Here is a 55,093-nt window from a genome sequence, read left to right on the forward strand (position 1 = left end):
AACGATGCGCTGCTGGCCGTGAGCATGCTGGCTGCCACACTGCTTTTCAGTGCGCTGGGGCCAAGGCGGCTGGCAGCCAGGTTCAATGGCATGACCGATGTACTGCGCACCATCGCCGAGGGCGAGGGCAACCTGCGCCAGCGCCTGGACACCACGACCATGGCCAACGATGAAAGTGGCGACATGGCGCGCTGGATCAACAGCTTCATCGACCGCCTGGACTCGGTGGTGGGCCAAGTGGTCAAGGCCAGCCGCACGGTGGGCGCCACCAATCAGATGATGCTCGGGCGCAGCCACGAAGCGAGCGTCACCTCCAGCGAAGTGGCCGAGGCGGTGCACCAGATGATGATCATCATGGAGGAGCAACTGGGCGAACTGCAGCAGGCTTCGGTCAGCGCAGAGCAGATGAAGCAGGCCATGGACGAGGTGGTCAGCCGTGCCCGCGAGCAGTACCTGGCGGTGCAGGCCGGCACCCAGTCGATTCGGGATGTGGTAGCGCGTTCTGCTTCCAGTGTGCAGTTGCTCGACAGCAGGATGGCGCAGATCGGCAACATCAGCGGGCTGATCAGCGACATCACCAACCAGACCAACCTGCTGGCCCTCAATGCCGCCATCGAGGCCGCCCGCGCGGGCGAGCATGGCCGAGGGTTTGCGGTGGTGGCCGACGAAGTGCGCAGCCTGGCTTCGCGCACGGCGCGCGCCGCCGACGATATCCGGCACATGGTCGAAGGCCTGCAGAATGAAACCCAGCAAGCCGTCAGCTTCATGGAGGAGGGGGTACATAATGTCGATGACAGTTTGCGCCTGGCCGAAGATGCCTCGTCGGAGAACGTACAGTTGCACCAGGCGGTAGAGAGCATGTTCCAGATCATTCAGCAGCTCAACCAGCGCAGCCTGGCTTATGGCAAGACCATTGAGCAGGTCAACCAGTCTTCCAGTGAAATGCGCCAGACGGCGGTGGTGCTGCAGAGCAGTGCCGAGACGGTGAAGGCCAATGCCAGCAAGCTGCAGAAGCTGGTCGGGCAGTTCGAGGTCAGCAGCGATACCGACAGGGCCGCAGCGGCTTGAGGTCCGGTTGTACGGCCCCGGTCGCAGGTGGGTGTGTGCCGCCCTGCGGCTTTGTGCCTGCACCGGATCAGGCCGCCTTGCGCTATCATTCGCGGCCATGACCGGAGCAGCCCATGGCCAAAGACATCGAAAACCCCTGCGTCTCGCTTTGCCAGCTCAACAGCGAGCTGTGCGTGAGCTGTGGCCGAACCCGTGAGGAAATCCGCAAGTGGCGCGGCATGAAACGCCCGGAGAAGATGGCCACCGTGCAGCGCGCTGCGACGCGGATGAAGGCCATCGTCAAGAAAAACGCCAAGCGCCAGGGCAACGAGTGATTCACCCGCGCCCCCAGGGCCTGGTTCCATCATTTATGATGTGTTCTACCTGATCAACCCCGTACCGAGTGGCACCATGAACCGTCGCAAGAAGATCAAGCAGTTGCTGCAAGCACACCAGAAAAAGGCCGCCGCCAAGCTGGCACCGCGAAACAAGCCTAAATACATCTGCAAGGCCGATCGGCTGAAGCTGGCGGCTGATGCCGGTACCGAATGCCTGCCAGTTCTTTGCCCGGAGCGCGATGCTGTATGTTGAAGTCGCTATTGGCTATCGGGATTGGTGCGATGGTCGGTGCCTGGCTCCGCTGGGGCCTGGGCATGAAGCTCAATGCACTTTTCCCCGCCGTGCCGCCAGGTACCCTGCTGGCCAACCTCCTTGGTGGCTACATCATTGGCTTGGCCATCGCATTCTTCTCCGCATCGCCGTCGCTCAGCCCCGAATGGCGCCTGCTGCTGATCACTGGTTTTTGCGGTGGATTGACCACGTTCTCCACTTTCTCCGCAGAGGTCGTCTCTCTCATCCAGGAGGGGCGTATTTCATGGGCTCTGGGCTCTATCGCTTTGCACGTCACAGGTTCCTTGCTGATGACCGGGGCAGGGTTGGCGACGTTCTACTTTATCAGCGGGCGCTAATAATCTGAGTAATGCCCCAGCGGTTACATTAGCATTGGGCGCTTATCTGCCGCCTGTCAGGCACGATAAGCCCACTCATGTCTTTTGAATCCGATGCTGCCCTCAATGACTGCCTTCTACCTCAAGTTCCTGATCACCCCGACCCTCATGCTGGCCATCTCGCTGGCAGCCAGGCGCTGGGGTACCCAGATCGGGGGGCTGCTCTCCGGGCTGCCGGTCACCTCGGCCCTGGTCATGTTGTTTCTCAGCCTCGAACAGGGGCCTGGTTTTGCGTTGCAGGCGGTGCCTGGCGCATTGGCGGGGTTGGCCGCCGTACAGGCAACCTACCTGTTCTACTACCTGGTGACCCGGCATGTGTCCGCTTTTATCGGCTGCATCACGGGCGTGGCGGTTTACGCGGTCACCGCCTTTGTGATGAGCCGCTTGGGCATGGTGGCGGTGTCAGTCGGCGTGACGTTGCTCCTGCTTACGCTGATCATCATCCTTACCTCGAACAATGCGCAGGCCGGTGCCGCGAAGGTTGTGCCGCTGCCTCGCTGGGTGATCCCCATGCGCATGCTCACGGCAACCCTGTTGTTGGTGGCGATCACTGCCAGTGCCCAATGGCTTGGGCCGGTGGCCAGCGGCCTGCTGGCACCCATCCCGGTGATTGCCTGGCCGCTGGCGGTGTTCGCCCATGTTCAGGGCGGTCACCAGGAGCTGGGTGCGATCGTGCGCGGCAATGCCATTGGCGCTGTGGGGGTGTTGGGCTTTTACCTGGCGGTGAAAAGCTCGATCGAGCCGCTGGGTACGGTACCGTCCATTACTGGCGCAGTGGTGCTGGCCGTGCTGGCAACGTTCGTGTTGGCGAGAATGCTAGGCAAAGGTTGAGGCTAGGGCAGGCGTATGGGGTCATAGTCCTGCCCGCGGCACCTTGCAGCATCTGCCAGTGGCATTTCATGCCTTTTGCTTGGCTGCTTTGAATTCAAGCGGCACGCTGCTCACCCTTGAGCATCTTTTTTTGCGCTTCCATGGCTTGGCCCATTTCTTCCAGCAGATCTTTGCTCAACAGCTTTTTCGCCGTGGGAAACAACTCGTCTTCCTCCTCTTCGATATGGTGTTCAAGCAACTCTTTCATCACTTTGACGCGGCCTGCAAATTCGAGCGTGCCGGTTTCGGTGTGCAGCAGGTCCGGCAACACCAGCGCATCGACCGTGCGGTGTTCCTCTTTTGCCTCGTAGTACATCTTCGCTTCTTCCTTGCCCCCGGCTTGTTTGATGGCCGGGTAAAGGATCTCTTCTTCAAGCGCGGTGTGGATCTGCAACTCCTGCTCGATCCGATGCAGGAGTTCGGCACGCTTCTTGACGGCGCGCTCGGTGGTTGAAGACAGTTCGTCCAGCAGCTTTTTAACCAGTTTGTGGTCTTGAATCAGCAGATCGATAGCGTTCATGGTGCACCTCATCGCGGTTGTGGAATCACGGCCTTGCAGGTCAAAGAATGGGTTTTCCGCCCGTAACGGCATAGCGTGAGCCAGAGATGTAGCTGGCCTCATCGGAGCCGAGCAAGACGTAGATCGGAGCTACCTCAACCGGTTGGCCCGGCCGGCCCATCGGATAGCTCGACCCGAAGTTTTTCACTGCCTCATCGGGCATGGTGGCAGGGATCAGTGGGGTCCAGATCGGGCCTGGTGCCACGCTGTTGACCCGAATCCCTTTGTCTCCCAGCAATTGGGCCAGCCCGGCGGTGAAGTTGGCGATGGCGCCTTTGGTGGTGGCATAGGCCAGCAGTTTGGGCGATGGGTCATCGGAATTGACCGAACTGGTGTTGATGATCGAACTGCCTTTGGGCATCGATGGCAGCGCCCGCTGGCAAATGCGGAATATGGCCGTGATGTTGACGTCGAATGTCATTACCCATTCGTCATCGTCGATTTCATCGAGGCTGTCGTGCGCCATCTGAAACGCGGCGTTATTGACCAGAATGTCGATACGACCAAACTGCTCCACGGTCTTGTCGACGATGTCGTAGCAGTGCTGTTTGCGCGCCAGATCCCCGGGCAGCAGCAGGCATTGCCGGCCCGCAGCCTGGACCCAACGGGCGGTTTCCTGCGCATCGTCGTGCTCATCAAGGTAGGCGAGGGCAATGTCTGCGCCTTCGCGGGCGTAGGCGATGGCGACTGCACGCCCGATCCCGCTGTCGGCGCCAGTGATCAGCGCTATCTTGCCGTTGAGTCGGCCGTTGCCGGTGTAGGTGTGCTCGCCACAGTCCGGGGAGGGTTCCATCTTGCGCTGCGAACCCGGGACGCTTTGCGGTTGTGAGGGAAACGGAGGGGTAGGGTAGTCACGCATGGTGCAAGCTCCTGCAGTTGGAAGGCTCATACCTGTTCGAAAGATGTGACAAGGGTTTGTTGGACGGGATCCGGTGTTTGAACGACGGACGGTTGGCCTGGGCATGGCGACTGAATTTTCGTTGTGCGCGCTGTTCTACCGCTCAAGCGCCTACCGCCACCCGGTATGGCTCAGCGAACACCAGGAGTCGCCACGTGCCTCGAATCATCACCCCTACCACCCCTGAACACGAGATCGATGAACACAATGCGAGGATGTTCGGTTCGCCTAAGGAGCGGCTGGACTTCTACCGCAGGGAAATTCAGTACGAGACCACCATCCTGGCCAACCGCACCGATGCCTACCTGGCCGCCCAGTCGTTTCTGGTCATCGCTTACGTGTCGTCCATGGGCAACCTGAACCAGAGCTGGGGTGAGATGTTCACATTGCTGGTGCCCGCCTTTCTCGCATTGCTGGGCGTGATGAGTACGCTCAATGCATGGCCTGGCATTCGCGCGGCCTATCGGATCATCGATCACTGGCAGCTCAAGCAAAGCCATCTTCTGCTCAGTGAACCCATGATGGGCCTGGCCTATGACGAATCTCCGCTGTTTTGCGAGGCGGAAACCTCCCGTGCAGGGCATCGCAAGTCCCTGCTTTTTTCGCTGCGTACGCCTTGGATCTTTCTTGGGTTCTGGCTGTTGCTGGGCAGTTATTCGGTTTATATCCAGCTTGCATGATCAAAGCGCAGGCAAGGGGCATGCATACATCAATGTTGGTGGTTGCACCGAAGCGATCAGCGGTGTTACACCAGATCTGATGTAGCCTACGGCCGTTTCTGCAAAGGCTAACCTTAGAACGGCATTTCTCAGCGCCCTGGAAGACTATTGATGCAGCAGCTGCCCCCTGACGAGACCATTCGTGCCGCACTCAGGAAATCCCAAGCCCGGCTGCACAGGCAGCACGAGCTGGTGGTCGAGTACGCGGTCATGTCGCTTAAATCCACCAACCTGGATGACGTGCTTGACCAGGCTTGCACACTGGTGGCCAAAGGCATGCACACCCGATTCGCCAAGGTCCTGATGCCGATTCCCGATAGCGACAGGTTTCTGCTGTCGCATGGGGTAGGGTGGGATGAGTCCGATATTGGCCACGCGACAGTGGGGGCCGACGAGGCCAGCCCTGCCGGGTTTGCCATTCAAACCTATCGGCCTGTGATTTCGAACCACCTGGGCCAGGAACAGCGCTTCAGAACGCCAGAGTTGCTGAAAAAGTATGGTATCGAGCGTGCCATCAACGTGCCTATCAGGGGCGCATTGATGCCGTTTGGGGTACTTGAGGCAGACAGTAGCGATGGTGAGGATTTCATCGAAAGCGATCTGGTGTTCCTGGAAGGGATCTCCAACGTTATCTCCATGGCGGTTGAGCGGCTGACCGCTGGGGATGATCCTCAACTGGCCGACCCCTATTCGGAAAGCATGCTCAACGCCAGCCCGGACTGTGTGAACGTGTTGTCCAGCAGCGGTCACATCGAGTTCATGAACGACGCCGGGTTGGCGTTGATGCATATCGCCGACCTGGCAGAGATCAAAGGGCAGCCATGGTTGCAGCTTTGGCCCGCCGAGTCGGGCCCGGTCGTCCGGGAGGCTTTGGAAAAAGTCGCCAGAGGCGAGTCGACCCGCTTCGAAGGGTTCTGCCCTACCGGTCAGCAGGCGCCTAAATGGTGGGATGTCTCCGTTGCCCCCGTGTTGAACGCCGATGGCCAGGTCGAAAAACTCATTGCGGTATCCAGAGACATCACCGAACGGCACCATTATGAGGCTCAGTTGCTGTCGTTGATCGATGCACAGAACTCCAGGCTCAACAAGAACGACCTGCACCTCGAAGAAATCCATCACCGCGTCAAGAACAGCCTGCATCTGGTCAATACCCTGTTGCTATTGCAGGCGAACCTGACGCCGGATGCCGCGGTCAAGCTGCAACTGGAAACGGCAGCGGGTCGGGTTGTGACCATTGCCAGCGTGCATGAACGGCTCTATCAGACGGCCGATCAAGAGGTGCTTGCCGGCGACTACCTCGGAGCCTTGCTCGGTGACCTGGGGAGGGCACTGGCCGACCGGAAGATCGTCCTTGACGCTGACGCATTCACCCTGCTGCCAGCAAGAATGGCGCCGTTGGGCCTGGTCATCTCCGAGCTGATCACCAATGCCTTGAAATACGGCAAAGGCACCATCGAGGTCAGCGTGCGGGATGCAGGTGACCACGCGTTGATCACCGTCACTGACGAGGGTGACGGTTTTCCCGAAAATTATCCCAAACCTAGCGGAACGGGCCTTGGCATGCGGCTTGTCAGAAGTTATTCAGGCTATGGCAGCTCGGCGATCTCGATTGATGGGGGCACAGATAAAAGCACCATTCACGTTCGCTTCAAACTCTGATGTTGAAGGCGGGGATGCAGGTATGCCTGGAATTCTCCAGTACCCTTGACTCGAGCGCCGCCTGCGCGGCGCCCGATCCCGCAAACCCCGCCCGCTGCTAGAGCACTTTGTCCAGCGTTATCGGAAACGCTCTCACGCGTTTGCCGGTAGCATGGTAAACGGCATTGGCAACCGCCGCCGCGACTCCAACGACGCCGATCTCGCCTACGCCCTTGGAACCCAGGTCATTGACGATGTCGTCGTGCTCTTCCACGAACATCACCTCGATGTCAGCGATATCGGCATGCACCGGGATGTGATACTCGGCCAGGTTGTGGTTGAGGATGCGACCAAGTTCATGATCGGTTTGCGTCTCTTCCTGCAACGCCATGCCCAACCCCCAGACCACGCCTCCGAGGATCTGGCTACGGGCGGTTTTCGGGTTGACCACACGCCCGGCGGCCACCGCGCTGACCACCCGCATGACCTTGATCGTACCCAGGTCTTCGTCAACGTGTACCTCTACGAAGACGGCCGAATGGGTAGCGGTGGAGAACGGCTGGCGTCCGGCACCGGGCTCGGCGTCGATCTGCACTTGCAGCTCGCCGTCCTTGGCCGTTGCGACGATGCTGGCGATGGCAATACGGTGTTTCCCCGCTTGCAGGTAGCCTTGCGCGAACGCCACATTCTCTGCCGGCGTCGCAGCTATTTCGGGGAAATTCTGGCGCGCGAGTTCCAGCACCTTGGTGCGCAGGATCTGGCAGGCCTGCTGCACTGCCGAACCCACCGAAGACACCGTGAACGAGCCGCCCTGCAACGGCGCTGTCGGCAGTGAGGAGTCGCCCAGCAGGAAGGTCACATCCTCGGGCAAGACCCCCGCAGCGTCCGCAGCAATCTGGGTCATCACCGTATAGGTACCGGTACCTATGTCAGTGGTGGCGCTACTGACGGTCAAATGCCCGCAGCTGTCGAAGCAGGCCTTGGCGCTGGCCTTCATCTGCAGCGCTTCCCAGACCCCGCCGGCCACGCCCCAGCCGATCAATTGGTTGCCTTCTCGCATGCTGCGAGGCTTTGGGGTGCGTTTGCCCCAGCCGAAGCGCGCGGCGCCCTGGTCATAACAGGCCAACAGCTCTTTGCTGGAATAGGGTTTGCCGTCGTTGCCATTGTGGCTGGCAAAATTGCGTCGACGCAATTGGAGCGGGTCGAGGTTCGCAGCGCATGCCAACTCATCCATCGCGCACTCCAGTGCGAGCACGCCGGACGCGGCACCCGGCGCACGCATGTCCAGCGGGGTATAGACGTCGAGCGGCGCAAGGCGATAATTGAGCGCAACGTTGTCGCAGTGATAGAGCATGCCGCTCCACTCCACCAGGTGTTCGGTGAAGTCTTCGAAGCGCGATGTCTGGCCGAGCGCGTCGTGGGCAATTGCCAGCAGCTTGCCATCCGCCGCCGCACCCAGGCGCAGCCGCTGCTGCGTACGGGGACGATAGCCGAAGGTGAACATCTGCTGGCGTGTGAGGGCAAGGCGCACCGAACGTTTCAGGTGCAGGGCTGCCATGACTGCCAACGGCAACTGGTATTGCGGCCGCAGCCCGGAGCCAAAGGCACCGCCGACAAAGGCGGCGAGCACCCTGATGTTCTGTTTGGGCAGGCCGAACACCTTGTGCAGGTAGTCCTGACAGTTCTGCGTACCCTGGGTCTTGTCATGAATTTCCAGGGAGTCTCCAGCTTTGTAGAAAACGGTCGACGCGTGGGGCTCCATCGGGTTGTGATGCTCGATGGGCGTGTCGTAGGTGGCATCGACACGTACTGCGGCTTGAGCGTAATGCCCTGCGAAATCACCGCGCGGCTCTGGCGTTTGAGCGGGTGCCGGGTGCGTGTGGTCGAGCACCGCGAACAGGTCGGTCTGGTGCGGCTCTTCGCTGTAGTCGATGCGCACCAGGGCGCCGGCATGGCGGGCCAGTTCAAGGCTCTCGGCGACCACCAGTGCCAACGGTTGCCCGCTATACAGCACACGGTCGTTGAATAGCGGCCGGAACGGGGAGCCTTCGGCTGAGTCGGCATCGCTGTAGTCGTCGTCATAGCTGGAAATGCGTGGGCGATTGGCGTGGTGCAGCACCGCGACCACGCCGGGTAACTGCAGTGCCTGGCTAGCGTCGATCGAGCGCACCCGGCCGCGGGCGATGGTGCTCGATACCACACTGGCGTGAAGCAGCCCGGCCTCGGGGTACTCACCGGCGTACCGCGCCTTGCCAGTCACCTTGGCAACGCCATCCACGCGGTCCAGGGGTTTGCCCACCACATTGGTCGTCTGGGTCATGGCGTCGTCCTCTGAATGCTGGCGTCGCCTGCGGCTTCACTGAGCGCACGGACGATCGCACGTTTGGCGAGTTCCACTTTGAAAGCGTTGTGGCTCAGCGGTTTTGCCATCTGCAGCCATGCTTGGGCCGCGCGCGCGAAGAGGGCGTGGGAAGCCCTTTGACCTTGCAAGGTCTTCTCCACAGCTGTGTCTCGCCAAGGCTTGTGCGCTACGCCTCCCAGAGCCACCCGGGCTTCCTGGATGACGTCGCCATCGAACTTCAACGCGGCAGCGACCGATACCAGTGCAAACGCGTACGAGGCACGGTCGCGAATCTTCAGGTAGTGAGAGTGCTGCGCAAACTCAGCAGGTGGCAGTTCTATCGCGGTAATCAGCTCATCGGCTGACAGCTGGTTGTCACGCTCCGGCGTGTTGCCTGGCAGGCTATGGAAGTCGGTAAAGGGGATCAGCCGTGAGCCGGCGCGGCCTTGCACGTGCACAACGGCATCGAGTGCTGCCAGCGCCACACACATGTCCGAGGGGTGCGTGGCAACGCAGGTATCGCTGGCGCCGAGAATGGCGTGGATGCGGTTGAGACCCGAGCGGGCAGGGCAACCGCTTCCTGGCTCACGTTTGTTGCAGGGGGTGCCGGTGTCATAGAAGTAATAGCAGCGCGTACGCTGCAACAGGTTGCCCCCGGTACTTGCCATGTTGCGCAACTGCGGTGATGCGCCTGCAAGGATGGCTTGTGACAGCAACGGGTAGTGCTGTTCGATCACCGCATTCCAGGCAAGGTCGGCGTTGCTGACCAATGCGCCAATCAAAACGCCGCCGTTGGCGGTGGGCTCGATGCCGTGCAGGTCCAGGGCGGTTATGTCGATCAAGCGCTGCGGGTTAACCACGTTCTCCTTCATCAGATCGACCAGGTTGGTGCCGCCGGCAATAAAGCGGGTGGATTCGTCCGCCATGTTTACCGCTTCACTGACCGATGCAGGCCTGTGGTAGCTGAAAGGGGTCATGGGTTCGGCCCTCCCTGAGGCCTGGCGGTCGCCTGCACCAGCGGCAATGCCTCTTCGACCGCAGCAAGGATATTGCTGTAGGCGCCGCAGCGGCACAGATTGCCGCTCATGTGTTCGCGAATGGCTTCACGGGTAACGGCGCGGCCTTCATGGGCCAGACCGACTGCCGAACAGATCTGGCCGGGCGTGCAATAGCCGCACTGAAAAGCATCATGGGCGATGAAGGCACGCTGCATGGGGTGTAGTTGCTCGCCTTGGGCCAGTCCCTCGACCGTGACCAGCTCGGCGCCGTCGCACATCACGGCAAGGGTCAGGCAGGCATTGATCCGCTTGCCGTCGCGCAGCACCGTGCAGGCGCCGCATTGGCCATGGTCACAACCTTTTTTGCTGCCGATCAGATCGAGTTGCTCACGCAGCAGATCGAGCAGGGTCGTCCAGGGCTGGACGTGTAGCGACGTGCGTTCGCCGTTGAGTGTCAGGCTGATGGGATGCCCATCGACACCCTGTTGGGGGTTGGTGTTCATGGGAAAACCTCACGGTCAGGAATGCATTCGCGCAATCAAGTGCGTCTATTTCCTGCGACTGGAGGCTTTCGGCAAACGTTCAGGTTTTATTCGGGGCTTGCGGCAGTGTGCAGTCTCGGCCACTGCTTGACCGCAGGCTGCGCCACCCATGGCAAACGGCGGGCTTAACGCGTGGCGGCTTGTTCTTCTACCGAGGTGCCGAAGGAGACGTAGTACGCCAACCCGACGAAGATCGCCCCACCCACGGCGTTGCCCAGGAAGACTGCTGCAAGGTTGTGCACCAGCTGGCCCCAGCTCAGGTAACCGGCGAAGATCGCAGCTGGGATCAGGAACATGTTGGCCACCACGTGCTGGAAGCCGATGGCGACGAAGGCCATGATCGGGAACCAGATGCCGAGAATCTTGCCGCTCATCTCACGGCTGGCATACGCCAGCCACACTGCCAGGCACACCAGCCAGTTGCAGCCGATGCCCGAAACGAAGGCGTGGAGGAAGTCGGCGCTGGTCTTGCTGGTTGCCGCTGCCAGCGTCTTGTTCAGGTAGGCACCTTCAGTGAGCCCCAGCAAGTGGCCAAAGCAGTACGCCACGAACAGCGCGCCCAGCAGGTTTGCCACGGTCACCAGCAGCCAGTTGCGCGCGACGTCCACCAGCCGGATGCGCCGGGCGAACATCGCCAGGGGCAGGCTCATCATGTTGCCGGTGAGCAATTCGCCGCCGGCCAGGATGACCAGGATCAGCCCGATCGGAAATACCGCGGCGCCCAGCAAGTTGCCCAACGAGGCCCAGGGGGCAGGAATCATGGTACTGACATGGATGTGCAGCAGAAACCCCATTGAAATGAATGCGCCCGCCAGAAAACCCAGGATGAGCGTGGCGCGGGCGGGCAGGTGGGCTTTGCGGGTGCCGGCTTCGATGACCAGCTCGGTGATGCGGGAGGGCGTATTGACGGACATTTCAGTAACTCGAACACAAGGACGACGGTCACGCCGTGAGGCATGCAGCGGGTCGGGATTAACAGAGAGCGCGCAGGGCAGTTAGCGAGGTATTCAGAAGAAGGGCAAAACAGACAAGCTCGATCGACTTCGTAGAGCGGCGCACGTTATCTGAGGCAATTTGACGCAGTCAAATCGATAGGCTGGATGGTTTGATAGAGGCACTCGATGATGGGTGTTGTGAGGCCTGACGCGGCCTGTCGGTTTCGCTTTGGCAGACACGCCTGTGTATCACTCTGTATCAAGGCGCTTTGCCAAGCCACTTGCTTACAAATGCCTCGTTCTGCCGATACGTCACGGATACATGCCTCAGGCCAAATGAGCCAACCCGAATGAACAGCCCGACGGCCTGTAGTTCTGGCGCAATCGCCCTTGAGGCATGACCGCGCGGCTTGGCCGCGCACCTATCCGGAGAAGCACCATGTCCCGTATCCAGTTCCCCAACAAGACCCGCCTTGGCCTGCTCAGCATCGCACTGGTGGGCGGCATCAACCTGACCGCATCGGCCTTTGCTGTCGAAGCACTGCCGCAGGGCTACCAGCTCGCTGCTGCCGAAAAGGCCGGGGAGGGCAAATGTGGCGAGGGCAAGTGCGGCGCCGACAGCGCCCATGCCAAGGCCACCCAGACCGAAGGTAAATGCGGCGAGGGCAAATGTGGCGCCAGCGATGCCAAGGCCAAGGCTACCCAGGCCGAAGGCAAGTGTGGTGAAGGCAAGTGTGGCGATGCCTCGCGCGCGCCATCTGTAGCTGACTGAGCCAGGCCAGGACTGACCACCAGCGCTATCCTCCCTGCGCTGATAGGCCCGGGAGGGTGGTCGCTTCAAGGAGCACGCCATGAGCACATCCCTTCCCTTGCAAGGCGCCGGCCTTGGTCTGCGCCGGGCGCTGCTGCCTGAGTTGCTGACCATGGCCCCCGGTGCCGTGGACTTTCTCGAATGCGCCCCTGACAACTGGATCGGTGTAGGCGGCAGTTATGGCAAAGGCCTGGAGCGCCTGGCTGAGCGTTTCCCGCTGGCTTGTCATGGTTTGTCCCTGTCGTTGGGCGGGCCTGAGCCTCTGGATCGCGCTTTTCTACGGCAGATCCGCGATTTTCTCGACCGTTATCGCGTGCCACTGTTCAGCGAGCACCTGAGCTACTGTAGCGATGACGGTCATCTCTACGACCTGATTCCCATGCCCTTCACCGACGAAGCCGTGCGCCATACCGCTGAGCGCATCCATCAGGTGCAGGACGCGCTCGGCCGGCGCATCGCGGTGGAAAACATCTCCTATTACGCTGCACCGTACCAGGCGATGAGCGAAATCGAGTTCCTGAGCGCCGTGCTCGAAGAAGCCGGCTGCGACCTGTTGCTTGACATCAACAACCTGATCGTCAATGCCTGCAACCACCGCTATGACGCTGCCGATTTCCTCGCCCGCGTGCCGGCCGAGCGGGTGGTGTGCCTGCACGTGGCCGGGCACTACGATGAAGCACCGGATCTGAAGATCGATACCCACGGTGCGAGCGTGAAGGAGGACGTGTGGCGCTTGCTGGCCCGTGCCTATGAGCATTTGGGTGCTGTGCCGACCCTGCTGGAGCGCGATTTCAACCTGCCGCCGCTGGCCGAACTGTTGCTTGAGGTGGATTACATTCGCGACCTGCAAACCGCTGCAAGCGCGCCGCAGGTGCGCCATGGCTGATACCTTGCGCGAGCAGCAGATGCGGATGGCCCGGTTCATCCGTGACCCGCAGTCCAACCCGCCGCCACCGGGCATCGAGGCGCGGCGCCTGGCGGTGTATCGGCGGCTGTTCTTCGGCAATGTGCAGTCGCTGCTGGCCGGCAGCTTTCCGGTGCTGCAGGCTAGCCTGGGACCTGAGCGGTGGCTGGCGCTGATTGAAAGCTTCTACGCCAACCATCGCTGCCAGACGCCGCTGTTCACCGAAGTGGCTGGCGAGCTGGTCGAATACCTGCAAAACCGTGCCGGCCAGCCGGGCTGGGTGGCCGAACTGGCCCATTATGAATGGATCGAGACGGTGCTGATGCTCAGTGATGGCACAGAGCTGGCGCATGACCCGAACGGTGACCTGCTTCAGGGCGTACCGTTATTGTCCTGCCTTGCTGCACCACTTGCCTACGCGTGGCCGGTCAGCCATATCGGCCCTGGGCGTATTCCACCGCAGGTGCCGACAACGCCGACCCTTCTGTTGGCCTGCCGCGGCGCAGACCACAAGGTGCATTTCTCGCGCCTTGCGCCGCTGGCCCATGCGTTGCTGGTGTCTTTGCAGGAAAGGCAAGTGAGCGGGCGTGAACACCTGGCAGGGTTGGCAGCACGTGCCGGCATCGAACCGGGCACCGTTGAAACCTTGGGACTTGAACTGTTGATAAATCTCAAATCTCAAGGCGTGGTGCTCGGGACCAGGCTGCACGAAAGACCCATGAGGCTTTGATTCCAACCAGAATCAGCGGCGATAGTAGTGGTGATCGGCTTCGTAGCGGTGGTGCATGGCCCGCTCATGGCGGCGCTGCCAGTCGCGGCGGCGTTCCGCTTCACGGCGCGCCTGCTCACGGCGCCATTGGTCGCGCCGCCATTGGTCACGACGCCAGTCGTCTCTACGGTCGTGCCAGTGGCCGTCGCGCCGGTAACGGTCATCATGGGCAAGCAGCGTAGCGGGTTGCGCGGCTGCTACGCTCGCCAGGCTCGGCCAAGGGCTGTTGGCGTCCTCGATGTGGGCCTGAGAAGAGGTGGCCTTGGTTGCGAGCAGCGGCATTGACGCCTTCGCCGGTGTTGCAGATGCCGAGCCCATTGCCGCGAACGCGAACAGGCCCAGGAGCACTATCCGTGGGACATGGATTTTCATGAGCGAAGACAACCTCTGATAGACATTGGGACGTTGGCCATGACGTCGCGGGCAAACCCTGAGGGAGCCGGCAATCTTCATCTGCCTGTTCACATAGACCTTCAAACCGAAAAAAGTTCTAGAAAACCGCAACTTGACTCATCAGTGGTGCAACGCGGGGTGCTGGTCAAGGGCGTCATCGGCCACCAGCAACGGTATACTCCGTACCTTTGCCAGCGCCCCGGAGACAGCCATGCGGCAGGTTTTACTCATCGTCGATGTACAGTCCACCTTCAGCCCGCCCGAGTGGCTGGTCGATGGTGTGCGCGCGTTGTCTGCGACGATCCCGACCATTGCCTCGCTCCAGTTGCATGATGAACAGGTCACGCCGTTCGAGCGGCAGCTTGGCTGGCACCCTGCAGCAGAAGACGAGTGCCTGGTCGAGGCTGACAAGGTCTTTGTCAAACAGGGTTACAGGCAGACTGCCGAGACCATCGAGTACATCAGGGGGCTGGGCGCGGAGCGGGTGTTGGTCTGCGGGTTGCAGACCGAGACGTGCGTGCTTGCCGCCGGCTTTGCCCTGTTCGACGAAGGGCTCATGCCGACGTTGATTACCGACCTGACGGTGGGGTCTTCCCTGGATCGTTCAGGGAAAATGGGCATTGAGCTGTGGAAGCATCACTTCGGTAATGTCATCACCCGGGCTCAGGTGCTGGCCGAAGGTTGCGTCTGACACGGTCCTGACCGGTCGCTGATCCACACGAGCGGGCGCGATGGCTCAGCGCTGGCCATGTGCTTGAGTGTTTCTGAATCGAGCAAGGTGCTTACCTGGCCGACCATGGCAAGCAGGCGATCGGCGAAATCTGCGCTGATGATGCCGCTGTCTTCCAGGGATATTCCATGACCTTCGTGCTGGATCGCCAGATGGTAGTGGCTCACGCCCTGGTCGTTTTCGCTGCTGGCCAGCGTCACGATGCAGCTTGGGCCGAGCAACCTGGCCAGGCGTTGCTGCACCTGCTCCAGCAGCGGGGTGGGTAGTTGTTCTTGCAGCATGAAGGGGTACCTTCCAGGCGAGTTCTAGGGGGAGTCAGCTTAGGCAAACGGGCTGTCAACTTGGGTTAAGCCGGGGTAAAAGCGGGTAAGACCCGCTTCCCGTGAAGCGGCCTGCTCGCGACCGCTGCCGGCACGACACAACCCCGCTCCTGGATAAGTCAGAAGGTCTGCCCCAGCGAGAACTGGAATATCTGCGTCTCGGCGTTCTCCGGCTTCTTTACCGGTGTGGCAAGGCTGAACGTCAGCGGCCCCATGGGGCTGTACCAGGTCACGCCGACGCCCAGCGACACCGCCAGCTGGTCCAGGCCCACACTGCCGCAACCCTGCGTGGTGGACAGGTAGCACGTGTCGGAAAACACGTTGCCCGCGTCCACGAACACCGAGCTGCGAAGCTGGCGCTGGTCTTTGATGAAGGGCATCGGGAAGATGTACTCGGCGCCGCCGGTCACCAGGATGTTGCCGCCCAGTGCATCGGTATCGCGGTCGGAGTAATAGGCTTGACCGGCACTTGCATAGGTACCGGTCGCCGGCGTATTGCGCGGGCCCAGCGAGCCATCCTTGAAGCCGCGTACCGAACCCTGGCCACCGGCTGTGTAGTTCTCATAGAAGGGCAGGCCCTCGGTGGAGCCGTAGCCATCCCCGTAGCCCAGGCTGGTATGCAGGCGCAATGTGGTGCGTTCGCTCAGCGGCAGGTAGGTCTGGCCGCTGTAGTCGAGCTTGTAGAAGGACAGGTCGCTGCCTGGCGTGGTGGCCATCAGCGTCAGGCTCTGTGAGTGGCCACGGGTCGCCAGCACCCCCTTGTTCAAGGTCGACTCGGACCAGCCGATCGAAGCCTTGAGGTTGTTGAAACTTTCGCCCTCGCGCTGGATGAAGTCATAGATCTCGTCGGCGCTATAGGTGCCGGGGGAGATGTCATCGTGTTGCAGGGTCAGGCCGTAGGTCAGGCGCGACGTTTCGCTGATCGGGTAGCCCAGGCTCACGCCCGCGCCATAGCTGTTGATGGCGTAGTAGGAAACGCCGTCATCGTAGTAATCGCTGTAGTCGGTGCTGCTGTAGAACAGGTTGTAGCCCAGGCTCACGCCATCTTCGGTGAAGTACGGGTTGGTGAAGCCGAAGTTGTACTTGGTCTGGTATTGCGAACGGGTCAGGCCGATGGACACCTTGTTACCGGTACCGAGGAAGTTGGTCTGGCTGATCGAACCGCCCAGGATCAGGCCGGCGCTCTGGGCGAAGCCCACGCTGGCGGTGATCGAGCCGGATGCCTGCTCTTCGACGCTGTAGTTGACGTCGACCTGGTCGTCGGTGCCCGGCACTGGCGGGGTCTCGACGTTGACTTCCTTGAAGAAGCCCAGGCGCTCCAGGCGGGTCTTGGACTGGTCGATCAGGTAGGTCGAAGCCCAGCCGCCTTCCATCTGGCGCATTTCGCGGCGCAGCACTTCGTCTTCGGTCTTGGTGTTGCCGCGGTAGTTGATGCGGTTGACGTAGGCACGCTTGCCCGGGTCGACCACGAACATGATGTCGACGGTATGGTCTTCGTCATTGGGCTGTGGCACGCCGTTGACGTTGGCGAAGGTATAGCCTTCGTTACCAAGGCGGCGGGTGATCAGCTCGGACGTGGTGGTCATCACCTTGCGCGAGAACACCTGGCCCGGCTGCACCAGCAGCAGCGACTTGACCTGGTCTTCCGGCACTTTCAGGTCGCCCGACAGCTTCACGTCACGAACGGTGTACTTCTCGCCTTCGTTGACGTTGACGGTGATGTAGACGTGCTTCTTGTCCGGGGTGATCGACACCTGGGTGGAAGCGATGTCCATGTTGATGTAGCCGCGGTCCAGGTAGTAGGAACGCAGGCGCTCCAGGTCACCGGAAAGTTTTTCGCGGGCGTACTTGTCGTCGTTCTTGAAGAACGACAGCCAGTTGGTGGTCTTGAGCTCGAACAGCTGCGCCAGTTCTTCATCGTCGAACACGGTGTTGCCGACGACGTTGATGTGCTGGATGGCAGCGACGGTGCCTTCGTTGATCTTGATCTTCAGGGCAACCCGGTTGCGCGGCTGCGGCACCACCTCGGCGTCGACCTCGGCCGAGTAGCGGCCCTGGGCCACGTACTGGCGCTGCAGTTCGTTACGCACGCCTTCGAGGGTGGCACGCTGGAAGATCTCGCCTTCGGCCAGGCCCGACTGTTTCAGGCCCTTCATCAGGTCTTCGGTGCTGATCGCCTTGTTGCCTTCGATCTCGATGCTCGACACCGACGGGCGCTCGACCACGTTGATGATCAGGACATCGCCGTCGCGGTTCAGCTGGATATCCTGGAAGAAGCCGGTCTTGAACAGCGAACGGGTCGACTCCACCAGGCGCCGGTCATCGGCCTGATCGCCCACGTTCAGGGGCAAGGCACCGAAAACGCTGCCGGCGGATACCCGCTGCAGGCCGTTGACCCTGATGTCGGCGATCCTGAACGGCGCCGCCTGGGCCACGCAGGCTTGTAGCAGCAGGATGGAGAGCAACAGACGCGGGTAGTTCATCGGGGGTTCCAGGCGGGCGTAAGGGTGGCTGAGCAGGCTCGGCGAAGGCGCGCGGCGGCTGCCAGGCAAGCGGGCGATGAGGATAAGGGCGGGCTGTGTTTGGCGCGGTTAACCCAGGGTAAAGATGTGTAAAGTTCGCCCAGCTTGCGGTGACAGCCTGGCGCGGCAGGGCGATCATGAGCGCTTTGTAACCCCTGCCTAAGCGTACCCACCATGATTCCTGTGCTGTTGGTCGATGACGACCGCGAACTCACCGAAATGCTTGCCCTTTACCTGGCCCGCGAAGGTTTCCAGGCGACCGCCGTGGCTAGCGGCGAAGAGGGCGAGACCAAAGCCTTGAGTGGGGCTTTTCGCATCGTGGTGCTGGATGTGATGCTGCCGGGCATCTCAGGGATCGAAGTGTTGCGGCGCATTCGTGCGCGTAGCCAGGTTCCGGTGCTGTTGCTCACCGCCCGTGGTGACAACATCGACCGCATTGCCGGCCTGGAGCTGGGTGCCGATGACTACGTGCCCAAGCCCAGCTCCCCGGGCGAACTGGTGGCGCGCTTGCGCGCGATCCTGCGCCGGGTGCAACCGCACGCGTTGGCTGAAAGCCAGGCTGGCGAAGCCATCGGCAGTGGGGCGCTGACGTTGTGGCCAGGGCGCCGCAAGGCCCAGTGGGCCGCTGCTCCTCTGGAACTGACCGGGACTGAATTCAGCCTGCTCGAAGCGTTGGCTCGCCAGGCGGGCCAACTGGTGAGCAAGCAAGACCTGTCGCTCAACGCCCTGGGCCGCCCGCTGACCCGTTACGATCGACGCATCGATGTGCACATCAGCAGCATCCGTCAGAAGCTCGGCCCACGCGCCGACGGCAGCAGCTGGATCCAGAGCGTACGGGGCATGGGCTACATGCTGATCGTCGAATGATGCGTCGGCGCCTGTTCTGGAAGCTGTTCCTGGCCTTCTGGCTGGCCAATAGCCTGACGTTCCTGGTGGGCGCGGGGGCCTTCATGCTCGACGACCTGCGTGGCGACACCCCGGCGCTGCGTTCGCTGCTGGTTACCGAGCTGAACATGTTGCACCGCTACGGCGAGCAGGCCGGCCGCCAGCTGTTGCAGGTTTCGCCCCAGCCAGAAGGTGTGCAGGTGGGGCTGTATGACGGCACCGGCCACTTGCTGGCCGGCAGGGCTGTGGCCATGCCTCGTTTCGAGCGGGCGCTGCTCGACCAGGGTGGCCAGGCCCTGGTGCTGCGCGCTTCGGTGGCAACCTCCCTTGACGAGGCGCCGCGCCCCCGCGGCATGGGCCCGCTCCTCACCGGTACGTTGATGAGCGCGTTGTTTGCCTTGCTGTGTAGCCTGTACCTGACCAGGCCCTTGACCTGGCTGCGCGAGGCCATGGGGCAGGTCGCCCAGGGCCGGTTCGAAGTGCGCGTCAAGCCACGCCTGGGCAAGCGCCGCGACGAGATCGTCGACCTTGCCGAAGACTGCGACCGCATGGCCAGCCAGCTCAAGGCGCTGGTCGAGGCCCAGCAGCAACTGCTGCATGATATTTCTCACGAGCTGCGCTCGCCTTTGACCCGTATGCACGCGGCCATCGGCCTGATACGCCAGCAGCCGGAGCGCGATGGGATGCTTGAACGCATCGAGCGCGAATCACGGCGCATGGATGACCTGATCGAGCAACTGCTGACCTTGGCGCGTGCCCAGTCACAGCCGTGCGATGGCAATTGCGAAGCGCTGGATGTGATCGAGTTGCTGGCGCAGATAGTCGAAGATGCCCGTTTCGAGGCCGGCATGAAGCAGTGCCAGGTTTCGCTGAGCGCGGATGCAGCATTCTTTACCCGCGGGCATGAGGAGCTGCTGTATCGCGCCTTTGAGAACGTGGTGCGCAATGCCGTGCGTTACACCGCTGCGGGTACCGAAGTACGGGTGCTGGCGCTGCTGGCCGACGACGGTGAACAGCTGGAAGTGACCATCATCGACCAAGGGCCAGGTGTGGACCCGGCGCGCCTGCAGAGCATTTTCGAGCCGTTCGACCGGGGTATGGACAGCGGCAGCGATGGCTTTGGCCTGGGCTTGGCCATCGCCCGTCGGGCAATCGCGCTGCATCAGGGCACGATCACCGCCCAGGCGGGAGAGGGAGGGGGATTGCGGGTGAACATCCAATTGCCGCAGCGGGTATGAGCAAACCCTCACCCGCCGCCTCAATCGCAGCCGACTAGCGCCCGAGCATCACCGTCTTCAGCCTTGCCTGCGCCTGCTGCACGGTCTTGGCCTGGTTGTTCAGGTCCGCCAGCAAGGCATTCAACTCAGCCTGAACGGTCGGGTCGGACACCTTCACGATGGCCCCGTTGATTTCTATCTTTTCCTTGTGCGCATCCACGTAGTCGGCCACCTTCAGGCTGCTGTCCAGGGTGCCGTTGATTTGCGGCAGCACGTCCAGGAAGGTGTCGGCCGGGACGCTGACGGTGCGCTCAAAGGCCTTGTCGTAAACCACCTTGAGGTCTTGCGGCTGCTTGAGCTGGGCATGGGCGGTGTCCGCCTTGGCCTTTTGCTCCTGCAACTGCTTGCCCATGTCGTTCAGGCCGGTCTGCACCGCTTTTATGTCGTCACGGCGGGCAGTGACATCATTGAGCGAGCGAACCGCGCCTTTTTGCAGCAGGTTACCCAGAGGCTGCACGGCGGCATCCATCGCGCCGTTGAACTGGGTGATGACTGCATAGTGATCGCTGTAGGGGCCAAAAGCCTTGGTTTCGTCTGCGCTCAGCTTGGGCACATGCACCCCTGGCTTGTCGACGATACGGGTCTGCAGGAATTCGCTGAAGGCGGCACGTTGCTTGGGTTCGCTGTCGCCACAGGCGGCGAGTACCAGGGGCAGGGCGAGGGCGAGCAGCCAGCGGGGCTGGAATGAGACGTTCATGTCGGTGAATCTCCTGAGTGCATGGGTAGGCCTGCGCACCGTCACGCGCTGCGCGGCGGTGCAAGGTTAGCGTTTTCCAGCCTGCGGATCCAATCTGGCAGTGAAGGTAAATCCAGACCCGCTGGCTTCATATGCTGGGCAACTCGAACCCGGGGATCTGCCGCCCCAGCTTGAGCGCCTGGCCATGCAGCACGCGCATCAGGTGCAGCGCCGCCTGCGACGGCGGTTCAAAGCGCGAATGGACGAAGCTGATATCGAAGTGAATTTCGTCAGCCAGGCGCACTACGGCCAGGCCGCTGTCCTGTGCCACGAACTCATCGATCAAGGTGATGCCCATGCCTTGCTTGACCAGTGCCACGGCTTCGTTGGCATTGGTGAACGACAACAGCGAGTCCAGGTGAAGGCCGCGGCGCGCTATCTCCTCCGCCAGCAGCTTGCCGAACGGCATATCCGGACGGAACAGTAACAGCGGGTGGCCTTCCAGCTGCTGCAGGGTCAGTGAGGGCTGCTGTGCCAGGGGGTGATCGACGGGCATTGCAACGACCATGCGTCCACGCATGAAGGCCTGGGAATGCAAATGATCGTGCACCACCGGCAGGGCGGCGATCGACAGGTCGACCTTTTTTGACAGGATCTGGTTGGGCATCTCGCCCATCAGCGAGGTCTGCCATTCGATCTGCAGTGCGGGCGCCTCACGCTTTAGCTGGGCCAGGGCGATCGGGATCACCACCGTCGACAACGAGGCGCTGCAGGAAATCCGCAGCTTGCGCTGGGTGCCGGTGGCCAGCCCCACTGCGCACTCATTGACCTGCAACGCCGCCTGATACACCCGTTCGACCTCACGGAACAGGATCTGCGCCTCGGCGGTGGGTACCAGGCGGTTGTTGATGCGCTCGAACAGGCGGTAGGCCAGCCGCCCCTCGATGTAGCCGATGAGCTTGCTGACCGCCGGCTGCGAGACGTAGAGCATCTTCGCGGCGGCGCTGATCGAGCCGGTCAGCATCACCGCCCTGAACACCTCCATGTGCCGCAGTTTGAACACCAGTGCACTGGCGTCGCTGCCTTCTTTGCCGGGAAGCATGAGTATTACCTTAGGTTATGGTCTTCGCCATCTGTGTATGAGCGCTATCGCTACGCCCGCAGTATCGTGAACCCAGGCAAATCGCCCCTGGTGGCGAACAATAACAAGATCTGCAGGCAAGCGCAGTGGCGCTTGAAGGAACCGCTTTTGAACATCTTTGATGAACCGAAGATCGATTGCCATAACCATTTGTTTGACCCTGCACGCTTCGCTTACCACCCCGATGCGCCGTACGCACCGTCCGGTCAGGAGGTCGCGCCGCTGGAGCAGTTCAACCAGGTGATGGATGCCTATGGCGTGCGTCATGCCTTGTTGGTGGGGCCCAACAGTGGCTACCACACTGACAACCGCTGCCTGCTGCATGCCTTGGCCAGCGGTCAGGGGCGTTTCAAGGGCATAGCGGTAGTCGATCGTCACATCAGCCTCGAGCAACTGGCCGCGCTGCGTGAGCAGGGCGTGGTCGGTGTGGCCTTCAACCCGGCGATGTATGGCGTGGCGAGCCTGCATGACGTCGGGCCGTTGTTCGGCAAGCTTGCCGAACTTGGCCTGTTCGCCCAGATCCAGGTGTGCGAAGACCAGCTCGTCGAATTGCTCGGCCTGATCGAGCGCAGTGCGGTGCGGGTATTGATCGACCATTGCGGGCGCCCGGATGCGGCGGCCGGTACCCAACAGGCCGGCTTCCAGGCACTGCTCAGGCTGGCCCGGCATGGGCGGGCCAGCGTGAAGCTCTCGGGCATGCAGAAATTCGCCGCTACTGCTGCCCTGCATGCGCAGAGCAGCGCCTTTGTGCACGAGTTGATCCACGCTTTTGGTCCGCAAGCCTGTGTATGGGGTTCGGACTGGCCGTTCATCCGCCAGCAAACCCGGGTGGACTACGGCCCCTTGCTGAAGTTGGCCGAGCGCCTGATGCCAGACCCGCACCTGCGGCGAACCATCATGTGGGATACCCCCAGGCGCCTGTTCGGGTTTGCCTGACGCCTGCGCATTCGCCATTCCAATAACAAGAGAGCAATTGTCATGAATGCTGATCAGCCTAGCGGCGCCGGGGTGTTCGACACGCCTGCGCGCCAGCAGCAACGTACCCGTACCCGTTTCATGATTCTGGCGCTGATCTCTGGCGGCACCATGATCAACTACCTGGACCGCAGCGTCATGGGCATCGCCGCGCCAAGCATCAGCGCCGATCTGGGGCTGAATGCGGCGATGATGGGGGTGATTTTCTCCGCGTTCTCATGGACCTACGCTGCTGCGCAGATCCCCGGCGGCATACTGATCGACCGGCTGGGCACCAAGCTCACCTACTGGTTGGCACTGACGTTGTGGTCGCTGTTCACCGGCCTGCAGGGCTTGGCCCAAGGGTTTCTGTCCTTGCTGGGCATGCGCTTTCTGGTCGGTGTGACAGAAGCGCCGTGCTTCCCCACCAACAGCCGCGTGGTGGCGACCTGGTTCCCGCAAAGCGAGCGGGCCAGGGCGACGGGTATCTACACCTTTGCCGAGTACACCGGCCTTGCGTTCCTGACACCGTTGCTGTTTTGGGTCTTGCACGCCTATGGCTGGCGCTTTCTGCTGATGGCGGTCGGGTTGCTGGGCGTGCTCTACGGCGTGGTCTGGTGGCGCAAATACCATGAGCCACACCAGTCGACCACCGCCAACCAGGCAGAGCTGGACCATATCGCTGCCGGCGGTGGCGTGGTCGATGGTGGCCAGAAAGCCACGGTGTTCCAGTGGTCACAGATCCCGGCGCTGCTCAAGCACCGCAACATGCTCGGTATCTGCCTGGGGCAGTTCGCCTGCAACTCGACCAACGTGTTTTTCCTCACCTGGTTCCCGACCTACCTGGTCACCGAGCGGCATATGCCGTGGCTCAAGGTCGGCTGGGTGGCGGTGCTGCCGTTCATCGCCGCTTCGTTGGGCACGCTGGTCGGCGGCTGGCTCTCCGATGCCTTGCTGCGCCGCGGCTACTCGCTAAATGTGGCGCGCAAGCTGCCGGTGATCGCCGGCCTGCTGACCGCGTCGGTCATTGTCCTGGCCAACTATGTCGAGTCGGACGTGCTGGTCATCGCCATCCTCTGTATTGCCTATTTCGCCCAGGGTATGTCGGCCCTGGCCTGGATGATCGTTTCCGACATCGCGCCCAAAGGCTTGCTGGGCCTCAGTGGCGGGCTGTTCAACCTGTTCGCCAACGCCGCCGGCATCGTTACCCCATTGACCATCGGCCTGATCGTGACGGCCACCGGGTCATTCGTCTGGGCCCTGGTGTTCGTGTCCTCGATCACCGCGCTGGGCGCGCTGTGTTACCTGTTCATGGTGCGCGACCTGCGTCGCCTGCCGGATATTCCCTGTGTTGAAAAAGGAGCTGAACAATGAGCCAACCCCTGCAAGGGCAAACTGCAATCGTTACTGGCGGCATGCGTGGCATCGGCCTGGCCATCGCCCAACGGCTGCACACCGCCGGTGCCCAGGTGGTGATCTGGGACCTCGCGGTGGATGGCTGGGACAGCGTCGACAACGGTTTCGAGCCAGTGCTGCGCCAGGTTGTGGATGTCGCTTCGCTGGCCTCGGTCGAGGCGGCATTCGCTGACGTACTGGCGCGTGTGGGGCAGGTCGACATCCTGGTCAACAACGCTGGCATCAATGGGCCGGTGGTACCGTCCTGGGAATACCCGCCAGAAGCCTGGGACAAGGTCATCGCCATCGACCTGAACGGCGTCTTCTACTGCTGTCGAACGGCCATCCCGCATATGCGCGAGCGCGGCTATGGGCGGATCGTCAACGTGGCGTCGATGGCGGGCAAGGATGGCGTGCAGTACATAAGCGGCTACTCGGCTGCCAAGGCCGGGGTCATCGCCTTCACCAAGGCCGCAGCCAAGGAACTGGCGCAGGATGGCGTGTCGCTCAACTGCATCGCCCCGGCGATGGTCGAAACCCCGTTGATGGCCGAGATGACTGCGGAGCATATCGCGGCCAGCAAAGCCAAGATCCCGATGGGGCGTTTCCTCAAGGCTGAGGAGATTGCCAACATGGTGGCCTGGATCGCCGGGCCGGAATGCAGCTTTACCACAGGCTTCGTATTCGACCTCAGTGGCGGGAGGGCGACTTATTGAAGCCGCTAGGGGTTGCCCACCTGACAGCGCTGGACCTTGCGCCTGAAGCGCTGGTGCGTGAAGCCGGCCGGGCCGGTTTCAGCACTGTTGGGTTGCGGCTGCACCCGGTGATGCCGGGTGCGCAAGCGTATCCGCTTGCGGTTGGTGGCCAGGCGCTACGGGAGCTGAAGGCTGTGATGGCAGGTGAGGGTGTAGGCGTTGCCGACATAGAGTTCGTCTCGCTGACGCCGCAGGTGCAGGTTGGCGATTGTGCGATGTTGCTGGCGGCAGGCGCTGAACTGGGTGCCACCAGCCTCACGGTATCCGGGGATGATGAAGACGGTGTGCGGCTTGCGCACAACTTTGCGGCGCTGTGTGAAATGGCCAAGGAGTATGGTTTGCGTGTAGACCTGGAGTTCATGCGCTGGAGACCGGTGGCGACCTTGCAGCAGGCGCTGGCTGTGTTGAACATGGCTGGGCAGGACAACAGCGCGGTACTGGTGGATGCGCTGCATCTGTTCCGTTCGGGCGGGGATGTAGCGGCACTTGCCGAAGTCGACCCGCGCTACCTGCGAGCGCTGCAACTGTGCGATGCGCCGCTCACTGCGCCGGCTGAGGCATTGATTATCCAGGAGGCGCGTGAAGGGCGGTTATTGCCGGGGCAGGGGCAGTTGCCACTGGCAGCGTTGATGGGGGCGTTGCCGACGGATGTGCAGGTGAGTGTGGAAACGCCGTCGGTAACGCTTCGCGGTGAAAACCGGTTGAAACACGTGCGTGAAGCGACGCACGGTTGGTTAGGCAATGTTCGTCTGCCAACCAACCGGCAGCCCCAGATCAAGGATTGACCTGATATCCCCGCCCTTGCAGGCAACCGCTGTAGGCGCTGGCTTGCGCCGAACTTTGTGCCTGATCCTCGGTGCGCCGGTCCTCGCGGCGATCCTGGCGTTGCCGGGAACCACCGACGACCGCTCCGGCAGCGGCCACTTCCCCAGCACGGTTCTGCCGATACTCTTCTTTGGCGTCGTCGCCGGCCCGGTCAGACAACGCTTCATGCTGGTTGCTGCGTACCTGGGCGCCAGCGGCACCGGCTGCAGCACCCACAGCCGCGCCTTTGACCCGGCCACCGACATTGGAGCTGGAGGTGGTTGCGGCGTTGTTCGCGGCGTTGGCTGCCACGGTATTGCATTCGTTGATATCCAGCTGCATCTGCTGGCTGCTCTGACCTTTTAATGGGGTTACCGACTGGGCCTGCAGTGCCGGGGCTACGCAAAGCAGCACCAGCAGGAAACTCCCTGTGAACGGACGCATGACACACCTCCACTGAATGGGAATTGCATCTGACAGCATAGCTGCCGGTTGCGGCCCTCGACCAAGTCGACGACGAGCCGAGTATCACCCTGGCGGTGAAAGGGGCCTGGTAGTCGCCCCTGGTGGCTACAGCCAACCGGACGGCGCACACCGCTAGGGCGATGGGCCCCACCTATGGTATACAACCCTCATTACCACACCACCATCACCTGGCGCCTGGAAGCGTTCTGGGTTGGTCGGTGACTTTCCTGCAACTGCTCCTTTTATAGAGAAACGGAGATTCGAAGATGACCGCCACCGACCGTCTGAGCCTGCTTCAGTATGAGCACCTGGGCCTGGACGATGTTGCCGCCGCTGAATTCAAGGTCGCTCTGGGTGAACTGCGCAAGTTGGCACTGGGTGACCGTTACGAACACCACGCCGCGCTGCATCTGGGCGATATCGCCGAAGCGGAAAACCGTCAGCAACTGGATCAGACCAAAAACTGGGGCATAGGCTTCCTGCAGGGGCTGAGCTGCGCGCAAACGCTCACCGAAGAGCAAGTCAAGGCACTGCGCGGCGTGTTCCAGGCGGCCGCCAAGCGGTCTTTGGCGCGCATGCCCGGATAAATTTCTGGCAGCCAGCGGATTCTCGTCCAGACTCTGTAGAGCATGCGGGCAGCAGTACAGCAGACGTGCACAGGATGTGGCAGCCTTTCGCGACCACGGCTGGCCGCCTAAGGCCGCATGCACCGAGGGTTGTAGATGGTCGAGCGGTGGTCCGGCCGGTCTTTGCTGCTTTCGTTTTCCCTGATTCTGTTGCCTCAGGCCTGGGCAGCGGAGGATGTGTGTCGGCAACTGACGGCCACCGGCAATCCGGAATATCCCCCTTACTTGTGGCGCGACCCGAACGACCCCCAGCGACTGATCGGTGCCAACGCCGACCTGCTTGACTACCTGGGCCAGGCGCTCGGTGTGAAAATGCAGGTGGTCTACGGCGGGCCATGGTCGCGGGCTCAGGAACAGGTGCGCAAAGGCCGTATCGACTTGATGGCCGGTTACTTCCTGACCCAGGCGCGTCAGCAGGAGGCGGACTTCATCAGCCCGCCGTTCTTGCATACGCCAAGTGTTGTCTGGGTGCGCCAGGACGCTGCCTTTGCCTACCGTGGCTGGTCAGACCTGAAGAGGCGCAAGGGCGGCACCCTGGTCAGCAACAGCCACGGCCAAGAGTTCGACGATTACGCCAGGGCCAACCTAACGCTCGAAGCCGTTCCCGGTGCCAGGCAGGCGTTCGAGAAGCTGCTGCACAAGCGCAACGACTACCTGATCTATGAGCAGTACCCCGGCATGGCGCTGGCGCGCACGCTGGGTATGGACAAGCAATTGAAGGTGCTCGATCCGCCGGTGTCCAGTGAAGGCCTGTACCTGGCGCTGTCCCATGCATCGCCGTGCAACCAGCCCAGGCTGCGTGAGCAACTGGCGCAAAAAATGAAGGAAATCGTCTCTGGCCCGCTGCCTGGGCAGCTGCTGGCGAAGAACCTGGAGCGCTGGAAGCAGGAGCAAGCGGGCGGGCAGCATTGAGGCACGGTGTGCTGGCATTGGCGCACGTTCACCTCATGCACTGGCTTCCCGAGCCCGCTTGGCCTTGGTCACATCGACCGCGCTGGGCAAGGCAACGCCGTTCTTGATGGCAAGAACCTGCGCCATGACGCTGACCGCGATCTCTGCAGGGGTCTTGCTGCCGATATAGATACCGATGGGGCCATGCAGGCGTTCGAGTGAGGCTTGCGTCTCACCGAAGTGCTCGATCAGCCGTTCGCGGCGCAGCTGGCTGTTACGCCGGGAACCGATCGCACCGATGTAGAAGGCTGTGCTGTGCAAGGCTTCGAGCAGGGCCAGGTCGTCCAGCTTGGGGTCATGGCTCAGGCCAATGATGCAACTGCGCAGGTCGGGGGCAAAGGCCCTGACCACATCGTCCGGCATGCCGACTATCTTCTCCACGCCCGCGACATTCCAGCCATCCATGTATTCGCGGCGAGGGTCGCAAACGGCCACCTTGAAGCCGTTGAACAGCGCCATGGTCGCCAGGTACTCGGCCAGTACCCCGGCACCGATCAGCAGCATGCGGTAGCCGGGGCCCAGGGTATTGACCATGCGTTGGCCATCGAAGCTGAACTGCTCGGGTGCGTGCGTGGCGGCCAGGCTTACGCCACCGGTGCCGAGGTCCAGCTCGCGACGGACCAGGTTGCCAGCGTCCAGCTGCGGCAGAAGCTGCTCAAGGCTGGGCAATGAAGGGCTGAACTCGAGTATCAGCTCCAGGGTCCCGCCGCAGGGCAGGCCAAAGCGATGAGCCTCGTCGGCACTGACGCCATAACGCACCACGCGCGGCGGCCCTTCCGGCATGCCTTCGCCGTTGTAGGCAGTGGTGTAGCGGTGCACCAGGTCATCCTCGATGCAGCCACCGGAGACGCTGCCAATGACCCTGCCATCGCCACGCAGGGCCATCATCGAGCCCACCGGCCTGGGCGACGAACCCCAGGTGCGGGCTACGGTCGCCAGCAGCACCCGCTCGCCGGCCTGGAGCCAGTCACGGGTGGTGCGCAGGACCAACAGGTCGATGCTTTCCATTGACAGTGTTTCCTCAGCGCATGTGCAAGATGATCGGGCTGCTGCTGGCCGGGTCGGTATCCCCGCGCAGCTTGCTGACGGCCTGCGCGTCGACCGCACCGCCGTGGTTGCCCCAGGTACTGCGGACAAAGCTCAGCACCTGGGCGATCTCCTGGTCCGACAACTGCTCGCGGAACGCAGGCATGCGGTAGGCATCCGGCAGCCCGGCGGCGACGATCCGTTGCGAGCCATTGAGGGTGATGTTGATCGCCGAAGCATTCTCCTTGGCCAGCGCCGAGGTGGCCCCCGCCAGCGGCGGCATCCACTCTGCCTGGCCCTTGCCATCCAGGCCATGGCACGTAGCGCAGCGGGTCACGTAGGTGTGGGCGCCGGGGCTGTTCAGGCGTTCACCGGCAGACACTGCCTGATACTGCCACGGCGCGCCGTCACGTTGGGGGTCGGCCGGCAACGATTTGAGGTAGCGGGCGATCGCTGCCAGGTCGTCATCGCTCATGAACTGGGTGGAATTGTTGAACGCCTCGGTCATCGACCCATAGACCACCGCATGCTGGTTGCGCCCGTGCTTGAGGAACTGCACGATCTGGGCCTCGCTCCAGCGGCCCAGGCCGGTGTTGTGGTCGTTACGCAGGCTGGGTGCGTACCAGCCATCGAGCAGCGCGCCGGCCAGGAACGCTTTGCCACCTTCATCCAGGGCTTTTTCGTTGAAGGCCAGGCCCCGTGGGGTATGGCAACTGCCACAGTGGCCGGGGCCCTGAACGATGTAGGCGCCTCGGTTCCACACCGCGTCCTGCGCCGGTTTGGCTGCATAAGGTTCGTCTGCTGCGAACACGCCATTCCACAGTGCGATCGGCCAGCGCATGTTCAACGGCCACGGGATATCGCTGGGGATGTTCGCCTGTTGGGCAGGCTGTACGCCTTTCATGAAGAAGGCATACAGCGCCCGCACATCGTCATCGCTGAGCTTGGCATATGAAGGGTAGGGCATGGCGGGGTACAGCCGCCGTCCGCCTGGTGCGACGCCGTGGCGCACAGCGCGGTCGAAGTCGGCAAGGCTGTAATGGCCGATGCCGGTCGCGGGGTCGGGAGTTACATTGGTGGCGTGTATCGCCCCCAGCGGTGTGGCCATTTCCAGCCCACCGGCAAATGGCTTGCCGTCGGGCAGGCTGTGGCAGGCGACACAGTCGCTGAGCCTGGCCACGTACTCACCACGGCTGACCAGCGCCGGGTCGAAGCTGGCGTTCTGTTCGGTGACGAAGGGCGAAGCGGGCTCACGGGTGACATACCAGGCCAGCAGGCCTGCAGCGACCAGGCACGGCAGCGCCAGCCAGCCTGCGGTTCTTGCGAATCGACTGTGGGTCATGTGGCGGTCCTTGTCCGGTCAGCTGAAGGTATGGCGGCTCATGGGCAGGCTGCGGATGCGCTGGCCTGTGAGTTGCGCCACCGCGTTGGCCACTGCTGGCGCCACCGCAGGCAACGGCGGCTCGCCAATGCCCCCCATCTTCGCGCCGCTTTCGACAATGCGCACATGCACCCGGGCCATGCGCGAGGCTGGCAGGATCGGGTACAGGTCGTAGTTGCGCGCGCGCGGCTTGCCATCGATGTATACGGCTTCCTCAACCAGCGTCTGCGACAGGCCAAGGGCCACGGCGCCGTTGACCTGGGCTTCGATGATCGCTGGGTTGACGATGCTGCCGGGGTCGATCGCCTGCCAGATGTCGTGAACCTTGACCTGGCCATCTTCGATCGATACTTCGGCGATCACGGCGGCCTCCGAGCCGAACGGCGAAGCCATGGCCACACCACGCGCCCGCTTGCTGCCGTCTTCAGCGGTGAACGGCCCGCGCTTCCAGCCACCGGACAATTCACCCACCGCTTGCAGCAGGTTGGTCAGGCGCGGGTTGTCGCGCAGCAGGTGCAGGCGCAACTCAAAGGGGTCTTTACCGCCTTTGTCAGCCAGCTCGTCCAGGAAGGACTCATAGAAGAAATCGTTCAGCGAGTTGCCCACCGAGCGCCAGTAACCCAGCATGGCCGGGCCCTTGACGTAGATCTGTGCGATGCGCTTGTTGGCGATGGCGTAGGATTTGCCCGACAGCCCTTCGAGCGCCGTCGGGTCGATTTTCTCGCCTTGCTTGCCCGCCAGGGCCTCGGTCGGCCCCTCTGTGGCACTCACCGCTTCGATAGCCACTGGCAGGCCATCGGCATCCAGCCCTGCGCGGAACTTGACCACCGCAACCGGCCGCAGCACATCGCGCAGGAATTCTTCCTCGCGGCTCCAGATCAGCTTGACCGGGCGGCCGACGGCCTTGGCCAGCAAGATGGCCTGCGGGTAAGGGTTGGCCGAGTCATACAGGAAGTGGCGACCGAAGAACCCGCCCAGAAGCGGCGAGTGCAGGGTGATCTGTGCAGGATCCAGGCCGGTGCGTTTGGCGATGTCGTCACGGAACATGTCCGGCGCCTGGTTGGGCAGCCAGACCTCCAGCGAACCGTCGGGGTTGAAGCGCGCCAGTGCCGACGGCGGCTCCAGCTGGGCATGGTTGAGGTACTGGTTGTGGTAGGTGGCTTCGACCTTGGTCTTGGCATTGCCCAGTGCTGCGGCCACATCGCCTTCGCTTTCGTCGTCCTTGGCGGGGCCTGTCTGGGCGGCCAGGTGCTCGCGCCAGGCATCGCTGGAGAAGTCGGCGGGCATCGCGCGTACCTGGCTGTCGGCGCCCGGCTCCTGCCAGTCCACCTGCAGCGCCTCGACCGCACGCTTGGCGTGCCACCAGCGTTCGGCCACCACGGCAACGGCGCCTGGCAATTGATGCACCGAGTGCACGCCTTTCATGGCCTTGACCTGGTCTTCGTTGCGCAGGCTGCCTACGGTCATGCCCAGGCGCGGGGCATGCTGCACAGCGGCGTGGAGCATGCCGTCGAGCGTGATGTCGATGGTGTAGAGCGCTTTGCCGGTGGATTTGTCGTAGGCATCGACACGGCGCACCGGCTTGCCGATCCAGCGGAACTGGCTGGGGTCGCGCAGCGTGATGCCCGCTGGGTTCGGTACCGGCAGGTCCATGGCCCGTTCAGCCAGCTCGCCATAGGCCAGCGAACGGCCCGAGGCGGCGTGCAGCACTTTGCCAGGTTCGGTGGACAGCTCGCTCACCGGTACGCCCCATTGCTCGGCGGCGGCTTGCAGCAGCATGGCCCGGGCGAGGGCGCCGAGGCGGCGCATGGTCGGGTAGCTCATGCGCACCGACATGCTGCCGCCGGTGATGCGCATGCCGTTTTCCATCACTACGTAGGCTTCGCCCGGCGGGGCACTGTCGACCACGAACGTGGCAGGGTCCGCGTCCAGTTCTTCGCCGACGATCTGCGCCATGGCGGTGTAGGTGCCTTGGCCGCCTTCCATGAACGGGCAGAGCAGGCGTACCGTGCCGTCCTGGCGGATTTCCAGGAATGCAGGTACCTGGGTGCCGCGTTCCTGGGCAGCGGCCGTCGCCGCTTGGACCCGGCTGACGCCCAGCGGCAGGCCGAAGCCCAGGACCAGGGCGCCTACGGCGGTACCGGCGAGAAAGCGCCGACGCGACAGGTTGACCGTTTCGCCCGGCGGCAGGTCGAGCAGCGCTGCAGGGTTATCGACAGGCGTATTCATCAGGCCTTCTCCCCTTGGGCGAGTTCGTGCACGGCGGCATGGATGGCGTTATAAGTGCCACAGCGGCACAGGTTGACCATCGCCGCATCGATTTGCGCATCGCTCGGTTGCGGGGTGTGCTTGAGCAGCGCGGTGGCCGCCATCACCTGCCCGGACTGGCAGTAACCGCATTGGGCCACCTGATGCTCGACCCACGCGGCCACCACGCGCTTGCCCACCGCGTCGGCCTCGATGGCTTCGATGGTGGTCACTTCACGCCCGACCACCCCGGCCACCGGCGTGACACAGGCGCGCACCACATTGCCGTCCACCAGCACCGAGCAGGCGCCGCACTGTGCCAGGCCACAGCCGTACTTGGTGCCGGTCAGGCCGAGGTCGTCGCGGATCACCCACAGCAACGGCGTGTCGGCGTCGGCCTCGACCTGGTAGGTCTTCTGGTTGATTCGAAGTTCCATGGCTCACCTGCTGATCATCGGTTGTGATTATGTTGCCGTGCAGGGAATACGTTGTTCCCCAATCCGCAAACGCTAGCACAGCGGGGTGAGCGGCGGCCTGCCGTGTACGGCAGGTTCAGAGAATCAGGCAAGCAATCCGGCGAAATGCGCAATCAAGTGCCGCAGCGGTGGGCGGCACAGACAAACAGGACTTCCAGCCGAAAAAACCGGATAATGCCGGCCAATTTCGTTTTGCACGCTTAAATCACGGTGTTCCCGCATGGAAATCAAGGTCAACTTTCTCGACAACCTTCGTCTTGAAGCCAAATTCGACGACTTCACGGTGATCGCCGACCAGCCGATCCGCTACAAAGGCGATGGCTCGGCCCCGGGGCCGTTCGACTATTTCCTTGCCTCATCGGCCCTGTGCGCCGCCTATTTCGTCAAGCTGTACTGCCAGACCCGGGATATCCCTACCGAAAACATCCGCCTGTCGCAGAACAACATCGTCGACCCCGAGAACCGCTACAACCAGATCTTCAAGATCCAGGTCGAGCTGCCGGAGGACATCTCTGAGAAGGACCGGCAGGGCATCCTGCGCTCCATCGACCGCTGCACGGTCAAGAAAGTGGTACAGACCGGCCCCGAGTTCATCATCGAGCAGGTGGACAACCTCGATGCCGACGCCCAGGGCCTGCTCATGCCGGTGGCCGACACCACCACCTACATCGCCGGCAAGGACCTGCCGCTGGAGCAGACCATCGCCAACATGTCGGGCCTGCTCGCCGGGCTGGGCATGAAGATCGAGATCGCCTCGTGGCGCAACATCGTGCCCAACGTCTGGTCGCTGCACGTGCGCGATGCGCAGTCGCCGATGTGCTTCACCAACGGCAAGGGCTCGACCAAAGAGGCCGCGCTGGCCTCGGCGCTGGGTGAATTCATCGAGCGTTTGAACTGCAACTTCTTCTACAACGACCAGTTCTGGGGCGAGGACATCGCCAACGCGCCGTTCGTGCACTACCCCAACGAGCAGTGGTTCAAGCCGGGCCCCAAGGACGCGCTGCCAGCCGAGGTCCTCGACGAATACTGCCTGCAGATCTACAACCCGGACGGCGAGCTGCGTGGTTCGCACCTGTATGACACCAACTCGGGCAATACCGCGCGTGGCATCTGTTCGCTGCCGTTCGTGCGCCAGTCGGACGGGCAGGTGGTGTACTTCCCGTCCAACCTGATCGAAAACCTGTTCCTCAGCAACGGCATGAGCGCAGGCAATACTCTGGCCGAAGCGCAGGTGCAGTGCCTGTCGGAGATCTTCGAACGGGCCGTGAAGCGTGAAATCCTTGAGGGCGAGTTGTGCCTGCCGGATGTGCCGCAGGAGGTGCTGGCCAAGTACCCAGGCATCGTCGCAGGCATCCAGGGGCTGGAAGAGCAGGGCTTCCCGGTGCTGGTCAAGGACGCGTCGCTGGGCGGTGAATTCCCGGTCATGTGCGTGACCTTGATGAACCCGCGTACCGGCGGCGTGTTCGCCTCGTTCGGCGCGCACCCAAGCTTGGAGGTGGCGCTGGAACGCAGCCTTACCGAACTGCTGCAGGGCCGCAGTTTCGAGGGGCTCAACGACTTGCCGCAGCCGACCTTCGAAAGCCACGCGCTGACCGAGCCGAACAACTTCGTCGAGCACTTCATCGATTCCAGTGGTGTGGTGTCGTGGCGCTTCTTCAGCGCCAAGGCCGACTTCGAATTCGTCGAGTGGGACTTCTCCGGCCATGGCGAAGACTCCAACCTCCAGGAAGCCGCGACCCTGTTCGGCATCCTCGAGGGCATGGGCAAAGAGGTGTACATGGCTGTGTACGACAACCTCGGCGCCAACGCCTGCCGCATCCTGGTACCGGGTTACTCGGAGATCTACCCGGTCGAGGACCTGATCTGGGACAACACCAACCGTGCCCTGGGGTTCCGTGCCGACATCCTCAACCTGCACAGCCTGGACAACCGTGCATTGCGTGCGCTGCTCAAGCGCCTGGACAACTGTGAGGTGGACGACTACACCACCATCACCACGCTGATCGGTGTCGAGTTCGATGACAACACGGTGTGGGGCCAGTTGACCATCCTTGAGTTGAAACTGCTGATCTGCCTGGCGCTGAAGCGTTTCGAGGACGCCAAGGAGCTGGTCGAGGCGTTCCTGCAGTTCAACGACAACACTGTCGAGCGCGGTTTGTTCTACCAGGCCCTGAATGTGGTGTTGGAAGTGGTGTTGGATGATGAGCTTCAGATGGAGGACTACGAGGCCAATTTCCGCCGCATGTTCGGCAACCTGCGCATGGATGCAGTGCTGGGTTCGGTGGACGGTAGCGTGCGCTTCCATGGCCTGACCCCGACCAGCCTGAAGCTGGAGGGGCTGGACCGCCACCTGCGCTTGATCGAGAGCTACAAGAAACTGCATGCCGCCCGGGCCAAGGCGGTGTGACAAGGCTCGAGCCGCTCGACCTGCCTCTTCCCGATTACCCCGCACCGGGCCTGATTGGCGAGGCCCTGTACCTGCGCTACGCGGCCTTAATGGCGCAAGCGGCTAATAGGTCCGCGCCGCTGGCCGATGACGCAGTGCGTCATGAAGGCCGGCGCCTGGCCAGCGATCTGCTGGGCCAGGCAATCACCTTGGGTAGCAGCAAAGCCCACGAAGGTTCGGATGAGATCTACTGGTTGGTGCAGAGCGCTGCTATCGCCTCCTTGTTCGCCGATGGCGCCCAGTGCGCCGAATTTGCCCGGTACAGGCAGCACGTGGCCTATTACTCGGAAGGCTGCCGTACGGCGGGGCAGGTCAATGCTTTCGACCGCTACGTGGCCGCCAACGGCCAGCCCTCAGTCGAAGACGAGGTGCAGTCCCGCTCAGCGGATGACCACTACCGGGTAATGGTGAGGCCGTGGGAGGCTGGAAATACGCATTGGGTCTATTCCCCGCGTGTTCTCGATACCCACCAAGGCACTTGCCTGCTGAGCTTCCAGGATACCTGTTGGTCAGCGGACGTCAGCACCTGGCATAGCGGCTCGACCGTCGAACTGGCATTGCGCAAGTACCCAAGCCACCGCGCGCGCGACGGCATACGCGTGATCATCGACTGTACAAAACGGTGTGCGCTGCTGGAGGCCGGCGGTGAAATCGAACTGGCGGATCTGGAAGCCGTGCTGGACGCCCGGCTTGAGGGGGCGGAACCCGGCAGCCGCTAGTTCTTGCACTTGGCCACGACCACCTGGCAGGTCCTGGGCGTTCCGCCGGACCGGCCGGCATAGCGGATGCAATTGTTCATCGACTTGTGGCGGGCCATGCTCAAGGTATCGCCCCACGCCAGGCCGCCTTCTCCCATAGTGGGCACGGCCTTGGCGAAACAGTTCGAGCCCAATGCCGCTGTCTGGTAGCGAGCCTGGCTGTGCTTGTTCGAACATCCGGCAGTCAGTGCCATGCTGAGGCTAAGCAGGGCATATGCGGCCCACAACGCGTACGGTCGTGCTTTATCAGCGCTCATGCCATTTGCCTCTGGTGGAAAGGGGGTGAAGTCTTTCAGGATATTTCTATCAAGCCAAGCGGTGAACTAACCGGACGTCAAGGTGATCCTTTGCTAAGCGCACCCCGCGCACGCCTGACGGACCGGGCACTCGCGCCTGTCCGCCAGCCCCGGGTCACTGACTGAGTAAGGAGGCGCCGTGACCGCTACCGAGCAAACCCTCTACCGATGCACGCCCAGCCCGCTGCACGCAATCTTGCTGGCCGGCACGGTCCCGCTGTTTCTTGGCGCATTGCTGAGTGACATAGCCTACTTCAAGAGCTACCAGATCCAGTGGAGCAACTTCGCCTCCTGGTTGATTGCCGGCGGCCTGCTGTTCTGCGGGCTGACGTTGCTGTTCGCGCTGGCCAACCTGGTCCGCGCCGAGCGCAAGGGCGGGCGGCCAACGCTGTACTTTCTGCTGTTGCTGGTGACTTGGGTACTAGGGCTGGTCAATGCCTTCGAGCACGCCAAGGATGCCTGGGCAGTGATGCCTGCGGGCCTGGTGCTGTCTTTGATCGTGACCGTGCTGGCCTGCGTAGCGGCCTGGCTGGGTATGAGCAACCTGCGTTCGGGAGGTGCGGCATGAAACCTTTGCATGCATTGCCTGTATTGAGTGTAGCGCTGTTGTTGAGCGCCTGCGGTGGGGAAGGCGAGGCCACCCAGGCCCTGGGCCCCGACCCGAAATTGCCGGCCCCCGAGCGTGGCCTGTTGCCGAGCATGAAGATCGCCCAGCCCGCACACTGGGGCGAGCAGAAGCCGACCGTGCCTGAGGGTTACAGCATCACAGCCATTGCCACTGACCTGAAAATCCCGCGTCAGAGCCTGGTACTGCCCAACGGTGACATTCTGGTGGCCGAAGGCCGGGGCGGCAGTGCGGCCAAGCTCAAGCCCAAGGACGTCATCGCCAGCCAGATCAAGGCCAAGGGCAATACCCAGGTCAAGGGTGGCAACCGCCTGACACTGCTGCGCGACGCCGACGGCGATGGCACCTACGAGGTGCAGATGGTGTTTGCCGAAAACCTCAACGCGCCTTATGGCCTGGCCTTTGCCGATGGCAAGCTGTACGTGGCCAACCAGGACGCGCTGGTGCGTTTCGACTATCAGGAAGGCCAGACCCAGGCGGGCGGCCCGCCGACCAAAGTCACCGACCTCCCGGCCCAGATCAATCACCACTGGACCAAGGCGTTGACCATCAGCCCCGATGGCCGCTACCTGTATGTGGGTATCGGCTCGAACAGCAATATCACCGAGCGGGGCATGGAAGCCGAAGTCGATCGCGCCATGGTCTGGCAGGTAGACGCTGCCACCGGCGCGCACAAACCCTACGCCACCGGCTTGCGTAACCCGACGGCGCTGGCCATCCAGCCTGGCAGCGGGCAGTTGTGGACCGTGGTCAACGAGCGCGATGAACTGGGCCCGGACCTGGTGCCGGACTACCTCACTTCGGTGCGCGAAGGTGGCTTCTATGGCTGGCCCTACAGCTACTGGGGGCAGAACGTCGATGAGCGGGTGAAACCGCAGAACCCGGACAAGGTGGCTGCCGCAATCAAGCCCGATTACAGCCTCGGTTCGCATGTGGCCGCGCTGGGCGTGGACTTTTCCATACCGGCCATGGGCGAGCGCTTTGCCGACGGCGTGTTCGTCGGCGAGCACGGCAGCTGGAACCGGCCAAACCCTGTGGGCTACAAGGTGATCTTCGTGCCGTTCAGCAACGGCAAGCCTGCCGGTGAACCGATCGACTTCGCCACCGGCTTCCGGGCCGAGGATGGCCAGACTCGCGGCCGGCCGGTCGGTGTGACGGTTGACCCTCGGGGGGCACTGATCATCGCCGATGATTTGGCCAATACCGTATGGCGGGTCACGCGCAATCGGTAAGTCCAGCTATGGTGTAGGAGCGGCGCGTGAAGCGTTCACGCGCCTGTCCGGTCTTGAACACAGGGAAGCAGGCCTATGAATGCTCTTTGTACACTCGCTCGCGCTGTTGCGCTTGCCACGCTCGTCGGTACCGCCAGTTACACGGTGCAGGCTGCCGATATACCCATTGCCAGTGAAGCACTGGAAAGTCATGTGACCACTCAGGTCACCGCCATCGACCAGGCCAACCGGCAGGTCACGGTCAAAGGCCCTGACGACAAGGACGTGACGTTCCAGCTCACGGAAAAGGCCAAGGCGCTGCCCAACCTCAAAGTCGGTGACCAGGTCGATATCTACGTGACCCGTGCGGTGGCCTATGTACTCAACACAGAGGTGGGCGGGGCGCCCAAAGCCAGCGATGAGTCTGGAACCATCCGCGCCACCAAGGACAACCCCAACCCGGGCGGTGAGGCATTCCGCCAGGTGCGGGTAACGTCGCAGATCAAGAAGATCGATCTCAAGACCCATGAGGTCAGCCTGCTACCGCCGGAAGGCAAGTTGCAGGTGGTCAAGGTCGAGGACCCTGAGCTGCAGGCACGAATGAAAAACCTCAAAGTCGACCAGACGGTCGATGCTATCTACACCGAAGTACTGCGGATAGAGACATCCCGCTGACCTATCGCCGGCCCGGTCGGGGGGGCGATCCCGCGACCGGGCCGGCATCATTGATCGGCATCCATCATCCATGTGGCGAATAATCTGAGTGCAGGATTTCGATTTCCATAACCTCCGTGGATTTGCGGATGATGTACCGACCCTGTCTTCAGATGAGTGCACCTATGCCTAACAAGGCCCTGCTTATTGCGTTTCTTCCCTTGGTTTTGGCGCTGCTCGCCGGAGTCGTGCTGCCCTACCAGGCCGCCAGCAACGCGGCCGTTGGTCGTGCGCTCGGGCACTGGCTTTGGGGCGCCTTCACGTCATTGACGGTCAGTTCTGTGGTGGTCATCGCAGCCTTGCTGATCCTGCGGGTACCGCTGCCCGACCTGGGCAAAGCACTGCAAGGCCCATGGTGGCTGTGGATCGGCGGGGTGCTTGGCGCACTGTACGTAGCCGCTGCCGCCGCCTTGACCCCTAAGCTTGGAACCGCGGGTTTTCTGGTGCTCGTGGTGGCGGGGCAGATTCTGACGTCGGTGATTGTCGACCATTTCGGGCTGATGGGCGTTGCCAGCAAACCCGTGAGCCTGCCCAGGCTTGCGGGGGTGGTTCTGATACTCGTTGGGGTGTTCCTGGTACAGAGCACCTGGGCCGCAAGCCCGGCGACTGCCAAGACGGCCATCGTCAAACAGCCCGAAGCCTGATCAGCGGCCGGGCTGGCAACAGGCCCAGACCGTCTCCCGCAGCCAGCGATGCCCTGGATCGCTGTCTTTTCTGGTGTGCCAGGCCTGCTGATAGGCCAGGTTTGGAATTGCCAAGGGTGGTGCGAACTGGCGCAGGCCCTTGTGTGGGCGCATCGGGCCCACCGCTCGCTTGGCCACGGTAAGGATCAGGTCGGTGCCGCCGAGCACCTCGACGGCGGCGCTCCAGTGCGGCAGCGCCAGGGCGATGCGCCGGCGCAGGCCCCGTGCACCCAGCGCGCGCTCGATCTCGTCATGGGCGTCCGGGCGCATGGCCATGAGCACGTGCGGCCGTGCCAGCCAGTCATCCAGTGCAAGGCCACCTTTGGCTGGCAACACCTGACGGTCGGCGATGCTGACGAAGCTGTCCTCGAACAGTGTCTGCGCGGTAATGTCCTGGGGCAGCTCAGGAAAGATGCCCAAGGCGAGGTCGAGTTCGCCATCGAGCAACTGCGCCATCATCGCCTCGCGGCTGGCCTGGCTGATGGCAAGGTCCACGCCCGGTGCTGCCTGTCGCAGGTGACGGACCAGTGGCGGCAGGATGATCCGCGAGGCGTAATCGGACAACGACAGGCGGAACCTGCGCTGAGTCAGAGCGGGTTCGAAGCGTGGAGTGGCCAGCAGGCTGTTGAGGCTGCCCAGCGCGTCCTGCAAGGGTTTGATGAGGGACTGGGCGCGTGCGGTCAGGGCCATGTGACCGTTCTGGCGGATCAGCAGCGGGTCGTCGAAATGTGCGCGCAGTTGCGCCAAGGCATGGCTGACTGCCGGTTGGCTGCGGTGCAGGCGGATGGCAGCGCGGGTCACGTGTTTTTCGCTGAGCAGCGCATGCAGGGCCAGCAGCAGGTTGAGGTCGATCTTGCGCAGTTCATCCATGGTGCGAATGGCCAGGGTGGCTTTTGGGGGCGTCGTATCAGCCTAACAGATGTGCGCACTGCTGAGCGGGCAGCCCGCTGCCACATATGAAAGCCACCCAAAGCAGCATTGATCGAACCCCGGCGCTATAATCGCCCCCCGTTTTACAGTAATCCGAGCATTCCGATGGGTCTTTCCGCAACCGCAACACCCGAACCGCGCCGCCTGGGCGCCCCCTTGATTGCCTTGGCCCTGCTGCTGGCTGGTGCCTGGTTCCTCAACCTCAATGCCGGGTTCAAGCAGGTACTGCTGCTGATCGTCGGCGCCGCCCTGGGGCTGACGCTCTACCACGCAGCATTCGGTTTCACCTCGGCCTGGCGCGTATTCATCAACGAACGACGAGGCACCGGCCTGCGTGCGCAGATGGTCATGCTGACCCTGGCCGTGCTGCTGTTCTTCCCGGCATTGTCGGCTGGCAGCCTGTTTGGCAACCCGGTGACCGGGCTGGTGGCGCCAGCCGGGGTTTCTGTGGTGTTTGGCGCGTTCATCTTCGGTATCGGCATGCAACTGGGCGGCGGTTGTGCCTCGGGCACGCTGTTCACCGTCGGCGGGGGCAACGCCAGAATGCTGGTGACGCTGCTGTTCTTCATCATCGGCTCGGTCACTGCCACGCACCATGCCGACTGGTGGTTCGCCTTGCCATCGTTGCCGGCTACCTCGATCGTCCAGGCCTGGGGGGTAGCGCCGGCGCTGCTGGCCAGCGTGGCAGTGTTCGCGCTGATCGCCTGGGCCACGGTGGTACTGGAAAAGCGCCGCCATGGCGCCCTGGAAGCCCCCGTGAGCAGTGAACACCAGGGCCTGCGACGCTTCATGCGTGGCCCATGGCCGTTGCTGTGGGGCGCTATTGCCCTGGCCTTGCTGAACTACGCCACCCTGGCCTTGGCCGGGCGCCCGTGGGGCATTACCTCCGCATTTGCCCTGTGGGGCGCCAAGACTCTCTCCAGCCTGGGTGTAGACGTCGGCAGCTGGGTGTTCTGGCAGGCGCCGGCCAACGCCAAGGCGCTGGCAGCGCCGCTGTGGCAAGACGTGACCACCGTCATGGACCTTGGCATCGTGCTGGGTGCGCTGCTGGCGGCTGGCCTGGCGGGGCGTTTTGCCCCGAGCCTGAACATCCCGCTTCGCTCGCTGGTAGCCGCAGTGATCGGTGGCCTGCTGCTGGGCTACGGTTCGCGCCTGGCCTATGGCTGCAACATTGGCGCCTACTTCAGCGGCATCGCTTCGGGTAGCGTGCATGGCTGGCTATGGCTGGTTGCCGCCTACACCGGAAACATCATTGGCGTGCGTCTGCGCCCATTGTTCTTTGTCGGTGAGCGCCGGCCAGCGGTGTTGACGGGCTGCTGAAAACACTTTGCTTCATCGGGTGCAGGAATCATCTGCACCCAAGCCGATTGTTCGATTCCTGCCGACTAATTAGCCTGAGTCGGTCTTCCACTCCCTCAAGGAATCGAACATGACGACCCGAATTGTGTTGAGCGCTACCGGCGCTACTGACGTCATGCGCCTGCAACCCCTGCAAATCCAACGGCCAGGGCCTGGCGAGGTCTGGCTGGAGCAAACCGCCATAGGCGTCAATCCGCTGGATGTGCTGCAGCGCCAAGGCGGTGCGCCGCTGCTGCTGCCATCGGGGCTAGGCCTGGAAGGTGCCGGGCGCGTCGTCGCGATGGGTGAGGGTGTACACAATGTTCAGGTCGGCGACCGTGTCGGTTATGCCACAGGCCCTGTGGGCGGCTATGCGAGCGGCCGGTTGTATCCTGCCGAGCGTCTGGTGCATCTGCCGGACGAGGTAAGCGATGAAGCTGCCGCTGCCATCCTGTTCAAGGGTATCACCGCACAATACCTGCTCAAGACGACTTACCCGGTCGGGCCCGGCACCCAGATTCTGCTTTATGGCGCCGCCGGTGCGCTTGGCCAGTTGATGGTACCGTGGGCGCGGCACCTGGGCGCAACGGTGATCGGCGTGGTATCCCGAGCGCAAAGCATGGCGCGCGCGCAGGCAGCGGGTTGCCACCATGTGCTGGTATTCGATGCTGCGAGGCTGGCTGGTCAGGTGCATGAACTCACCCGGGGCCAAGGCGTGGATGTGGTGTATGACAGTGTCGGCAAGGTCTCGCTGCCAGCGTCCCTGGACAGCCTGCGCCTGCGTGGGCTGCTGGTATCGTTCGGTGCGACCACCGGCACCCCGGCAGCGATCGAGGTTGGCACCCTCAACGCTAAAGGCTCGTTGTACGTGACCCGGCCATCGCTGGCCGCCCATACCCGCACAGTGGAGGAGTACCAGCAGCGCGCAGGCGACGTGCTGTCGGCGGTCGCCGAAGGTATCATCCAGCCACGGGTATGGTGCCGCTATCCGTTGGCCGAAGCAGCCAGGGCCCACGAAGACCTGGAGCAGGGGCTGTCGGAAGGGGCGCTGATTCTCACCACCTGACTGACCCAGCCACAGAGCCTTGCCATGGACGCCTTTGACAGCCGCCGCGCCGATGAACTTGCCACCTTGCTGGCCCTGCACGAGCAGGGCTCTTTCTCGGCCGCCGGCCGGCAGTTGGCGCGCCACCCCACGGTATTGTCCAAACGCCTCAGCGCACTGGAACAGCGCCTTGGCATTCGCCTGGTGGAACGCACAACTCGGCAACTGCGCTTCACCGATGAGGGCGAACGCCTGGTGGTGCGAGTGCGCGAGGCCAGCCGGCTGATAACAGAGGCAGAGGAGGAGGCCACCGAGGGTGCGGCGTCGGTGCGCGGGCGCCTGCGCCTGGCCCTACCTGCGGCGATGGGACGGCGTTGGTTGAGCGGCATGCTGGCGGACTTTGTCCTGGCCCATCCGCAGGTGACACTGGAAGCCGAGTATGCCGATCGCTTCGTCGACCTGGTCGGGGAAGGTTTTGATGCCGCCATACGCATCGGTGAACTGGCCGACAACCGCCTGGTGGCCAGCAAGCTTTGTGACCACGTACGCATCCTCTGTGCCTCGCCGGACTACTTGGCGCGCCAAGGCGAACCGGCAAAACCAGAAGACTTGTCAAAACATAATTGCCTGGGATTCAGCGGCTTACGATCATTTCCTGAATGGCGGCTCACCCGTGGAAACCATCAGGTGAGTGTGAAGATCAGTGGGTCATTGCGCAGCAATGACAACGAAGCCCTGTTAGAGGCGGCGCGCCGGGGCGTGGGCATCCTCGCTGGCGGTGACTGGTTGATGGGTGAGGACCTGGCCGCCGGTCGCCTGCTGCGGGTACTTGCGCAATGGGAGTTGGATGCGGCGGCCGGGATCTATCTGGTGCGACCATCGGCACGCTTGAACACGGCCTCGTTGGGGGCGTTCAAGGTATGGGTCGCGGAGCAGTTCAAGGAGGGCCCGCCATGGCGGCGCTAGGGCTGGCCTGCTTCAGATAAAGCATTAAATAAGCTATATAAATTACTGATATATATAGTTTTAGCGCTTTGCAACTGCATGCTGTACGCATTGCTCGTAGTAGGTCTGCTTGATGGCTGCCGGCTTGAGCCGCGAGCGGCTGTTGTACGTCTGTTCAGTGATGCCGAAGGCGGTCATGCGCATCCATGGTTTGGCGAACCGGCGTACTTGAAGTTTCTTTCGCGTGGCATACAAGGTCACACCGGAAAGCTTGGCCTGCTGGGCCTCGGCGGCGATCTGCGACCCCCAGCCACAAACATGGCGGTCGTTCTGGCTCAGCGCTCTGGCCTGGGCGCCGAAGGCAGTCGTGGCCAGCAGGCAGCCGGCCACCATCGCTAGAAATACTCGCATGTTGCTGTCCTAAGCATCTGAAGAAGAACGGAGTTTGCCTTCGCTTAAAGTGCCGGGGGGCCAGTATTTTTCAGGTCAGGTGGTGGCGATGCGCAGGCGATTTGCCAGCGTGGTCCGCAGACTGTGCAGGGCAAGTCCGGTGACCCAGAGCACGGAAACGGCATAGTTCAGCCGTTGAAACAGGCCGAACAGTCGACCGCTCTGCGCCGCCTGGGCCATCAGGACGACAGTGGCTACCGCAGCCACCACACAAATCAGGGAAAATGCCCCTAACGCACGCGAGCCGGCCACGCCTTTCCCGCCCCATACCCAAAGCGCACTGGCCAGGGTCAACGAGAGAAACATCAGCAAGCCGGACGCGTTGTGCAGTTGCTGGGACAGGGAGGGTTGCGCAGGCGCACAGCCTTGATCGCAGGGAAAAAAGCCGGTGCCCAGGCTGCCGAGCCCATGCAGCAATACCAGTGCCGCGCTGGCAAGGGCGAGCTTCGAGCCTCGCCAGCGCCGGGCCAGACCCCAGGCGAACAGGGTAAACAGCACAGCGAGCGGGAAGTTGTTGAGCAGGGGTGACCAGCGTTGGGTTGGGGCGCCCACCGCGCCCAGCTGGCTCATGGCCTGCTGCAGATGATCGTAGCCCGGGTAGGCTTGGGCGGTGAACCAAACGCCAAGCAGCAGCCAGAGCGGGATGATCAGCCCGCAGCAGAGCAGGCAGCGGTCGAAGGTATTCATCAGCGGTTTTCCTTCCATGGAGTGACCAATCGATGCGTATACAGTACCGAGATGGATGCCGTCTGTCCTGGCCTCTTCGCAGGCAGGCCCGCTGCCACACTCCTTATTTCAGGCAACGCTCTATGCCGGCCGCGTTGCGTTGATAAATACCCCGTCGGGTGTATGTGATCGTACAACTGCTTGCGCTATGATGTCGGCTGTCTTTCAAGGTGAAACACAGGGCATGACAGAGCAACAGGTACCGGCAAAGACCCGGCGCAAGCCGCGCAGTCTGGCCCAGGAACTGGTCACGGTGCTGACCGAGCGTATTCGCAGCGGCCAGCTCAAGCGCGGCGACAAGCTGCCGACCGAATCGCAGATCATGGCCGAGGAGGGCGTGAGCCGTACCGTGGTGCGTGAGGCCATCTCGAGGCTGCAGGCCGCCGGGCAGGTCGAGACCCGCCATGGCATTGGCACCTTTGTGCTGGACACGCCTGCCACGGGGGGCTTTCGCATCGACCCGGCCACCGTGGTCACGCTGCGTGAGGTGCTGGCGGTACTGGAGCTGCGCATCGCCCTGGAGATCGAGTCGGCAGGCCTTGCGGCGCAACGGCGCAGCGATGAAGAGCTGGCAGGCATGCGTGCGGCGCTGGACGAACTCAACGAGGGTGCCGCCCATGCCACCGATGCGGTGTCGGCGGACTTCCAGTTCCACCTGCGTATCGCCCAGGCCAGCGGCAACCACTACTTTGCCGACATCATCAACCACCTCGGTACCAGCATCATCCCGCGTACCCGGCTCAACTCGGCACGCCTGGCGCATGATGACCAGGCGCACTACATGGGCCGATTGATGCATGAGCACGAGGCGATCTACGAAGCCATCGCCCGAAGCGACAGCGAAGGGGCCAAGATGGCCATGCGCATGCACCTGAGCAACAGCCGTGAGCGGTTGCGCCAGGCGCATGCGGAGGCTGAGGCGCAAGGGGTTTGAATTCACCGGTGGCTGTGCTGGCCCTATCGCCGGCAAGCCGGCTCCCACAGATACCCCGCTGCTCTCAAGCTCAGCGCTAACCCAGTGGGCGTCGGCTTGCCGGCGACAGGGCCGGTAAATCCAATGCAAGACTCAAAAGAAAGCCCCGCAAATACGGGGCTTTCATCGCATCAGGGCGTTCAGATCGCCCCGTCACTCCACTGCCCATTCACCAACCGGCGCAGGCCCAGCGGGTTGTTGTCACGCAGTGCCTCAGGCAGTAGCGACTGCGGGTAGTTCTGGTAGCACACCGGGCGCAGGAAGCGGTCGATGGCCAGGGTGCCGACGGACGTACCACGGGCATCGGAGGTGGCCGGGTAAGGCCCGCCGTGGACCATGGCGTCGCACACTTCCACACCGGTCGGGTAGCCATTGATCAGGATGCGGCCAACCTTTTCTTCCAGCAGCGGTACCAGCCAGGCAAATGCTTCGAAGTCTTCAGGCTCACCGATCAGCGTAGCGGTCAGCTGGCCGCGCAGGCCGAGCAGGGCGGCGCGCAGCTGCGCGTTGTCCTGAGCCTCGACGGCAACGGTGGTCGGGCCGAACACTTCTTCCTGCAGCAGCGGGTCGGCGTCCACCAGCAAACGGGCATCAGCCTTGAACAGTTGTGCCCGCGCCTGGTTACTTTCCTGAGGCTGGCCTGCCAGGTGTTCGATGCCGGCGTGGGCCTGCAGGTGCTCCAGGCCGCCCACGTAGCTGCGCAGACCACCGGCGTTGAGCAGAGTCTGGCCGGCTTGCTGGTCCAGGTGCTGGCCGAGGTCGGCGAGCAACTGGCTGAACTGTGGCGATTGCAGGCCGATCACCAGGCCCGGGTTGGTACAGAACTGGCCAGCACCCAGGCACACGGAGCCGGCCAGTTCGCGGGCAATGGCGTCGCCACGCTTGGCCAGCGCGCCGGGCAGAATGATCACTGGGTTGATGCTGGACATCTCGGCGAATACCGGGATGGGTTGCGGGCGTTCGGCGGCCATGCGGCACAGTGCATCCCCGCCCTTGAGCGAGCCGGTGAAGCCGACCGCCTGGATGGCCGGATGCTTGACCAGCCACTCACCGACGCCACCACCAAACACCATGTTGAATACGCCCTTGGGCATACCGGTGCGTTCGGCAGCGCGGACGATGGCCGCACCGACCAGGTCGGCCGTGGCCATGTGGCCGCTGTGCGCCTTGAACACCACCGGGCAACCGGCGGCGAAGGCTGCAGCGGTATCACCGCCTGCGGTGGAGAAGGCCAGCGGGAAGTTGCTGGCGCCGAACACGGCGACCGGGCCCACGCCGATGCGCATCTGGCGCAGGTCGACGCGGGGCAACGGCTGGCGTTCGGGCAAGGCCAGGTCGATGCGTGCACCGAGGTAGTCGCCACGGCGCAGCACCTGGGCGAACAGGCGCATCTGACCGCTGGTGCGGCCTCGCTCACCTTGGATGCGCCCGGCGGGCAGGGCGGTTTCACGGCAGACCACGGCGACGAAGGCGTCGTCCAGCTCGTCCAGTTCCGCCGCAATGGCGTCGAGGAACTCGGCACGACGTGCCGGGGCCAGCTGGCGGAATTCGGCAAAGGCCGCTGCCGCCGCTTGGGCCGCCTGATCCACCTCGGCCTCGGTGGCTTGGGCGAAGCTGTAGGGCAGGGCCTCGCCAGTGGTGGCGTCCAGGCTCTGCAGGCGTTGCTCGCCAGCGGCGCTGCGCTGGCCGGCGATGAAGTTGTGGCCAAGAATCTCAGGCATGGTGTGCTCCTGTGTGTGGAAGGGTTGATCAGTGGGTGTCGCATGACCTGTGCAAGCCGGCAAGCTGGCTCCCACAGGCGGGCGTGTGCCATTGAAGTACCGGGCAAGGCCGAACCATCAGGTGATTGGCGCCGGATTGAACAGGGTGATGTCGTTGTGCAGCCGGTGTTGTTCTGCCCAGGTCTGCTTGCGGCCGCTGGCCACGTCCAGGTAGTAGTGGAACAACTCCCAGCCCAATTCCTCGATGCTTGAGCGGCCACTGGCGATGCGCCCGGCGTCGATGTCGATCAGGTCCGGCCAGCGTTGGGCCAGTTCGGTACGGGTGCACACCTTGACGACCGGCGCCATGGCCAAGCCGTACGGGGTACCGCGGCCAGTGGTGAATACGTGCAGGTTCATCCCGGCCGCCAGCTGCAGGGTGCCGCAGACAAAGTCGCTGGCGGGCGTTGCGCAGAAGATCAGGCCCTTGCGGTTTACCCGCTCGCCCGGCCCGAGCACGCCCTGGATGGCGCCACTGCCGGACTTGACGATCGAGCCCAGGGATTTTTCGACGATATTGGACAGGCCGCCTTTCTTGTTGCCTGGCGTGGTGTTGGCGCTGCGGTCGGCCGCACCTTGCTGCAGGTAGCGGTCGTACCAGTCCATTTCGCGCACCAGCGCATCCGCGACTGCCTGGTTTTCAGCGCGGGAGGTAAGCATGTAGATGGCGTCGCGCACCTCGGTCACTTCCGAGAACAGCACAGTAGCGCCGGCCCGCACCAGCAGGTCGGCGGCATAGCCCAGCGCCGGGTTGGCGGTGATGCCGGAGAATGCATCGCTGCCGCCACACTGCATGCCCAGGATCAGCTCACTGGCCGGTACGGTCTCGCGGCGGCGCTTGTCGAGCTTCTGCAAGCGCGTCTCGGCCAGGCCCATGATCTGCTCGATCATTTCAGTGAAACCAAGGCTGGCATCCTGCAGGCGATACAGCCAGGGCTCGCTGAGGTCTACCGAAGGGTCGTTGTCGTGCATCACCTGGCCGGCCTGCAGTTTCTCGCAGCCCAGGCTGATGACCAGCGCTTCGCCACCCAGGTTGGGGTTGCGTGCCAGGTTGCGCACGGTGCGGATCGGGATGTAGGCATCACGGGCGTTGATCGCCACGCCGCAGCCATAGCTGTGGGTGAGGGCGACCACGTCATCGACATTGGGGTATTTGGGCAGCAATTCGCTGCGGATGCGCTTGACTGCATGCTCCAGCACACCGGTCACACACTGAACGGTGGTGGTGATGCCCAGGATGTTGCGGGTACCGACGGTGCCGTCAGCATTGCGGTAGCCCTCGAAGGTGAAGCCATCCAGCGCAGGCAGGGGCGCAGGTACGGCATCGCAGCGCGGCAGGCTGTCCAGTTCCGGGGCAGACGGCATGGCCAGTTGGCTCTCCTGCACCCAGCTGCCCTGGCGCAAGTCTTCCAGGGCGTAACCGATGATCTGCCCATAGCGCCGCACCGGCTCGCCCTTGGCGATCCGTACGGTGGCCACTTTGTGGCTCTGCGGCACGCCTTCTACAAGGGTCAGCCCATCGGGGAAGCGCGCGCCTTCGCCCAGGCCGCCATCGTTGACCACTACCACGACGTTATCGTCGTCGTGCAGGCGGACGTAGCGGGGCGAGTCGGAATGTTCGATCAACTGCATGTTCGGGCCCTGTTTGTGATGGTCTCAGGCTTTGTACATCCGCCCGCACCGGGATTGCCGGCGCGGGCGTGTTCACTCAGTGACGTGCGCTGGCCAGTTCGCCCGGGGCGGCAGGCTCAGCGTCTGGCTTTGCATCCTCACGCAACTCGATACGCTTGATCGGCCCGACGATGACCAGGTAGCTGAACACCGCTACCAGGGCGTTGGCGCCCACGTACACCAGCGCCCACTTGAAGGAGCCGGTTGCGCTGATGATGTAACCAATGACGATCGGGGTGGTGATCGAAGCAATGTTGCCGAAGGTGTTGAACAGGCCGCCGGACAGCCCTGCGATCTGCTTGGGCGAGGTATCGGCGACCACGGCCCAGCCCAGTGCGCCGATGCCCTTGCCGAAGAAGGCCAGGGTCATGAAGCCGACCACCATCCATTCCGCCTCGACATAGTTGCAGAAGACCATGGTGGTCGACAGCAGCAGGCCACAGACGATCGGCAGCTTGCGCGAGAAGGTCAGCGAGTTGCCGCGGCGCAGCAGCCAGTCAGACAGTACCCCACCGAGCACTCCGCCGATGAAGCCGCAGATTGCCGGCAGCGAGGCGATGATGCCCGCCTTGAGGATGGTCATGCCGCGCTCCTGCACCAGGTACACCGGGAACCAGGTCAGGAAGAAGTAGGTGATGGCGTTGATGCAGTACTGGCCCAGGTACACGCCCAGCAGCATACGGCTGGTCAGCAGTTGCTTGATGTACCCCCATTTCGGGCCGTCGTTGCCGCGCTTCTGGTCCATGTCCACCAGGCCGCCGTTCTGCTCGATGTGCTCGAGTTCTTGCGGGCTGATGCGCGGGTGTTGGCGCGGGTTGTAGATGGTCTTCAGCCACACCATGGAGAACACGATACCCAGTGCACCCATCACCACGAATACGTGTTCCCAGCCGAAGCTGAACACGATCCAACCCATGATCGGGGCGAACAGTGCGGTGGCGAAATACTGCGCGGAGTTGAAGATCGCCGATGCTGTGCCGCGTTCTGCCGTGGGGAACCAGGCCGCAACGATGCGGGCGTTACCCGGGAACGATGGTGCTTCGGCAAAACCAACCAGAAAACGCAGGGTGAACAAGGTGACGACCGCCCAAGCCACTGGCAGGCCGCCGACAAAACCCTGCAGCAGGGTGAACAGCGACCAGGTGAAAATGCTGAAGGCGTAGACATTCTTGGAGCCGAAGCGGTCCAGCAGCCAGCCACCAGGAATCTGGCCGGCAACGTAAGCCCATCCAAAGGCGGAGAAGATATAACCGAGGGTTACGGCGTCAATGCCGAGGTCCTTCTGCAGGCTGGAGCCTGCAATGGCGATGGTGGCGCGGTCGGCATAGTTGATCGTGGTCACCAGGAACAGCATGAACAGGATCAGGTAGCGCACATGCGTCTTTTTAGTCGCTTGCATGCTGGTAATACTCCCACTAGTTATTTTTGTGCGGGCTCACGAGTTGTAGCCGGAGTGGGGTGGCCCACTCCGGGTGCGGCGATGGCAGGCCGCGGGGGCCGCTTATTGCGGGCCCATCTTGTCCATCAGGGCTGCGAGCATTTCGTATTCTTCGCCAGTCAGGTCGGTCAGCGGCGTGCGCACCGGGCCTGCGTCGTAACCGGCGATCTTCGCGCCTGCCTTGACGATGCTCACGGCATAACCGGCCTTGCGGTTGCGGATGTCCAGGTACGGCAGGAAGAAGTCGTCAATCAGCTTGCCAACGGTGGCGTGATCGTCGCGGGCGATGGCGTGGTAGAAGTCCATCGCGGTCTTCGGAATGAAGTTGAACACCGCCGAGGAGTACACCGGCACACCCAGGGCTTTGTAAGCGGCAGCATACACCTCGGCGGTCGGCAGGCCACCCAGGTAGCTGAAACGGTCACCCAGGCGGCGACGGATCGACACCATCAGTTCGATGTCACCCAGGCCGTCCTTGTAGCCGATCAGGTTAGGGCAGCGTTCGGCAAGCTTTTCCAGCAGGTCGGCGTTCAGGCGGCAAACGTTGCGGTTGTATACCACCACCCCGATGTTGACCGATTTGCACACCGCTTCGACGTGGGCGGCGACACCGTCCTGGCTGGCTTCGGTCAGGTAGTGCGGCAGCAATAGCAGGCCCTTGGCACCCAAGCGCTCGGCTTCCTGTGCGTATTCGATGGCCTGGCGGGTGGAGCCACCGACGCCGGCGAGGATCGGTACAGACGTGGCGCAGGTGTCGACGGCGGTCTTGATTACCTGGCTGTACTCGCTGGCGGCCAGGGAGAAGAACTCACCGGTGCCACCGGCGGCGAACAGGGCGCTGGCACCGTACGGGGCAAGCCATTCCAGGCGCTTGATGTAGCCGGCCTGGTTGAAGTCGCCCTGGGCATTGAAGTCGGTGACCGGGAAAGACAGCAGCCCGTGGGAGAGGATGGATTTCAGTTCTTGTGGATTCATTGTTATTGGCATCCTGTGGCGCTTGGGTGAAGGGTGTTGTTTTGCGTTGGAGGTAAGTTATCGTACAACTAGCGTGATGACTAGTCCATCCGTGGAAAATTTTTGGGGCACGTGGCCAATCGGGGATTTGTGGTGGGGCGGAATCGCGCGCGGCTCGGGATTGTAGGGCGCGGCGTCGCGCGATATCCCAGGCGCAGAAAACCTGACGACAACCATCTAAACAGTCATCGTATCTCTCGGGAGGGGAAAAACGATCGCGGAGACAGGCGCAAGCCCGCCGCCCGCATCCACGGGAAGTGTTCTGGGACCAGCAGAGGGTGACCGGGGAAGCGGGGGGCGGCCTTGCGCCGCCCCGCGATCAAAACTGACGAAGCTGAGTGTCAGGCGGCCTGTTGGCGCTTGATCTGGGATTTGCGCACCTGGGCGCGGCAGGCATCGCCGAAGGCCTGGAAGATCTTGATCGAATCAGGGTTCTTGGCCGCTTGCCACTCCGGGTGCCACTGTACAGCGAACAGGAACGGCGAAATGCTCGGGGCGTGAATCGCTTCGACCAGGCCGTCTTCGGCGTGGGCGATCGGTTCGATGCCTGTACCCAGGGTGCGCAGGCCCTGGCCATGCAGCGAGTTGACGCGGATCTCGTCGGTGCCAAGGGCGTCGTGCAGCCAGCTGCCCGGCTTGATCTTCACGCCATGCACCTGAGCGTATTGCACGTCGACCGGATCTTCCGGGTTTTCCCGGTGGTCGTTGAAGCCTGGTTCGGCGTAAACCTTCTGATAAATGTCGCCGCCCAGGGCGACGTTGATTTCCTGCATGCCGCGGCAGATGCCGAAGATGGGCAGGCCACGTTTAAGCGCGGCCTTGACCAGCGGAATATCGAACAGGTCGCGGTTGACGTCCTGGCCTTTGCCTGGTGTCTGGTTTTCCTGGCCATACAGGCTCGGCTCGATGTTGCTGCCGGCACCGGTCAGGTATACGCCGTCGGCCATGTCCAGATAGGTCTCGAGGTCTTCGGTGCCACAGCAGGTGGGCACAAGTACCGGGACGCAATCAGCGAAATCGACCAGCGGGGTGATGTATTTGTGGGTCATGACCTGGTAGTCATGGCCTTTGCGCTCTTGGCTGCCCATGGTCATCAGGACGACGGGTTTGCGCAGGGAAGGTTGCTTGTTGCCAATGTTGCTGTTGGACATATGTCACCTTATGGCAGGTTCGACCTGCCGTTGTTGTGCAGGTGCACGGCGCGGGGCCTGGTGTGCTACCTGAAGCCCCGAGCACTGCCGGCTCGTCAGAGGCGACGATGCCGGTCGGGGCTTGTAGATAGCTTGCCAGAGCCGTTCGATATGTCAAACGACTGAAATGGGCTGAAGCGCCTGAATTCGGGGGCTGAAACCCTTGCGAGCCTCAGGCGGCAAGGGTTTGACAGGGGGCGAGGTCAATTATATTTAACGACGCAGTTGGGTCATTGCAGCCGTGCAATGAAGGGGGCAGTGGCTTCAATGAAGGATCTGCGCCAGAAAACTTTTGGCACGTGCAGTGCGCGGCTGGTTGAAGAACACCTGCGGCGGGCTGTCTTCGATGATCTGCCCGCCTTCAAGGAACAGCACCCGCTCGGCAACCTGCCTGGCAAAGCCCATTTCATGGGTAACACAGAGCATGGTCATGCCGGTGCCCGCCAGTTGTACCAATACATCCAGCACTTCAGCGACCATTTCCGGGTCCAGCGCCGAGGTCGGCTCGTCGAACAGCATGATCCGCGGCTTCATGCACAAGGCGCGGGCGATCGCCACCCGCTGCTGCTGGCCGCCAGAGAGCTGGCTGGGGTATTTGTGCGCCTGGCTTTCGATGCCGACCTTGCTCAGGTACATCCGCGCACGCTCCTCGGCGTCCTTGCGGGACAGGCCTCGTACGCTGGTGGGGGCCAGCAGGCAGTTGTCGAGCACGCTCATGTGCGGGAACAGGTTGAAGTGCTGGAACACCATGCCGATGTCGCTGCGTACCTGGGCGGCCTGGCGCGTGTTGCCGGCCAGATCGGTGCCAGCTACCTGGACGCTGCCTTGTTCGGCAATTTCCAGGCGGTTGATGCAACGGATCAAGGTGGACTTGCCGGAGCCGGAGGGGCCGCACAGCACGATGCGTTCACCTTCGCGCACCTGCAGGTCGATGTCGCGCAATACATGGAAAGCGCCATAGTGCTTGTTCAGGCCCTCGATGCGGATCAGCACCGGGCGTGGGTCGTTTTCAGGGGCAAGGCTGGCAACGCTCAAAGGGGCGGTCATGTTGTTGTTCTCCCGCGTGGTGTCAGTTGAAACGTGCCGCGCTGTAAGGCGCAGGGTCGGTGAAAGGGCGCTCGCCGGTCAGCAGTTCAGCCACCAGGCGACCGCTGACCGGGCCCAGCGTCAGGCCGTGGTGCGCGTGGCCGAAGTTGAACCACAGGCCCTTGTGCCGTGGCGCCGGGCCGATCACGGGGCGCATGTCCGGCAGGCAGGGGCGACGGCCCAGCCAGGGGGTGTCGTCCAGGCGCTCACCCAGTGCAGGGAACAATGTGCGCGCCAGCGCTTCGCAGCGCTTGAGCTGAATTTCGTTGCCTGGGGCGCTGCTGGCGGCGAACTCGATGCCGGTGGTAAGGCGTATGCCGGCGGCCATCGGCGCCAGTACGTAGCCGCCCTGGGTGTCGCAGATCGAGTGCTGCAACTGAGCGCCGTCACGGGTGGCGTAGTGCATGTGGTAGCCGCGCTTGATACCCAGCGGGATCGTGTAGCCCAGGCGCTCATAAAGGTCGGCCGACTGTGGCCCAAGGCACGCCACCACTTCGTCGGCGGTGACTGGCCCGCGCTGGCTTTCGACCCGCCATTGGCTGCCGACCTGGCGCAGGCTGCGCGCATCACCGTGCAGGAACTGCCCGCCGCGCTGGACGAACAGCGCAGCATAACCACGGGTGAGGGCGCCGGGGTCGTTCACGGTCTTGGGGTCGAGCCAATGGATGCCGCCGACTACGGTGCTGTCGAGCTGGTGCTCGCGTGCCTGCAGTTGCCCGCGTTCGAGCAGTT

56 protein-coding genes and 1 pseudogene (2 of these 57 cut by a window edge) are annotated in these 55,093 nt (G+C 62.8%); 30 read left to right on the forward strand and 27 right to left on the reverse strand.

All coding sequences use genetic code 11. From position 1 onward, the window contains the following. The 5 genes from NGJ21_RS20365 to NGJ21_RS20385 form a co-directional block, all read left to right on the forward strand. A protein-coding gene (locus NGJ21_RS20365) for a methyl-accepting chemotaxis protein (RefSeq protein WP_502943596.1) crosses the window boundary here: on the forward strand, positions 1-1,068 show its 3' portion. It extends 471 nt beyond the left edge of the window; only the last 1,068 of its 1,539 coding nucleotides appear in the window; the start codon falls outside the window, past its left edge; the stop codon is at positions 1,066-1,068. A 113-nt stretch (positions 1,069-1,181) separates the two neighbouring features. Then, complete coding sequence (locus NGJ21_RS20370) at positions 1,182-1,382, forward strand: DUF1289 domain-containing protein (protein WP_012314714.1); 201 nt, start codon at positions 1,182-1,184, stop codon at positions 1,380-1,382. Between the two features lie 76 nt (positions 1,383-1,458). Next, entirely contained in the window at positions 1,459-1,638 is a 180-nt protein-coding gene (locus tag NGJ21_RS20375; RefSeq protein WP_115275534.1) for a DUF2986 domain-containing protein, read from the forward strand. Next, complete coding sequence (gene crcB / locus NGJ21_RS20380) at positions 1,632-2,015, forward strand: fluoride efflux transporter CrcB (protein ID WP_115274644.1); 384 nt, start codon at positions 1,632-1,634, stop codon at positions 2,013-2,015. Before NGJ21_RS20375 ends, crcB begins: the two co-directional genes overlap by 7 nt. Positions 2,016-2,120: 105 nt before the next feature. Beyond that, positions 2,121-2,885 (forward strand): hypothetical protein, encoded by a 765-nt coding sequence (locus NGJ21_RS20385; RefSeq protein WP_115275535.1) that lies wholly within the window; start codon positions 2,121-2,123, stop codon positions 2,883-2,885. 94 nt (positions 2,886-2,979) lie between these two features. On the opposite strand, the gene NGJ21_RS20390 is transcribed toward NGJ21_RS20385, so the two are convergent. Both NGJ21_RS20390 and NGJ21_RS20395 read right to left on the reverse strand, forming a co-directional pair. Next, a complete protein-coding gene (locus NGJ21_RS20390; RefSeq protein WP_046786038.1) occupies positions 2,980-3,444 on the reverse strand; it encodes a PA2171 family ribosome-binding persister protein in 465 nt (154 codons plus the stop codon). A gap of 40 nt (positions 3,445-3,484) precedes the next feature. Then, positions 3,485-4,342, reverse strand: a complete 858-nt coding sequence (locus NGJ21_RS20395) for an SDR family oxidoreductase (protein ID WP_115274645.1) — start codon at positions 4,340-4,342, stop codon at positions 3,485-3,487. 103 nt (positions 4,343-4,445) lie between these two features. On the opposite strand from NGJ21_RS20395, the gene NGJ21_RS25895 reads away from it, so the two are divergent. The 3 genes from NGJ21_RS25895 to NGJ21_RS20405 all read left to right on the forward strand — a co-directional run bounded on the left by NGJ21_RS25895 (position 4,446) and on the right by NGJ21_RS20405 (position 6,759). Continuing rightward, complete coding sequence (locus NGJ21_RS25895) at positions 4,446-4,568, forward strand: hypothetical protein (protein ID WP_256658422.1); 123 nt, start codon at positions 4,446-4,448, stop codon at positions 4,566-4,568. Then, positions 4,537-5,061 carry a hypothetical protein gene (locus NGJ21_RS20400; RefSeq protein ID WP_046786040.1) on the forward strand — a complete coding sequence of 175 codons (525 nt, stop codon included), beginning with the start codon at positions 4,537-4,539 and terminating at the stop codon, positions 5,059-5,061. Before NGJ21_RS25895 ends, NGJ21_RS20400 begins: the two co-directional genes overlap by 32 nt. 150 nt (positions 5,062-5,211) lie before the next feature. Next, the gene (locus NGJ21_RS20405) at positions 5,212-6,759 is read left to right on the forward strand and encodes a sensor histidine kinase (protein WP_115274646.1); all 1,548 of its coding nucleotides are present in this window, start codon (positions 5,212-5,214) and stop codon (positions 6,757-6,759) included. Positions 6,760-6,856: 97 nt separating this feature from the next. On the opposite strand, the gene NGJ21_RS20410 is transcribed toward NGJ21_RS20405, so the two are convergent. From NGJ21_RS20410 to NGJ21_RS20425, 4 genes are all read right to left on the reverse strand, one after another. Continuing rightward, positions 6,857-9,058, reverse strand: coding sequence for a xanthine dehydrogenase family protein molybdopterin-binding subunit (locus NGJ21_RS20410; protein WP_115274647.1), 2,202 nt, complete (start codon positions 9,056-9,058; stop codon positions 6,857-6,859). Continuing rightward, on the reverse strand, positions 9,055-10,056 hold the full coding sequence (locus NGJ21_RS20415) for an FAD binding domain-containing protein (protein WP_115274648.1): 1,002 nt from the start codon (positions 10,054-10,056) through the stop codon (positions 9,055-9,057). Before NGJ21_RS20415 ends, NGJ21_RS20410 begins: the two co-directional genes overlap by 4 nt. Further along, positions 10,053-10,580 carry a (2Fe-2S)-binding protein gene (locus NGJ21_RS20420; RefSeq protein WP_115274649.1) on the reverse strand — a complete coding sequence of 176 codons (528 nt, stop codon included), beginning with the start codon at positions 10,578-10,580 and terminating at the stop codon, positions 10,053-10,055. The genes NGJ21_RS20415 and NGJ21_RS20420 overlap by 4 nt, the downstream gene beginning before the upstream one ends. 164 nt (positions 10,581-10,744) lie before the next feature. Then, positions 10,745-11,533 carry a formate/nitrite transporter family protein gene (locus NGJ21_RS20425; RefSeq protein ID WP_046786045.1) on the reverse strand — a complete coding sequence of 263 codons (789 nt, stop codon included), beginning with the start codon at positions 11,531-11,533 and terminating at the stop codon, positions 10,745-10,747. Positions 11,534-11,993: 460 nt separating this feature from the next. On the opposite strand from NGJ21_RS20425, the pseudogene NGJ21_RS20430 reads away from it, so the two are divergent. The 3 genes and pseudogenes from NGJ21_RS20430 to NGJ21_RS20440 all read left to right on the forward strand — a co-directional run. Continuing rightward, a pseudogene (locus NGJ21_RS20430) lies at positions 11,994-12,323 on the forward strand (HvfA family oxazolone/thioamide-modified RiPP metallophore); the annotation flags it as partial. An 82-nt stretch (positions 12,324-12,405) separates the two neighbouring features. Next, positions 12,406-13,251, forward strand: coding sequence for an HvfB family MNIO-type RiPP peptide maturase (locus NGJ21_RS20435; RefSeq protein WP_251962579.1), 846 nt, complete (start codon positions 12,406-12,408; stop codon positions 13,249-13,251). Then, complete coding sequence (locus NGJ21_RS20440) at positions 13,244-13,999, forward strand: HvfC family RiPP maturation protein (protein WP_251962580.1); 756 nt, start codon at positions 13,244-13,246, stop codon at positions 13,997-13,999. Before NGJ21_RS20435 ends, NGJ21_RS20440 begins: the two co-directional genes overlap by 8 nt. Before the next feature lie 12 nt (positions 14,000-14,011). Here NGJ21_RS20440 and NGJ21_RS20445 read toward each other — a convergent pair whose 3' ends face one another. After that, positions 14,012-14,320: a hypothetical protein gene (locus NGJ21_RS20445; protein ID WP_305955515.1), complete on the reverse strand. Its 309-nt coding sequence runs from the start codon at positions 14,318-14,320 to the stop codon at positions 14,012-14,014. 322 nt (positions 14,321-14,642) lie between these two features. Here NGJ21_RS20445 and NGJ21_RS20450 point away from each other — a divergent pair, with 322 nt between their 5' ends. After that, a complete protein-coding gene (locus NGJ21_RS20450) occupies positions 14,643-15,122 on the forward strand; it encodes an isochorismatase family protein (protein WP_046786049.1) in 480 nt (159 codons plus the stop codon). Here the strand turns inward: NGJ21_RS20450 and NGJ21_RS20455 are convergent. Both NGJ21_RS20455 and bamA read right to left on the reverse strand, forming a co-directional pair. After that, entirely contained in the window at positions 15,095-15,442 is a 348-nt protein-coding gene (locus NGJ21_RS20455; RefSeq protein WP_251962581.1) for a hypothetical protein, read from the reverse strand. The genes NGJ21_RS20450 and NGJ21_RS20455 overlap by 28 nt on opposite strands. 158 nt (positions 15,443-15,600) lie before the next feature. Continuing rightward, the gene (bamA, locus tag NGJ21_RS20460) at positions 15,601-17,964 is read right to left on the reverse strand and encodes an outer membrane protein assembly factor BamA (protein WP_196914403.1); all 2,364 of its coding nucleotides are present in this window, start codon (positions 17,962-17,964) and stop codon (positions 15,601-15,603) included. 213 nt (positions 17,965-18,177) lie between these two features. On the opposite strand from bamA, the gene NGJ21_RS20465 reads away from it, so the two are divergent. Both NGJ21_RS20465 and NGJ21_RS20470 read left to right on the forward strand, forming a co-directional pair. Next, complete coding sequence (locus NGJ21_RS20465; protein WP_119687116.1) at positions 18,178-18,870, forward strand: response regulator transcription factor; 693 nt, start codon at positions 18,178-18,180, stop codon at positions 18,868-18,870. Further along, positions 18,867-20,126: a HAMP domain-containing sensor histidine kinase gene (locus NGJ21_RS20470; RefSeq protein ID WP_251962582.1), complete on the forward strand. Its 1,260-nt coding sequence runs from the start codon at positions 18,867-18,869 to the stop codon at positions 20,124-20,126. Before NGJ21_RS20465 ends, NGJ21_RS20470 begins: the two co-directional genes overlap by 4 nt. A gap of 34 nt (positions 20,127-20,160) precedes the next feature. On the opposite strand, the gene NGJ21_RS20475 is transcribed toward NGJ21_RS20470, so the two are convergent. Next, positions 20,161-20,862, reverse strand: coding sequence for a DUF3053 domain-containing protein (locus tag NGJ21_RS20475; protein WP_119687114.1), 702 nt, complete (start codon positions 20,860-20,862; stop codon positions 20,161-20,163). Positions 20,863-20,989: 127 nt separating this feature from the next. Continuing rightward, entirely contained in the window at positions 20,990-21,943 is a 954-nt protein-coding gene (locus NGJ21_RS20480) for a LysR family transcriptional regulator (RefSeq protein WP_251962583.1), read from the reverse strand. A gap of 147 nt (positions 21,944-22,090) precedes the next feature. Here NGJ21_RS20480 and NGJ21_RS20485 point away from each other — a divergent pair, with 147 nt between their 5' ends. From NGJ21_RS20485 to NGJ21_RS20500, 4 genes are read left to right on the forward strand one after another with little or no spacing between them, the layout of a single operon-like run. Further along, positions 22,091-22,918, forward strand: a complete 828-nt coding sequence (locus NGJ21_RS20485) for an amidohydrolase family protein (RefSeq protein WP_046786405.1) — start codon at positions 22,091-22,093, stop codon at positions 22,916-22,918. A gap of 42 nt (positions 22,919-22,960) precedes the next feature. Then, positions 22,961-24,310, forward strand: a complete 1,350-nt coding sequence (locus NGJ21_RS20490; protein ID WP_125924891.1) for an MFS transporter — start codon at positions 22,961-22,963, stop codon at positions 24,308-24,310. After that, entirely contained in the window at positions 24,307-25,047 is a 741-nt protein-coding gene (locus NGJ21_RS20495; protein ID WP_115274659.1) for an SDR family NAD(P)-dependent oxidoreductase, read from the forward strand. The genes NGJ21_RS20490 and NGJ21_RS20495 overlap by 4 nt, the downstream gene beginning before the upstream one ends. Then, the gene (locus tag NGJ21_RS20500; RefSeq protein ID WP_251962584.1) at positions 25,044-25,871 is read left to right on the forward strand and encodes a sugar phosphate isomerase/epimerase family protein; all 828 of its coding nucleotides are present in this window, start codon (positions 25,044-25,046) and stop codon (positions 25,869-25,871) included. The genes NGJ21_RS20495 and NGJ21_RS20500 overlap by 4 nt, the downstream gene beginning before the upstream one ends. On the opposite strand, the gene NGJ21_RS20505 is transcribed toward NGJ21_RS20500, so the two are convergent. After that, entirely contained in the window at positions 25,861-26,334 is a 474-nt protein-coding gene (locus NGJ21_RS20505) for a YMGG-like glycine zipper-containing protein (RefSeq protein WP_204918090.1), read from the reverse strand. The two genes, NGJ21_RS20500 and NGJ21_RS20505, sit on opposite strands and share 11 nt — an antisense overlap. A gap of 287 nt (positions 26,335-26,621) precedes the next feature. On the opposite strand from NGJ21_RS20505, the gene NGJ21_RS20510 reads away from it, so the two are divergent. Both NGJ21_RS20510 and NGJ21_RS20515 read left to right on the forward strand, forming a co-directional pair. Continuing rightward, entirely contained in the window at positions 26,622-26,942 is a 321-nt protein-coding gene (locus tag NGJ21_RS20510) for a hypothetical protein (RefSeq protein WP_046786060.1), read from the forward strand. 135 nt (positions 26,943-27,077) lie between these two features. Then, on the forward strand, positions 27,078-27,893 hold the full coding sequence (locus tag NGJ21_RS20515; RefSeq protein ID WP_115274662.1) for a substrate-binding periplasmic protein: 816 nt from the start codon (positions 27,078-27,080) through the stop codon (positions 27,891-27,893). 33 nt (positions 27,894-27,926) lie between these two features. On the opposite strand, the gene NGJ21_RS20520 is transcribed toward NGJ21_RS20515, so the two are convergent. Genes NGJ21_RS20520 through NGJ21_RS20535 form a run of 4 tightly spaced genes read right to left on the reverse strand, consistent with a single transcriptional unit; the run spans position 27,927 to position 33,023 of the window. Continuing rightward, positions 27,927-28,940 (reverse strand): XdhC family protein, encoded by a 1,014-nt coding sequence (locus NGJ21_RS20520; RefSeq protein WP_046786062.1) that lies wholly within the window; start codon positions 28,938-28,940, stop codon positions 27,927-27,929. 13 nt (positions 28,941-28,953) lie between these two features. Then, a complete protein-coding gene (locus NGJ21_RS20525) occupies positions 28,954-30,300 on the reverse strand; it encodes a c-type cytochrome (RefSeq protein ID WP_174141123.1) in 1,347 nt (448 codons plus the stop codon). Between the two features lie 18 nt (positions 30,301-30,318). Then, entirely contained in the window at positions 30,319-32,568 is a 2,250-nt protein-coding gene (locus NGJ21_RS20530) for a xanthine dehydrogenase family protein molybdopterin-binding subunit (protein WP_174141124.1), read from the reverse strand. Next, the gene (locus tag NGJ21_RS20535) at positions 32,568-33,023 is read right to left on the reverse strand and encodes a (2Fe-2S)-binding protein (protein ID WP_046786065.1); all 456 of its coding nucleotides are present in this window, start codon (positions 33,021-33,023) and stop codon (positions 32,568-32,570) included. Before NGJ21_RS20535 ends, NGJ21_RS20530 begins: the two co-directional genes overlap by 1 nt. Positions 33,024-33,282: 259 nt before the next feature. Here NGJ21_RS20535 and NGJ21_RS20540 point away from each other — a divergent pair, with 259 nt between their 5' ends. Continuing rightward, a complete protein-coding gene (locus tag NGJ21_RS20540) occupies positions 33,283-35,469 on the forward strand; it encodes an OsmC domain/YcaO domain-containing protein (protein WP_251962585.1) in 2,187 nt (728 codons plus the stop codon). Continuing rightward, positions 35,466-36,227, forward strand: a complete 762-nt coding sequence (locus NGJ21_RS20545; RefSeq protein ID WP_251962586.1) for a hypothetical protein — start codon at positions 35,466-35,468, stop codon at positions 36,225-36,227. Before NGJ21_RS20540 ends, NGJ21_RS20545 begins: the two co-directional genes overlap by 4 nt. On the opposite strand, the gene NGJ21_RS20550 is transcribed toward NGJ21_RS20545, so the two are convergent. Further along, complete coding sequence (locus NGJ21_RS20550; protein ID WP_251962587.1) at positions 36,224-36,523, reverse strand: hypothetical protein; 300 nt, start codon at positions 36,521-36,523, stop codon at positions 36,224-36,226. The two genes, NGJ21_RS20545 and NGJ21_RS20550, sit on opposite strands and share 4 nt — an antisense overlap. Before the next feature lie 178 nt (positions 36,524-36,701). Here NGJ21_RS20550 and NGJ21_RS20555 point away from each other — a divergent pair, with 178 nt between their 5' ends. From NGJ21_RS20555 to NGJ21_RS20570, 4 genes are all read left to right on the forward strand, one after another. Beyond that, entirely contained in the window at positions 36,702-37,130 is a 429-nt protein-coding gene (locus NGJ21_RS20555; protein ID WP_039601936.1) for a DUF2231 domain-containing protein, read from the forward strand. Beyond that, positions 37,127-38,419, forward strand: a complete 1,293-nt coding sequence (locus NGJ21_RS20560; RefSeq protein ID WP_251962588.1) for a PQQ-dependent sugar dehydrogenase — start codon at positions 37,127-37,129, stop codon at positions 38,417-38,419. The genes NGJ21_RS20555 and NGJ21_RS20560 overlap by 4 nt, the downstream gene beginning before the upstream one ends. Positions 38,420-38,494: 75 nt before the next feature. Continuing rightward, complete coding sequence (locus tag NGJ21_RS20565) at positions 38,495-39,073, forward strand: hypothetical protein (RefSeq protein WP_039601934.1); 579 nt, start codon at positions 38,495-38,497, stop codon at positions 39,071-39,073. A gap of 164 nt (positions 39,074-39,237) precedes the next feature. After that, a complete protein-coding gene (locus NGJ21_RS20570) occupies positions 39,238-39,756 on the forward strand; it encodes a DMT family transporter (RefSeq protein ID WP_251962589.1) in 519 nt (172 codons plus the stop codon). On the opposite strand, the gene NGJ21_RS20575 is transcribed toward NGJ21_RS20570, so the two are convergent. Continuing rightward, complete coding sequence (locus tag NGJ21_RS20575) at positions 39,757-40,665, reverse strand: LysR family transcriptional regulator (protein ID WP_251962590.1); 909 nt, start codon at positions 40,663-40,665, stop codon at positions 39,757-39,759. It lies immediately after the preceding gene. 165 nt (positions 40,666-40,830) lie between these two features. Here NGJ21_RS20575 and NGJ21_RS20580 point away from each other — a divergent pair, with 165 nt between their 5' ends. From NGJ21_RS20580 to NGJ21_RS20590, 3 genes are all read left to right on the forward strand, one after another. Further along, a complete protein-coding gene (locus tag NGJ21_RS20580; RefSeq protein ID WP_251962591.1) occupies positions 40,831-42,045 on the forward strand; it encodes a YeeE/YedE family protein in 1,215 nt (404 codons plus the stop codon). 109 nt (positions 42,046-42,154) lie between these two features. Next, positions 42,155-43,129, forward strand: a complete 975-nt coding sequence (locus tag NGJ21_RS20585) for a quinone oxidoreductase family protein (RefSeq protein ID WP_251962592.1) — start codon at positions 42,155-42,157, stop codon at positions 43,127-43,129. A gap of 24 nt (positions 43,130-43,153) precedes the next feature. After that, a complete protein-coding gene (locus tag NGJ21_RS20590; protein WP_251962593.1) occupies positions 43,154-44,074 on the forward strand; it encodes a LysR family transcriptional regulator in 921 nt (306 codons plus the stop codon). Between the two features lie 60 nt (positions 44,075-44,134). Here the strand turns inward: NGJ21_RS20590 and NGJ21_RS20595 are convergent, their stop codons facing one another. After that, positions 44,135-44,464: a hypothetical protein gene (locus tag NGJ21_RS20595; protein WP_012314670.1), complete on the reverse strand. Its 330-nt coding sequence runs from the start codon at positions 44,462-44,464 to the stop codon at positions 44,135-44,137. 75 nt (positions 44,465-44,539) lie between these two features. Continuing rightward, entirely contained in the window at positions 44,540-45,190 is a 651-nt protein-coding gene (locus tag NGJ21_RS20600; protein WP_237858529.1) for a DUF998 domain-containing protein, read from the reverse strand. Between the two features lie 223 nt (positions 45,191-45,413). Between NGJ21_RS20600 and NGJ21_RS20605 the strand changes: the two genes are divergently transcribed. Further along, on the forward strand, positions 45,414-46,163 hold the full coding sequence (locus tag NGJ21_RS20605) for a FadR/GntR family transcriptional regulator (protein ID WP_115274674.1): 750 nt from the start codon (positions 45,414-45,416) through the stop codon (positions 46,161-46,163). Positions 46,164-46,342: 179 nt separating this feature from the next. Here NGJ21_RS20605 and NGJ21_RS20610 read toward each other — a convergent pair whose 3' ends face one another. The 7 genes from NGJ21_RS20610 to NGJ21_RS20640 all read right to left on the reverse strand — a co-directional run. Further along, on the reverse strand, positions 46,343-47,923 hold the full coding sequence (locus tag NGJ21_RS20610) for an aldehyde dehydrogenase (NADP(+)) (RefSeq protein ID WP_251962594.1): 1,581 nt from the start codon (positions 47,921-47,923) through the stop codon (positions 46,343-46,345). A 117-nt stretch (positions 47,924-48,040) separates the two neighbouring features. Beyond that, positions 48,041-49,594, reverse strand: a complete 1,554-nt coding sequence (gene garD / locus NGJ21_RS20615; protein WP_115274676.1) for a galactarate dehydratase — start codon at positions 49,592-49,594, stop codon at positions 48,041-48,043. Between the two features lie 76 nt (positions 49,595-49,670). Next, entirely contained in the window at positions 49,671-51,032 is a 1,362-nt protein-coding gene (locus tag NGJ21_RS20620; RefSeq protein WP_012314665.1) for an MFS transporter, read from the reverse strand. A gap of 102 nt (positions 51,033-51,134) precedes the next feature. After that, positions 51,135-52,046, reverse strand: a complete 912-nt coding sequence (gene kdgD / locus NGJ21_RS20625) for a 5-dehydro-4-deoxyglucarate dehydratase (RefSeq protein ID WP_046786077.1) — start codon at positions 52,044-52,046, stop codon at positions 51,135-51,137. A gap of 380 nt (positions 52,047-52,426) precedes the next feature. Next, positions 52,427-53,236 (reverse strand): gamma-glutamyl-gamma-aminobutyrate hydrolase family protein, encoded by an 810-nt coding sequence (locus tag NGJ21_RS20630; protein ID WP_115274678.1) that lies wholly within the window; start codon positions 53,234-53,236, stop codon positions 52,427-52,429. 303 nt (positions 53,237-53,539) lie between these two features. Continuing rightward, a complete protein-coding gene (locus NGJ21_RS20635; protein ID WP_115274679.1) occupies positions 53,540-54,322 on the reverse strand; it encodes an amino acid ABC transporter ATP-binding protein in 783 nt (260 codons plus the stop codon). A 22-nt stretch (positions 54,323-54,344) separates the two neighbouring features. After that, positions 54,345-55,093, reverse strand: the 3' portion of a protein-coding gene (locus NGJ21_RS20640) for an NAD(P)/FAD-dependent oxidoreductase (protein ID WP_237858526.1). The gene runs 496 nt beyond the window's last position; 749 of the gene's 1,245 nt are visible here — the last part of the coding sequence; its start codon lies beyond the right edge, outside the window; it ends in the stop codon at positions 54,345-54,347.

It is taken from the genome of Pseudomonas sp. Marseille-Q5299 (genome assembly GCF_943737035.1).
Lineage (GTDB): Bacteria > Pseudomonadota > Gammaproteobacteria > Pseudomonadales > Pseudomonadaceae > Aquipseudomonas > Aquipseudomonas putida_E.

Bases quoted from the DNA above. Each gene is read 5' to 3' on its own strand.
- NGJ21_RS20495 (WP_115274659.1), top strand. From the start codon at position 24,307: ATGAGCCAACCCCTGCAAGGGCAAACTGCAATCGTTACTGGCGGCATG.
- NGJ21_RS20465 (WP_119687116.1), top strand. From the start codon at position 18,178: ATGATTCCTGTGCTGTTGGTCGATGACGACCGCGAACTCACCGAAATG.
- NGJ21_RS20630 (WP_115274678.1), bottom strand. From the start codon at position 53,236: ATGTCCAACAGCAACATTGGCAACAAGCAACCTTCCCTGCGCAAACCC.
- NGJ21_RS20515 (WP_115274662.1), top strand. From the start codon at position 27,078: ATGGTCGAGCGGTGGTCCGGCCGGTCTTTGCTGCTTTCGTTTTCCCTG.
- NGJ21_RS20585 (WP_251962592.1), top strand. From the start codon at position 42,155: ATGACGACCCGAATTGTGTTGAGCGCTACCGGCGCTACTGACGTCATG.
- NGJ21_RS20470 (WP_251962582.1), top strand. From the start codon at position 18,867: ATGATGCGTCGGCGCCTGTTCTGGAAGCTGTTCCTGGCCTTCTGGCTG.
- NGJ21_RS20415 (WP_115274648.1), bottom strand. From the start codon at position 10,056: ATGACCCCTTTCAGCTACCACAGGCCTGCATCGGTCAGTGAAGCGGTA.
- NGJ21_RS25895 (WP_256658422.1), top strand. From the start codon at position 4,446: ATGGCGACTGAATTTTCGTTGTGCGCGCTGTTCTACCGCTCAAGCGCC.
- NGJ21_RS20530 (WP_174141124.1), bottom strand. From the start codon at position 32,568: ATGAATACGCCTGTCGATAACCCTGCAGCGCTGCTCGACCTGCCGCCG.
- NGJ21_RS20510 (WP_046786060.1), top strand. From the start codon at position 26,622: ATGACCGCCACCGACCGTCTGAGCCTGCTTCAGTATGAGCACCTGGGC.
- NGJ21_RS20560 (WP_251962588.1), top strand. From the start codon at position 37,127: ATGAAACCTTTGCATGCATTGCCTGTATTGAGTGTAGCGCTGTTGTTG.
- crcB (WP_115274644.1), top strand. From the start codon at position 1,632: ATGTTGAAGTCGCTATTGGCTATCGGGATTGGTGCGATGGTCGGTGCC.
- NGJ21_RS20590 (WP_251962593.1), top strand. From the start codon at position 43,154: ATGGACGCCTTTGACAGCCGCCGCGCCGATGAACTTGCCACCTTGCTG.
- NGJ21_RS20405 (WP_115274646.1), top strand. From the start codon at position 5,212: ATGCAGCAGCTGCCCCCTGACGAGACCATTCGTGCCGCACTCAGGAAA.
- NGJ21_RS20420 (WP_115274649.1), bottom strand. From the start codon at position 10,580: ATGAACACCAACCCCCAACAGGGTGTCGATGGGCATCCCATCAGCCTG.
- NGJ21_RS20550 (WP_251962587.1), bottom strand. From the start codon at position 36,523: ATGAGCGCTGATAAAGCACGACCGTACGCGTTGTGGGCCGCATATGCC.
- NGJ21_RS20395 (WP_115274645.1), bottom strand. From the start codon at position 4,342: ATGCGTGACTACCCTACCCCTCCGTTTCCCTCACAACCGCAAAGCGTC.
- NGJ21_RS20620 (WP_012314665.1), bottom strand. From the start codon at position 51,032: ATGCAAGCGACTAAAAAGACGCATGTGCGCTACCTGATCCTGTTCATG.
- NGJ21_RS20635 (WP_115274679.1), bottom strand. From the start codon at position 54,322: ATGACCGCCCCTTTGAGCGTTGCCAGCCTTGCCCCTGAAAACGACCCA.
- NGJ21_RS20480 (WP_251962583.1), bottom strand. From the start codon at position 21,943: ATGCTTCCCGGCAAAGAAGGCAGCGACGCCAGTGCACTGGTGTTCAAA.
- NGJ21_RS20600 (WP_237858529.1), bottom strand. From the start codon at position 45,190: ATGAATACCTTCGACCGCTGCCTGCTCTGCTGCGGGCTGATCATCCCG.
- NGJ21_RS20540 (WP_251962585.1), top strand. From the start codon at position 33,283: ATGGAAATCAAGGTCAACTTTCTCGACAACCTTCGTCTTGAAGCCAAA.
- NGJ21_RS20580 (WP_251962591.1), top strand. From the start codon at position 40,831: ATGGGTCTTTCCGCAACCGCAACACCCGAACCGCGCCGCCTGGGCGCC.
- NGJ21_RS20490 (WP_125924891.1), top strand. From the start codon at position 22,961: ATGAATGCTGATCAGCCTAGCGGCGCCGGGGTGTTCGACACGCCTGCG.
- NGJ21_RS20535 (WP_046786065.1), bottom strand. From the start codon at position 33,023: ATGGAACTTCGAATCAACCAGAAGACCTACCAGGTCGAGGCCGACGCC.
- NGJ21_RS20605 (WP_115274674.1), top strand. From the start codon at position 45,414: ATGACAGAGCAACAGGTACCGGCAAAGACCCGGCGCAAGCCGCGCAGT.
- NGJ21_RS20410 (WP_115274647.1), bottom strand. From the start codon at position 9,058: ATGACCCAGACGACCAATGTGGTGGGCAAACCCCTGGACCGCGTGGAT.
- NGJ21_RS20390 (WP_046786038.1), bottom strand. From the start codon at position 3,444: ATGAACGCTATCGATCTGCTGATTCAAGACCACAAACTGGTTAAAAAG.
- NGJ21_RS20475 (WP_119687114.1), bottom strand. From the start codon at position 20,862: ATGAACGTCTCATTCCAGCCCCGCTGGCTGCTCGCCCTCGCCCTGCCC.
- NGJ21_RS20445 (WP_305955515.1), bottom strand. From the start codon at position 14,320: ATGCCGCTGCTCGCAACCAAGGCCACCTCTTCTCAGGCCCACATCGAG.
- NGJ21_RS20610 (WP_251962594.1), bottom strand. From the start codon at position 47,923: ATGCCTGAGATTCTTGGCCACAACTTCATCGCCGGCCAGCGCAGCGCC.
- NGJ21_RS20425 (WP_046786045.1), bottom strand. From the start codon at position 11,533: ATGTCCGTCAATACGCCCTCCCGCATCACCGAGCTGGTCATCGAAGCC.
- bamA (WP_196914403.1), bottom strand. From the start codon at position 17,964: ATGAACTACCCGCGTCTGTTGCTCTCCATCCTGCTGCTACAAGCCTGC.
- NGJ21_RS20435 (WP_251962579.1), top strand. From the start codon at position 12,406: ATGAGCACATCCCTTCCCTTGCAAGGCGCCGGCCTTGGTCTGCGCCGG.
- NGJ21_RS20570 (WP_251962589.1), top strand. From the start codon at position 39,238: ATGCCTAACAAGGCCCTGCTTATTGCGTTTCTTCCCTTGGTTTTGGCG.
- NGJ21_RS20370 (WP_012314714.1), top strand. From the start codon at position 1,182: ATGGCCAAAGACATCGAAAACCCCTGCGTCTCGCTTTGCCAGCTCAAC.
- garD (WP_115274676.1), bottom strand. From the start codon at position 49,594: ATGCAGTTGATCGAACATTCCGACTCGCCCCGCTACGTCCGCCTGCAC.
- NGJ21_RS20385 (WP_115275535.1), top strand. From the start codon at position 2,121: ATGACTGCCTTCTACCTCAAGTTCCTGATCACCCCGACCCTCATGCTG.
- NGJ21_RS20375 (WP_115275534.1), top strand. From the start codon at position 1,459: ATGAACCGTCGCAAGAAGATCAAGCAGTTGCTGCAAGCACACCAGAAA.
- NGJ21_RS20565 (WP_039601934.1), top strand. From the start codon at position 38,495: ATGAATGCTCTTTGTACACTCGCTCGCGCTGTTGCGCTTGCCACGCTC.
- NGJ21_RS20440 (WP_251962580.1), top strand. From the start codon at position 13,244: ATGGCTGATACCTTGCGCGAGCAGCAGATGCGGATGGCCCGGTTCATC.
- NGJ21_RS20575 (WP_251962590.1), bottom strand. From the start codon at position 40,665: ATGGATGAACTGCGCAAGATCGACCTCAACCTGCTGCTGGCCCTGCAT.
- NGJ21_RS20595 (WP_012314670.1), bottom strand. From the start codon at position 44,464: ATGCGAGTATTTCTAGCGATGGTGGCCGGCTGCCTGCTGGCCACGACT.
- NGJ21_RS20450 (WP_046786049.1), top strand. From the start codon at position 14,643: ATGCGGCAGGTTTTACTCATCGTCGATGTACAGTCCACCTTCAGCCCG.
- NGJ21_RS20525 (WP_174141123.1), bottom strand. From the start codon at position 30,300: ATGACCCACAGTCGATTCGCAAGAACCGCAGGCTGGCTGGCGCTGCCG.
- NGJ21_RS20505 (WP_204918090.1), bottom strand. From the start codon at position 26,334: ATGCGTCCGTTCACAGGGAGTTTCCTGCTGGTGCTGCTTTGCGTAGCC.
- kdgD (WP_046786077.1), bottom strand. From the start codon at position 52,046: ATGAATCCACAAGAACTGAAATCCATCCTCTCCCACGGGCTGCTGTCT.
- NGJ21_RS20455 (WP_251962581.1), bottom strand. From the start codon at position 15,442: ATGCTGCAAGAACAACTACCCACCCCGCTGCTGGAGCAGGTGCAGCAA.
- NGJ21_RS20520 (WP_046786062.1), bottom strand. From the start codon at position 28,940: ATGGAAAGCATCGACCTGTTGGTCCTGCGCACCACCCGTGACTGGCTC.